This is a genomic window from Gordonia sp. DT30 (genome assembly GCF_049844915.1).
Taxonomy (GTDB): domain Bacteria; phylum Actinomycetota; class Actinomycetes; order Mycobacteriales; family Mycobacteriaceae; genus Gordonia.
The window spans coordinates 1-56,440 of the sequence record NZ_JBNCLY010000021.1 but is presented as its reverse complement, the minus strand read 5'-3'; the positions used below and the strand labels follow the sequence as shown (position 1 = coordinate 56,440).

Genomic DNA, 56,440 nt, shown 5'->3' with positions numbered 1-56,440 from the left:
TAGAAGCCGGCGTCGGCGCCGACGATGTCGACGAGCCGGCCGATGCGATACTCGATGCCGAGCTCGGCCGGCCGCACCCCGCCGTCGAGCCACCATGGATCGGTCGCTTCTTCTGACACCGCAGTGATCTGCAACCAGGGGTTGGTCGCCGCCATCTGACGCAGCACCGGCAGATCATAGAGTTCGCCGGGGTGGCGCGCGCCGTAGTAGATGTGGGTCGGCGGCGAGTCGGCGAGCGTCGACATCTCGATGAGCAGGGCGCGTAGTGGGGCCAATCCGGTACCACCGGCGACCATCAGCACCTCCCGGTCGCCATCGATGTGCAGCGTCCCGTGCGACTGCCCGAAGGTCCACACGTCGCCGGCCTGGGTCTGGGCGACGATCGCCGAGCTGACGGTGCCACCGGAAACCGCCCGCACATGGAATTCCAGCTCGCCGTGCGGGTTGGGCGGGATGGCCGGCGACAGGTTGCGCCAGACCTTGGGCCACTGTGGGATCTGGGTCTCCAGGTATTGGCCGGTGTTGAACTCCAGTGGGGTATCGGTGACCAGCCGGACGACCGCGAGACCGCGACTGATGCGGAACTTCTCCACGACGCGCGCGGTCCACGTCGCCGCGCCGGGCGCGGTCTGGGCGGCACCGCGCATCACGCCGGTCACCAGCATCATCGCCTGCCCGACGGTGCGTTGGGCCTCCTCGTCCCACTGCTCGCCGAGGGTGGCGGCGAATTCGCCCATCAGGGCGCGGTAGATGGTGTGGTAGTGCTCGGGATGTACGCCGAATTTGCGGTGGTCGCGGCCGAGCTGCGCGAGAAATTCGACGAGTTCGGCCTGCCCCGACTCGCTCGGGATGACCTCGAGTACATGGTCGATGACGTGGTAGAAGGCCTCACGCTGCAGCGACATCATCGCGCCGAACAGTTCGCGTAGGTCCGGGTCGATCGCGAACAGCCTGGTGTAGACGTTTCCGGCGAAGCGGTCGGGATCGCGGCCGATCAATTCGCGAAGCTGGTGCAGCACATGGCGGGAATGGCTCGCCAAGTTGCACCTCCACACCGATCGCTCGTCCACCCGGCCGGGACGCACACAACATTCCGACCGACAACGTCACCCATTCTGCCTTGCGAGCCCGACGGATCGACTCAGGCCTGGTACTACCGGCGCAGCTGTGTTGCGCCCGACGTGGTTGCGCCCGACGTGGTTGCGCCCGACGTGGTTGCGCCCGCCGTGGCGTCGATCGGTATACCGAAGGCACGTGAGGCGTCGACGACTGTGGCAATGTCGAATGGGTGACAACTCTGGCCCCGACGACCTCGGGGATCGTCGACGCCCACGTTCAGTACTGGAATCCGCGTCGGAACCCGTGGACGCGAAATCCGGTCGCACGCGGGTACCGGTATGTCCCCAAGATCGGGGACCGGCTCTTTTCGGTTGCCGTGCCCCAATCCGAACGCGAATACATTCTGACTCCGCACATCGTCGGACGTGCCTATGAGCCGCAGCATTACCGCGCCGACATCGCTGCCGTGGCCGAGGCGACGGGTGTCCCGATCGAGTCGGTGGTGGTGTCCGAGGCCTACCGGCGGCTCGGCGACACCCAGGATCCCGAGGCGGGCCGGCACGCCGTCGACGAGGTGCGCTACCTGCAGGGGCTGGCCCACGGTGCCGGGTCGGGGCCGTCCCTCGGTGCGATGATGGTGCGTGCCGACCCGCGCTCGGACGGATTCGTCGAGCGGCTCGACGCGCAGCTGGCGATCAGCGACCGCATCCGCGGCATCCAGGTCAACGCCACCCGGCATCCCGATCCCAAGGTCCGCTCGGCCGGGCCGGCCGATGGCATGTTGGCGTCCCCCTCGTTTCTGGCCGGGATCGAGAAGATCGCCGACCGCGGCCTGGCGCTGGAGGTGTTCGCCTACTCGCATCAGCTCTACGACGTCATCACCCTCGCCCGCGAGTTCCCGGACACGACCGTCATCATCGACCACTTCGGTTGTCCGGTAGGGGCTTTCGGGCCGGTCGGCCTGCGCACCGGAACCACGGCGGCTGCGCGCGCCGACATCATCCGGCTGTGGCGTGAGCGAATGGTCTCCATCGCGGCCGAACGCAACGTCGTCGTCAAGCTCTCCGGCCTGGCGATGCCCGTCCTCGGCTATGGGCGCGAGCCGTGGGGCAACATCGGGGCCCAGGAGACGCTGACCCAGATGATCGGCCCGCTGGTGCGCCACGTCGTCGCGCATTTCGGGGCGAGTCGGGTCATGTTCGGCTCGAACTTTCCCATCGACAAACCCAACGCCACGATCGACACCATCATCGGAAGTCTGCTGGAGATCCTCGAACCCTGGGGTGAGGCGGTGTCGCGTAACATCTTTCGCGACACCGCCCGCCGCGTCTACGACATCACCGAGCCGGAACCGGAGCCGACGCCTGACCCGGAGCCGGAGCCGGAGACGTGATCGGCCGGGTGGGGTGATCGGCCCGTCCCACCTCAGGCGCGCTCGTCGGGGTCACCGGATTCGTGCTCGGGCCCTCGGGGAATGGGTGGCTGCGGCATCACCGGATACTCGCCGGTGTAGCCCTGGCGCTGGGCGGCGATCGTCATCACCTTGCCCCGGCAGGCATACCAGCCCGCCGTCAGCAACGGGATGCCGACGAGGATCGCGATGAGGTTCCAGTAGTTGTCCCAGCACATCAGGACCACGACCGCCGCCAGGAACGCCAGGGTCAGATAGCTCGTGTACGGCGTGCCCGGCAACCGGAAGGCCGGCCGGGTCAGGATGCCCTTCTTCTCCCACCGGTAGAGCTGGATCTGGCAGGCGACGATCATGGCCCAGGTCGAGATGATGCCCAGGGCCGACAGATCCAGCGCGATGTTGAATGCCTTGGCCGGCACGAAGAGATTCAGCACGACGCCCAGCAGGGTGAGTGCGCCGGTGAGCGCGATGCCGCCGAACGGCACACCGTTGCGGTTCATCTTCGCGGTGAACGCCGGGCCGGTGCCGTTCATCGCCATCGACCGAAGCGTCCGGCCGGTGGAGTAGAGCCCGGCGTTGAGACTCGACAACGCGGCGGTGAGCACCACCACGTTCATGATGCCGCCGGCCGCGGGCACGCCGATCTTGGAGAAGAACGTCACAAAGGGACTCTCCCCGGCCTTGTACGTCGTGTACGGCAGCAGCAGGGCGAGCACGAGTAGCGAGCCGACGTAGAAGATGGCGATACGGACGATGACCGAATTGATGGCGCGCGGCATGACTTTCGCCGGTTCGGCGGTCTCGCCTGCGGCCGTGCCGACCAATTCGACTGCGGCGTAGGCGAAGATGACTCCCGAGGTGACGATGACCAGCGAGAACATCCCGGTGGGGAACATACCGCCGTTGTCGGAGATGACACTGAATCCGGTCGGGGAGCCCTCGATGTCGAAACGTCCGGCGAGGAACACGATACCGACGACCAGGAAGGTCACCAGCGCGGTCACCTTGATGATCGACGCCCAGAACTCCATCTCGCCGAACAGCTTCACCGAGATGATGTTGGTCGTCAGCACGATGGCCAGTGCCACCAACGCGATCAGCCACTGCGGCACACCCTTGAACATGCCCCAGTAGTGCACGTAGAGCGCGACCGCGGTGACGTCGACGATCGCGGTCGCCGCCCAGTTGAAGAAGTACAGCCAGCCGGTGACGAAAGCTGTTTTCTCACCGAAGAATTCGCGGGCGTAGGAGACGAACGAGCCCGACGACGGACGATGCAACACCAGCTCGCCGAGGGCACGCAGGATGAAGAAGACGAAGACGCCGCAGACCGCGTAGGTGATGAACAGCCCGGGCCCGGCGTCGTGCAAGCGGCTACCGGCGCCCATGAACAGGCCGGTACCGATCGCGCCGCCGATGGCGATCATCTGGATCTGTCGCGGTTTGAGGCTTTTCTGGTAGCCCTCGTCCTCATGGGTGAGGGCGGAATTGTCGTATGGGGCGCTGGGTTCGGCCGTCAATGTTTCCCCTTGATCGTGGTCGGCCCGTCTCCGAAGTCCGGTTGGCGACTCGTACGCGCGAGTGGAGCAGGACGATGTTGGACATTAGGGATTTCTCGTCACGGGCAGAACAGGTCCGTGTAAACGATGACTGCGGAACAGCCCGGTCACGCCGGGTGGGTGCGCCGGGAAATGGCCTTTTCAGCGGCGTTCGAAGCCCACGAATGTCCGAATTAACATGGCAGCGGCGGTGATACGGGTCACACCACGGCTAGGCTGGGCCGCGTGACCAGCGACGGCGGCGCGGCTCGTCGGGGGGCACCGGCACGTCGCGCAGTGCGCGCGTGATGATGTCGACGAATTCGGCGCAGGTCTGATAGCGATCCGCGGGATTCTTCGCCAGGGCCTTGGCGAAGACCGAATCGAGAGCCGACGGCAGCCACGCGCGGCGGCGGGTGAGCTTCGGTGGGTCGTCGCGGATGTGGGCGTGGGTGATGGCGAATGCCGTCGACCGCGGAAAGGGTGGTGTCCCGGTGAACAGTTCCACCAATGCGCAGGCGAACGAGTAGACGTCGGTGGCCGGGGAGAGTTGTTGCGCGGCAAGGAGCTCCGGCGCGGCATACGCGACCGATCCTTGCACTCGACCGTTGCGGGCGAGTGGTCGGGTGTCATCGAGGAGGCGGGCGATACCGAAATCGCTGAGTACGCCGTCGGCGTCGTCGGTCGCCGTCGTCAGCAGGATGTTCGCCGGTTTGACGTCGCGGTGAAGCACCTCACGCGTGTGGGCGTAGTCGAGGGCGTCGCCGATCTGTTGTGCCACCCGCAGCACCACCGAGACCCGGGGCTGGCGGTCATCGAGTGGGATCAGGGACGTCGCCGACGGGCCGGCGACGTACTGCATGGCCAGCCACAGTCGGGTGCCGGGTGCAGCGGTGTCGATGCGGACTTCACCGCGGTCGACCATCGAGACGATATGCGGATGGTCGAGCAGTGAGGCGATGGTGAACTCGCGCTCGAAGCGTTCGCGGGCCCGTCCGGCATCCGCGTCGTCGCCGTGTAGGACCTTGAGCGCCCACGGCCCCGAACCGTCGGTGCGATGCACCCGGTAGACGTCGGCGCTGCTGCCGTGTCCCACGGCGGCTTCGATGACGAAGCCTGCGACGGTCTCGCCCATCCGGAACACCTCGCCAGGGTATCGGCCGAAGAGTTCTTCCCGCTGACCTCGGCCCCGGACCGGCGGTTCTACGCTGAGATGATGAACAGCGTGGACGTCGACGGATTGCGGGCCGAACTCCCCGAGCAGATGCTCGTCACCGACCCCGACATTCTCGCCGGCTATCGCCAGGACCGCGCGTTCGATCCCGATGCGGGCACCCCGCTCGCCTTGATCCGGCCGGTCACCACCGAGCAGGTGCAGACCGTGCTCAGGTGGTGTGGCCACCACCGGGTCCCGATCATCACGCGCGGTGCGGGCACCAGCCTCTCCGGCGGTTCCACCGCGGTGGACGGCGCGGTGATGATCTCGACCGAGAAGATGCGGGAGATCACCATCGACACCGCCACCCGCACCGCCGTCGTCCAGCCCGGCCTGCTCAATGCGGAGGTCAAGGCGGCTGCGGCGGCCAACGATCTCTGGTATCCGCCGGACCCCTCGTCCTTCGAGATCTGCTCGATCGGCGGCAACGTCGCCACCAATGCGGGCGGATTGTGTTGCGTCAAATACGGGGTCACCACCGACTACGTGCTCGGCATGCAGGTGGTGCTCGCCGACGGTCGCGCGATCCGTGTGGGCGGCAAGCAACTCAAGGACTCGGCCGGGTTGTCGTTGACCAAACTGTTCGTCGGCAGCGAGGGGCTCCTCGGCATCATCACCGAGGTCACCCTGCGGCTGCTGCCGCCGCAGGCGCAGGCGTGCACGGTGGTCGCGACGTTCGCCTCGGTGCACGAGGCCGGTGAGGCGGTGCTCGACATCACCGCCCGGATTCGGCCGGCGATGCTCGAATTCATGGACCAGGTGGCGATCAATGCCGTCGAGGACATGTTGCGCATGGGCCTCGACCGTGAGGCCGGCGCGCTGCTCGTCGCCCAGTCCGATGCGCCCGGTCCGGCCGGTGCCGCCGAGGTCGAGATCATTCGTGCGGCCTTCGAATCCCGGGGCGCTGCCGAGGTTTTCGCCACCACCGATCCCGCCGAGGGCGAGGCCTTCACCGCGGCGCGCCGGGCCGCGATCCCCGCCGTGGAGAAACTGGGCTCGCTGCTGCTCGAAGATGTCGGGGTGCCGCTGCCCGCGCTGCCCGTCCTGATCGACGGGGTCGGCACGATCGCGTCCGACAATCGCGTGCTGATCTCGGTCATCGCGCATGCCGGTGACGGCAACACCCATCCGCTCATCGTGTTCGACCCCGACGACGCCGACGAGCACGATCGTGCGCAGCGGGCCTTCGGCCAGGTGATGGATCTGGCGATCTCGTTGGGCGGCACCATCACCGGTGAACATGGGGTGGGCCGGCTCAAGAAGGGCTGGCTCCCCGACCAGGTGGGTCCCGACGTCATGGAACTGACCGCCACCATCAAAGCCGCACTCGATCCCGATGGACTGCTGAACCCCGGCGTCGTGCTGTAGCCGCAACACGGTTCGCGGACAATCATCGTCAACGGATAATGTGCCTACTGACAAAACCAGTTTGAGAGTGGAGGTGGGCAGGTGGAACGTATGCGTGACCTGGATCTACGGCGACTGCGGATGTTCATGGCTGTCGTCGACGCCCCCTCCCTCCGGGTTGCCGCCGAACGTCTCTACATCTCCCAGCAAGCGCTCTCGGTGGCCATCCGCGAGCTCGAACGCCAGCTCGACGTCGAATTGTTCTCCCGGTCGCGTCGCGCGCTGACGCCGACGCCGGCCGGTCTGGCCCTCTACGAGGGGGCGGTACCGTTGCTGGCCGGCGGAGCGAACCTCGCGTCCGAGGTGCAGATGATCGACGCAAACAAGCCCACACCGTTCAGCATCGGGCACACCCCGGGTCTCGCGCCGTCGGAGGTGTTCCAGGTCATCGAGGGTGCGGTACTGGCCGATCCGTCCGTCTCGATCACCGTCAAACCGATCTGGCCTGGTGACATTCACGATGCGATCACGGCCGGGGATATCGACCTCGCGCTGGCCCGCAGTCACACCGCGGTCCCGAATCTGGCCGGCGCGATCGCGACCAGGCACGAGTTGCGGCTCGCGGTCAACGCGGCCAATCCGCTGGCCGAGCACGCCACCTGTGCGATGAGGGATCTCGCCAACCATCCGATCGTGGTGTCCGAACTCGAGGACGACTACAAGAACATGATCGTGTCGTATTGCCGCCGAGTCGGTTTCGAGCCGGAGATCATCGTCTCCAATTTGCGTGGCACACCCCCGCACATGTCGGTCATCACCCATCCGGACGGCTGTGCATTCGTCACCAACCAGCCGGGTTGGCTGTACCAGGATCAGATCCGCATCATTTCCTTCGACGACCCGCCGATGACCCCGGTGATGGCAATGTGGTTGCCCAACACCGCTTCCCGGACGCGAAACGCCATCCTCGACGCGGTCGGGGCCAGTGCCGTTCCAGGGGGCAGTGTCGATCCAGGAGTCAGTGCCGATCCAGGATGACGTCCAGGTCGGTGCCGGCGGGTAGTGTCCCGTATTCGAAGCCACGATCGGCGCCGAGGCGGGCGGCGATGAAGGCATCGGCGACCCCGTCCGGTGAAAAACGCACGAGCAGTGAGGCTTGCAACGCCAGCGCCATCGACTCGACGACGCGGCGTGCGGTGCGCTGAGCCGATGCGGCGTCGAGTCCGGCGAGTTCGGCGAGCTGGGTGCGTACCCGATCGAGGTGTGCGTCGAGGACGGGGTGGGCGCCTCGGGCCCGATTGATCTCGTCGTCGAAGGCACCGACCGATTCCGGCTCGCGGGTCATGGCCCGCAGCACGTCGAGCGCGATGACGTTGCCCGAACCCTCCCAGACGGCCATCACCGGCTGCTCCCGATACCGCATCGCGAGCGGGAAGTCTTCGGTATATCCGTTGCCGCCCAAGCATTCCAGCGCTTCGTAGGCATGGTGCGGGCCACGTTTGCAGATCCAGTACTTGGCGACGGCGGTGGCCAGCCGCCGGAAGGCGCGTTCGGTGTCGGAGGCGTCCTCGTCGTGGGCGCGCGCCAGTCGCATCGCGGTGACGGTGGCGGCCTCCGATTCCAGGGCGAGGTCGGCGAGTACCGCGGTCATGGCGGGCTGATCGGCCAGCGTCGCACCGAACGCCGCGCGGTGGCGCGCATGCCAGAGTGCCTCACCGGTGGCCTGACGCATGCCGGCGGCGCTGCCGATGACGCAGTCGAGGCGGGTCTGGGCGACCATCTCGATGATGGTGCGTACCCCGCGGCCCGGTTCGCCGACCATCAGGGCCACGGTGCCGTCGAGTTCGATCTCGCTGGACGCGTTGGACTTGTTGCCGAGCTTGTTCTTGAGGCGCTGGATACCGAAGACGTTGCGGGTGCCGTCGGGCAGGACGCGCGGCAGCAGGAAGCACGAAAGTCCTTCGCCGCCTGGGCCTTGCGCCTGTGCGAGCACCAGGAAGGCATCCGACATCGGCGCCGAACAGAACCACTTGTGGCCGGTCAGCAGATACTCGGCACCCGGTCCGCCTGAGCCCACCGGCCGGGCGACGGTGGTATTGGCCCGCACGTCCGAGCCGCCTTGCTTCTCGGTCATCGACATCCCGAAGATCGCCGAGCTCTTGTCCGCGGACAGCTCGGCGGAGTAGCTGCGCGACAATGCCTTCGGTACCCAATGTGCGGCGACGTCGGGCTGCAGTTCCAGTGACGGGATCACCGCATGCGTCATCGACACCGGGCAGGCGTGCCCGGGCTCGATCTGCCCGAACAGCATGAACACCGCCGCGCGTGCGACATGCGATCCGGGCTGCGGATCATCCCAGCAACGGGTATGCGCCCCATGCGAGATCGCCTCGGAGATGATGCGGTGATACGCCGGGTGATACTCGACCTCGTCGATTCGATGGCCCCACCGGTCGAAGCTGTGCAACTCGGGCGTGATCGTGTTGGCCAGGTGCGCGTCGTGCTGGAAGCCCGCGCTGCCCACGAGCGCGCCGACGGTGCGCAATTCGTCTTCGGCCCACGCTGCGTCGTGTCGGCGAACCGCTTCTTGCAGAACGATGTTCAGGTCGTACTCGTTGATGTCCACGCGCGGCGTGGACTGGTTGGTGACGGTGTGGGTGACGTGTGGTCGTGGATGGGTGGTGGACGTGGTGGCGGTCATCGGGCGGCCTTTCCGGTGGCGGGGACGGTAGTGGGGCGTAGTGGCCGGTCGAGGACCTGCTCGGGGATCTGCATGTTGGTGAACACGACGGTGACGGCGTCGGCGACGGAGGCGCCCAGTTCGTCTGCGCCCGATTCATTTGCTACCGCGGCATTCTGGACGGTCAGACCGAAGATCGCCGACCAGAACGCGCGCGCCTCGACGCCGATGTCGGCGCGCAGTTGCCACCCGGTACGCACCAGGGTGTCGAGCAGGGCGGCCTCGCCGCGGTCGTGCAACGTGGTGAGCGTGTCGGTGATGTAGGGACGCAGATCGGTCCGGCGCGGCACCAGCAGCAGTGCCCGGGTGAACAGTTCGACACCGCGCGCCTGCGGCCCGAGCAGCGTCTCGACCAGGGTTCGGGTGTAGTCGCGGACCGTCGCCGACGACGCCGCGGCCTCTTCCGCATGCCGCCCGGCCCGCAGGACGGCCGTGCAGGCCACCTCGACGAACAGTTGCTCTTTGGAGCCGAAGTAGTAGGTGACCTGATTGGGGAACGCATCCGCCCGCGCGCAGATCTGTGCGACCGACGCCGTCTCCCCGACCTCGGTGAACACCTCGGTCGCCGCGCGTAGCAGCGCGTCACGGGTTGCCTTGCCTGCATCGCGGGTCGCGCGTCGAGATGTGGTCACGGTCACTCCTGGTGTTTGTATGACAAACAATAAACTGACCGGGGTGCTGGAGGCAATGTTGGGTGGATTCTCGAGACGACGTGTGATCTCGGCGCGGGCGGATTCGCTTGTGCCGTAGATCGGTGTCAGCAGGTGACACCGATCTACGGCAGCGACTCGATCTGCGGGTCGACGGTGCCGCGACTCAGGTGATCGGGCGATGTACGGGAATGATCCGGACGACGTCGTCCAGACCGGCAAAATCATCCGGATTCGTTGTGTAGAGCGGCAATTCCGCAGTGATGGCCACCGCTGCGATCATCAGGTCGGCCACGCGCCGCCGAGGTGTTCGCCCATGTGCCCGCACCGCGGCGCTGACCCTGCCGAACGCTCGGGCCGATTCGGTGTCGAACGGGAGGGGATCGAACTCGCTTTCCGTTCGCTGGAGTATCTCTGCGCGCCGCGCGCGTTCGGCGATCGCGTCCGTGTCCTCGCCGCCGACCATATGCACTCCCGCGGACAGTTCGGCGAGGGTGATCGTGCTGATCGCCATCTCGTCCGGGAGCTCGTCGGGATCAAGCGCGTGGCGGAGGATCACGATGTTCGTGTCGAGGAGACCTCGGGGCACGTCAGCGCGCATACGGGTCGTCCGGCGTCGACAAGTATGTGTCATCTTGTTCCGACCGGAACCTGTCGAGATCGATCGACGGAGCCATACGCGAGCCGCGGGCGAAATCGGCACGCGTGACGAACTGGCGGCGTCGGCGGAGCGGGACCAGCTCGCCGATCGCATGCCCGTCCCTGGTCACCGTGAACGAGTCGCCCTTTTCGACTGCGTCCATGATCTCCTTCGAGCGTATGCGCAGGTCGCGCTGGCTCACTTCGTGCGGCATGCTCATGTAGCACACAGTAGCACCGGGTGCTACGAGCCGAGGATTTCGGCGACCGCGGCGTCGTGATCATGTGGAGGATCAGTCGTTCTCGTCCTCGCCCTGATCGACCCGGACCACCCCGTCGATGCCGGCGAGGGTGCTCGTGGCGGCGTCGGCTCCGCGTCCGTGGAATCGGAGGCTGATCATCACGAGGGGAACCCGGTGGTCGTCGGACTGCGTCCGCGCACGGTCGGCGATGTCGAGGGAACTGATCGTCCAGGAGTGCGAGGTGCAGGTGGCGAGCAGGTCACGCAGCACGCCCCGGCCGTCCTCGTAGGTGATGGTGTAGGTCCGCTCGGCCTGCCCACGCGCACTCATGAGGCGGCCGAGCGGTGTGTAGGCGAAGACGATGACGAAGTGCAGCCCGGTGACCAGCAACGCCAGTAGCGGCAGACCGGCGCCTGCGGCCATACCGATCGCGGCGGTCTCCCAGACGGAGGCCGCCGTGGTCAGACCGCGGATGGCGCCGCGGCAGGTGATGATCAGTCCGGCACCGAGGAAGCCGATGCCGGAGACGATCTGCGCGGCGACACGCGACGGATCGAGCACCACCGTGCCGGGCTGCAGGACGTCGGAGAATCCGTACTTGCTGACGATGAGGATCAGCGCCGAGGCCGTCCCGACGATCGTCTGGGTGCGCAGGCCCGCGCTCTTGCCCTGGAACTGGCGTTCCAGGCCGATCACCGACGAGAGCACGAACGCCACCAGGAGCTCGCCGAGTTGCCGCCAGCCCTGACCGTGTGCGGAATCCATTGCCGCCAGGACGTGGGTCATTCACCGATTATGACTCACCACACGCCGCGGCCAAGGGCTTGCGCCCACAAAAATGCCCGGCGGCTCACGGCAAATGCCATGAGCCGCCGGGCGATTGGTTCCGATGACGTTAGTGCTCAGCGGTTCGAGAACTGGTCGCGACCCGGGGCGCGCTCGGGTCCGTCGGACGTTCCGGCCACCGCGGGAGCGGCGATGATCTCGGTCAACCCGGCGTCGGCGGCGTCGACTGACAACGCTGACGGATCAGCGGTGCCCGGTTCTGGGGCGTTGCCGTGATGCTCGTCGAAGGCGCTCTGGGTCTTGAGCGCGACCTCCTTGATGAACAGCACCGCGATCAGGCTGATCGCCGCCATCACCGCGGCCACCAGGAAGATGCGCGCGGTGCCGTCGCCGTAGGCGCCGCGTACCAGATCGGCCAGCGGAGCGGGTAATTCGTTCAGATTGGACAGGCCCGCCCCGGACGCGCCGGCCTGGGCCGTGTCGATACCCATGGCGCTGAGCCCCTTGGCGATGAGGTCGGTGACGTGGTTGGACAACACCGCGCCGAGCACCGACACGCCGGCCGCGCCACCGAGGGACCGGAAGAACGTGACGGTGGAGGTGGCCGACCCCAGATTGGCCGGGGCGACGTTGTTCTGGACGGCCAGCACCAGGTTCTGCATGGTCATGCCCATGCCGAGACCCAGCACGAACAGATAGCCGCTCATCAGGACCATGTTGGTGTGCGCGTCGATCGTCGCCAGCAAGGCGAAACCGGCGGTCATCAGGGTGGCACCGGCAACGATGAAGCCCTTCCACCGGCCGAAGCGGGTGATCAGCTGTCCCGACACCGTCGCCGACAGCATCGAGCCGATGATCATCGGCAGCATCAACAGTCCCGCGGCGGTCGGTGAGTGGCCGCGGGCGATCTGGAAGTACTGACCCAGGAACACCGCACTGCCGAACAGCGCCACACCGACGGCGAGGCTGGCGACGGTGGCCAGGGCAATGGTCCGGTCACGGAACAGCCGCAGCGGAATGATCGGATCCTTGGCCCGCGACTCGACGAACAGTGCCGCCGCCAGCAAGACCAGGCCGAGTCCCACGAGACCGAAGGTCCATCCGGAGATCCAGTCGAAGTTCTTGCCCGCCAAGGTGACCCAGATCAGCAGCGTGCTCACGCCGGCAGCGATCAACACCGCGCCGGAGTAGTCGATCCGGACATCCTTGCGGATGACCGGCAGGTTCAGGGTGCGTTGGATGACGAGCAGCGCGATGACGGCCAGCGGCACGCACACGTAGAAGGTCCAGCGCCAGCCGAGCCAACTGGTGTCGACGATGACGCCACCGATCAAGGGGCCGGCGACCGTGGCCAGCGACATGACCGCGGCGATCGGCCCTTGGTAGCGGCCGCGTTCGCGCGGGCTGAACATCGATGCGATGACGATGACGACCAGCGCCTGCAGTCCGCCGAGGCCCAGCCCCTGGATGACGCGGAAACCGATCAGCATGCCCACCGACTGGGACAGGCCGGCCAGGACGGACCCGAGGGTGAACAGCGTCAACGCGATCTGCACCAGCAGCTTCTTGCTGATGAGGTCGGAGAGCTTGCCCCACAAGGGCGTGGTCGCGGTGGATGCCAGCAGGGTGGCGGTGACCACCCAGGTGTACTGGTCCTGGGTGCCGTGCAGGTCGGTGATGATCACCGGCAACGCGTTGGACACGATCGTCGATGACAAGAACGCGACGAACATGCCGAGCAGCAGTCCGACGAGCGCTTCGATGCGCTGCCGGTGTGTCATCGACACGTCCGACGCCGAAGCGAGCGGCGCGCGCTTCGAAACGGTCGTACTCATGGGCGGATACCTCCATAGATCAAGCGAATCCATCCGCGAAGAAGCGCGGGGGAAAGGTGGTGGTCGGCGATGGCCGAGGTTCGTCGTCATGCCGGGAGTGCGCGGCGTCGCCGGGCACAGCAATTAGTTGACTGGCGCAACTATAAGCGTAATAGATGCAACACGCAACTATCTCGGCCTATTCCGGCCCGCGCGAGGTGTGATCGGATGCCCGGCACGGCAGGCCGGGCCCGGCGTCAGCCGGCGGCGTCGGTGGTCTCGGCGAGGCGTCGCAGCAGCTCGGTGAGGGTACGGATGTCGTCGGGGTTCCATTCCGACAGGCGCTGGCGCCACTCGAGAACGGAGGAGGCGACCACGTCGTCGAAGCGGGCGCGGCCGGCATCGGTGAGGCGGACCACGCGGGCGCGGGCGTCGTCGGGGTCGGGAGTGCGTTCGACGAGCCCGAGGCGCACCACCGCGTCGATCTGGCGAGTGACCGTCGACTTGTCGAGGCCGAGTTCGGGCACGAGCTGTGACATCGGCAGCGACTCGTGCGCGGCGAGAACGGTGATCAGGGGATAGGCCGACGGGTCCAGATGCGGGTCGATCGCGTGCGCACGGGTCCGCATGCGCCCGCGTCCGCGCCGCCAGATGCCGGCGAGTTCGGCTTCCAACTCGGTGATCGGGTCCGCGCTCATCCTCGGCAATCCCCCTCGCATCGACAGGCCGGGCGGGCGCCCGACTCGCTCAGCGTAACGGGCAACAGGTCCGCGGGTTGGCCTAGGATGACGGAGTTCGACGAAAGCCGATGGCTGGCAAGGGGAGTGACAGTGGGTGAGGCCGGGCCGAAAGACGGGGGGCCGAAAGACGGGAGGCGGATCGGCGACTGGCGCGACTATCCGCCGTTGGCGTTGCCCACGATTCTCGACGTCGCGCTGCGGCAGATCGTCGAACACGGCTATGACGCCACCAGCGTCCGCACCATCGCCGGTGAGGTCGGGGTCACCGTCCCGGCGCTGTACTACCACCATCAGAACAAGCAGGCCATCCTCGTTGCGCTCTTCGACCACGCGATGAGTACGGTCGGCGCACATGTCGACGCCGCGCTGGCGCAGGCCGGTGACGACCCGGTGCGACGGCTCTCGGCGATGGTCGAGGCGATCGTCCTCTATATGGCCCACTACCGCGATCTGGCCTTTCTCGACTCCGAGCGTCGGTCGCTGACCGCCGATAACGGCCGCCGGTATCGCGAACATCGTGACGGGATCGACGTCAAACTCCGTGCCGCGATCGAAGATGGTTGCCGCGCTGACATTTTCGCGACAACTGTGCCGGATTCGGCGCGCCGGGCGATCCTGTCGATGTGTCAGGGAGTCGCGAACTGGTATCACCCGGACGGCCCGAAAACCCCCGGTGAGACCGCGGCAGAGTACGTCCGCATCGCCCTCGCTGCGGTCGAATACCGCGCGGCCTGACCGGGTCGTCGGCGGCGTCAGTCGTCGGTGGGCGGCGCGTCCGCAGGCAGCTCGACCCCGAGTTCGTCCCACGGGCCGATGGCGCTCTCGAGCAGAACCCGGAATCCGGCGGCGAGCGCCTCGTGCGAGCGCAGCGTCCCGCTTTCGTATCCCACCAGCAGATACATCGACATGGTCGCGTAGTCCTGGGCCGGAAAATCGTCTCCGAGGGCCACCCGATAGGTCTCGGCGATGAAGTCGCGGCGCTCGAGATCGACCTCCTCCTGGTGCCTGCGGACCTCGGCGTCCTGCGCCGCCCAGACGCGGATCGCCCGCTCGGAGTCGTGCGGCAGCGTCAGCCCGATGTCCACGAGTACCGCCAGTCGCTGCCGTGGGTCGGTCACCTTGCGCGCCTCGGCGATCGGGCGGCGACTCTTCTCCTCGCGCCAGTAGACGATCAGCGCCGAGGAGAACTCGGCCCAATTGTCGAAGGCGTGATAGAAACTGCCGGTGGTGGCGTCGGCTCTCGCGCAGACCGCGGCGAGCTTGAGTGCGCCGTAACCGTCCTCGGCGAGGACGATCAGACCGGCCTCCAGGAATCGCACACGCGCGTACCGCGACGGTGTCGATCTCCTCTCGCGGGCCATGACCCCCGATACTAGGCCCGCTTGTTGTTGATCTGCATCACACCCCGTGTTACAACTTAGCGAGCGATCAGTCGGGCGTTGGAATGGCGCTCGAATGGCCAAGGCCGCCACCATCGAACGGATCTCCAGCGATGAAACGTCGAATCTTCGAACCCGAACACGAACAACTGCGTGCGTCCGCACGCGAATTCCTCGCCCGCGAATGCGCACCGAACGTCGAGAAGTGGGAAGCGGCCGGGCAAGTCGACCGCGAGGCCTACCGAAAGGCGGGCGACGCGGGACTGCTCGGCTTCAACATCCCGGAGGAGTACGGCGGTGGCGGGGTCACCGACGACTTCCGCTTCAATGCCGTCATCGTGGAGGAGTTCGCACGTTTCGGCAGCGCCGGCCCCGGGCTGAGTCTGCAGAACGACGTCTTGGTCCCGTACTTCCTGCACCTGGCCAACGACGAGCAGCGTGCCCGGTGGATGCCCGGGATGGCAACGGGCGAAACGATTCTTGCAGTCGCGATGACCGAGCCGGGTGCCGGTAGTGACCTCGCCGGGATCAAGGCCTCGGCGCGGCCCGACGGTGATCACTACATCCTCAACGGCTCCAAGACGTTCATCTCGGCGGGCATCAACTCCGATCTGGTCGTGGTGGTGTGCCGGACCGACCCCGACCCGGCCGCCGGGCACAAGGCGTTCTCACTGCTCGTCGTCGAACGCGGCATGGACGGCTTCGAGCGCGGTCGCAAACTCGACAAGATGGGCCTCAAGGCACAAGACACCGCCGAATTGCACTTCACCGACGTGCGGGTGCCCAAGGAGAATCTGCTCGGCGTCGAGGGGCGCGGCTTCTATCACCTCATGCAGAATCTGCCGTCCGAACGGCTCTCGATCGGCATCGGCGCCATCGCCGGCGCCCGCGCCGTGTTCACCGAGACCCTGCAATACACGAAGGACCGCAAGGCTTTTGGCCAACCGATCGGCGCCTTCCAGGCCAACCGCTTCACGTTGGCCGAGATGTCGACCGAACTCGACATCGCCGAACAATACATCGACCGGTGTCTGAGCGCGGTTCTCGACGGCGAACTGACCGCCGTCGACGCCGCCAAGAACAAGTGGTGGTGTACCGAACTGGCCAAGAAGGTCATCGACCGGTGCGTGCAGCTACACGGCGGATACGGCTACATGAACGAGTACCGGGTCGCGCGCGCCTACACCGACTCGCGTATCCAGACCATCTTCGGCGGTACGACAGAGATCATGAAGGACATCATCGGGCGCGATATGGGGCTGTAGCGCTACGGATCTCGTGTCTACCCCGTGACGATGCCGGCCACGAGGTTGATCGTCGTCGCCAGGATCACCGCACCGAACACATACGAGAGCAGGCAATGTCGCAGCGCCACCGCCCGGATGGCGGAATTGGAGACCGAGGTGTCGGAGACCTGATAGGTCATGCCGAGGTTGTAGCTGAAGTAGAAGAAATCGCGGTAGGCCGGCGGATCGTCGGAGTTGAAATCGATACCGCCGACCGGACTTCTCGCGTAGTACAGGAACGCATACCGGGTGGCATACATCAGATGCAGGGCCGCCCAGGAGAGAAAGACGCCCAGCAGGGCCACCGCCGCCGGGAGCCAGTGGGCATGTGAGCCGCCCTCGACGAGCAGCGCGACGATGCCGCCGAGGGCACACGATGCCGCCACGACGACGATGACCTCGTCGACGATGGGACGGAAATCCTCCCGGCCCACATGTCGGCGCGTGTCGTCGGCGTCCACCGGCCACAGGGTGAGCCACCCGAGCGCGACGAAGACGCCCGCAGAGATCGCGATGCCGCAGAGCACGCCGATGCCGGCGTCGGCGTCCACGAGCCCGATGACGATACCCAGCACCACGCCGGCGGCCAGGGCGATGAGGACACGGAAACCCGCAGTGCTCGGGATGATGCGCATACCCAGTTCTAGCGTGCGCCGGATCGGTGAGGGCGCCCGCCCTCACATCGACGGCACGTGCCTGCCCCTGTGGTCCCTGCTCAGCTCACCCGGAAGCGGAGACCGAAGTTGTTCAGGGTGGCGGGCAGGGGCGCGTCGGGCGACAGGTTCGGTTGCGACGTCAGCGTGAACGTTGCGGAGCCGAGTAGGTGTGCGAGGAAGGTGCTGGTGGAGAACAGCACCAGATTCTGTCCCGGGCATTGCGCGGGCCCACTGCTGAAGGGCACCAGGTCCGGACGGGCCTGCGCGGTGCCGTCGGCCCAGATGTGCGGGACGAAGCTGTCGGCGTAGTCTGCCAGCTCGGGGTCGCGATGGAAGGTCGGTGTCTGGATCAGCACTGCCGCACCGGATTTGACGACGAGAGACTCATCGTCGCCCCAGTAGGTGTCGGCGGTGGTGTCGCGCAGGATCGTCGGCGTGGTGGGCCACAGGCGCACCGACTCGAGTATGCAGGCGCGCAGGTAGTCGTAGGTGGCCGGTTCGGTGGTGATCGGCTCGATGTCGGCGAGCGCACGTGCCAGCGCGTCGGGATGGGTGCTCACCAAGGCCAGCGCCCGGCTGAGCACGATTCCCGCGGCGTCAAAAGCGAAGAGCCAGTGCGGCATCTGGCCGATGGGGTCGATCGCGGGGGTGGTCGGGACCTCGCTGATCGCCGCTGCCAGGGTGCCGGGCTGCGGATCTTCCAGATAGTGGTAGAGACGCTCGATGAACTGTTCGCGGCGCCGGGCGTGTGGCCGGGACAGGAATGACCAGTTGCCTGCGGCGCGCAGTTTCCGGAGCAGATTTGTCGTTGTCTCGTCGTCGCGGGCGGCGTCGCCCAGGGTGATTCGGCGGACCGCTTTCCACCAGCTGATCATCAGGTCGTCGGCGGTCATCGCACCGGACTTGCGCACCCGGGACAGCAGCGCCTCGGCTTCCTCGTGGAGGACCGCGGCGATGGGTGCGGCCATCCGGTGCAGCGGCCGGGGAGTGTCGAGAGCGGCCACGTTGATCACCCGCCGCTGCTCACGCAGCGGTCCCTCCGAGATGAGCACGGCATGCGGTTGGAACGGCGCCAGCGCGGCCTTCTTCTCGCGGTTGGCGGGAGTGAACGGATTCGGCGATTCGGCAAGAACGCGGCCCACGTCCGCCGGGTCGAGGATGACGACGATGCGCCGTCCGGGAATGACGAGTTCCACCGGCCCACGCCCGAATTCTCGACGGAGTCGCTGTGCACAACGCAGCGCGGTGGCGTCGGCCTGCATGCGTTCGAGTCCGGCCATCGCCCAGGGGCGGCGCACGATGACGCCGGCCGCGACGGCGGCGAAGCCCAGTTCCGCAAGGACACGCAGAGCGCGTGGCCCGCTGATCTGCGGCACCGGATGTGCCACGACGGCGCGAGTGGGCTGTGCTGTCGTCTCGGTCATCGTCGGCCTCTCGTCGGGTGTTGAACCGTTCGACGCAGGATGCCCGCGGTCGGCGACGTCAAACCCTGCCAACCGCACACCATCGCCGACGGCGCCCGAACTGATACCGAGCGCTGTCGGCGGTGTATGGCGCGCGGCGCCCGTGACCTCTCAGAAGACGGCCTTCTGCACGTCGTCCGGCCCGGTGAACTGCTGGTCGGGCAGCTTGCGCAAGGCCGACAACACGGTGTCGTCCGCCCCATTGCCCTCGGCGGTCTTGACGATGCCGTCCTTGCTCGACGGATAGCTGATGCCGCCCAGCGCCTTCTGTAGTGCGATGGGGTTCACGTCACTCATTGGCCCTACCTCCGATTCGATGATGATCACTGAGTCGGTGGAGGCGGCCGTGATGTCCGATCGCCCCCGCCGATCACCGGTTACCCAACCGGGCGCGGATTCAACACCGACCGCGGATTCAACACCGACCGCGGATTCAACACCGGGCGCCGATTCAATACCGACCGCGCATGAGATTGCCGCCGATGATGAGCCGCTGGATCTCGCTGGTGCCCTCGTAGAGACGCAGCAGCCGGACGTCGCGGTAGATGCGCTCGACCGGGACCTCGCGCATGTATCCGGTTCCGCCGTGGATCTGGACGGCGAGATCGGCGACCTTGCCGACCATCTCGGTGCAGTACAACTTGGCCACCGACGGCGCGGTACGCCGGTCCTCTCCGGTGACATACTTCTGGGCGGCGTCGCGCACGAGTGCGCGGCCGGCCATCACGCCGGTCTGCTGGTCGGCGAGCATGGCCTGCACCAATTGGAAAGAGCCGATGGGTTTTCCGCCCTGCGTGGCACCGGCCGCGTAGGCGACCGACTCGTCGAGCGCCCGCTGGGCCTGCCCGACGGCGAGAGCGGCGATGTGGATGCGCCCACGGGCCAGGGACGTCATCGCGGCCCGATAGCCGGTCTCCTCGTCACCGCCGACGAGTGCCGACGCCGGTACCCGCACGCCATCGAACGTCACGTCGGCGGTCCATGCGCCCTCCTGACCCATCTTCTTGTCCTTGACGCCGACCGCGACGCCGGCGGTGTCGGCGGGGACGAGGAACACCGCGATCCCCGTGTTCTTGCCCTCCGCCGCGCGCGTGCGGGCGAAGACGACGAACAGGTCGGCGATCGGGGCGTTGGTGATGAAGCGTTTCTGCCCGTCGATCACCCACTCGTCGCCGTCGCGGACCGCCTTGGTGCGCAGGCCGGCAGGGTTGGAGCCGGCGCCGGGCTCGGTGAGGGCAAACGACGCGACGACGTCGCCCGCGGCGATGCGCTCGAGCCACGCAGTCTTCTGTTCGTCGGTGCCGAAGTTGACCAGCACCTGTCCGGCGATGCCGTTGTTGGTGCCGAACATCGACCGCAGCGCCAGCGTGGTGTAACCGAATTCCATTGCCAGTTCGACGTCCTGGGTGAGGTCGAGCCCCAGACCGCCCCATTCCTGGGGGATCGCATACCCGAAGAGGCCCATCTCGGCGGCCTGGGCGCGCAGGTCGCCGGGGATGGCGTCGGTTTCCATGATCTCGGTCTCGCGTGGGACGACCTTGGTACGGATGAAGTCGTGCACCACCGAACGGATCTGTTCGAAGTCGTCTGCGCTGACTGTCGTGGACCCTGTCATGCAGCCGAAATTAGCAAATCCCGGCCGTCGACTTCCGGTATTGCTCGTACACCTGGGGAGTCGGCGTCGCGGTGAGGACGCGACCGCCGACCGGCCACTCGGGAAGCTCACCGGTCAGTGCCCACGCGGCCTGTCGGGCAGCGCCGAGCGCCACGTATTCCCCGTCGGCGGGCAGGATGACCTCGCCACCGAACAACTCCGGCGCAATGCCCTGCACTGCAGCCGATTTCACACCTCCGCCGGTCAGCAGGCAGCGGTCGATGCCGATGCCCTGGGCCTCGATCTGTTCGCGGCAGTAGACCAGCGAGCACAGCAGTCCCTCGACGGCGGCTCGGGCGACGTGGGCCGGGGTGAAGTTCGCGGTGGTGATCCCGCACAACGTTCCACTCGCGTCGGGCAGATTGGGTGAGCGCTCGCCGGCCAGATAGGGGATCAGTGTCAGCCCATCGGCTCCCGGCGGCGCCGACAGCGCCAGCTCGGCGAACCGCGAGAGATCGACGCCGAGCATTTGCGCGGTCGCCGACAACACCGGTGCACCGTTGAGGGTGCACACCAGCGGGAGGTGTCTGCCGGTGGCGTCGGCGAACCCGGCCACGATGCCGGTCCGGTCGCGCGGAGCGACGTCGCCGACAACGCAGAGAACCCCGGACGTCCCGAGTGACACGATCGCGTCGCCGCGCCGCGCCGCCACACCCAGTGCGGCCGCGGCATTGTCGCCTGCTCCCGCGCCGAGCACGATGCCCCGTGGAGTCGTTGCCGCGACCTCGTCCGGGCCGACGACGCGAGGCAGAATCGGTACTCGGCCGCGAAATGCCAAGCCGAGCAGGTCGGTTCGGTATTCGCCGGTGGCCGCGCTGAAGTATCCGGTACCCGAGGCGTCGCTGCGGTCGGTGCTCAGCGTGGAGATGTCCGCGCCGCCCGCGAGTCGCCAGGTCAGCCAGTCATGGGGCAGACACACCGCCGCCGTCGCGTCGGCATGGTCGGGCTCGTGGTCGGCGAGCCAGCGCAGCTTCGACGCGGTGATCGCGGCGACGGGCACCACGCCGACCGCATCGACCCAGCAGTGGGCACCACCGAACTCGTCGACCAGATCGCGTGCCGCGTCAGCAGACCGGATGTCGTTCCACAGCAATGCATCTCGGACGACCTGCCCGTCACGGTCGAGGCAGACGAGGCCGTGCTGCTGCCCGGCGACCGACATCGCGGCGACGTCGTCGACCCCGCCCGCCGCGTCGACGGCGGCGAGCAGTGCCTCCCACCAGCGGTCCGGATGTACCTCGGTGCCGCCCGGATGCGGTGCGCTGCCCGATCGGACGACGGCGCCGGTGTCGGCGTCGCACACGACCACCTTGCACGACTGCGTCGACGAGTCGATCCCGGCGATCAGCGTCATGCGAGCAGTTCCCGCAGCGTGTCGCGGGCGCCCTTGGTACGCAACGTCTCCAGTGCCCACAGATACGGCGTGGTGAACTCCTCGCGGGTCGCGAGGTCGCCGAAGAGCGACTCCTCGGACAGGAACGCGAAGGGCTCGGTACGTGACCGGCGGGCCAGCCCGACGAGCCGATCGGCGAGGGGATCGTCGACGTCGATGGGGTCGCCCTGCTCGTCGACGCCTTCGTCATAACGCGTCCAGCTCGCGACCACCGCCGCCGCGAAGTCCACGCCACCGTGCTGCGTCAGCCGGTCACCGATGACCGGTACCAGCCACTTGGGGATGCGATTGGACGAGTCCTGACACAGCCGCGCCACGGTGTCGGCGATGGCCGGGTTGGCGAACCGTTCGAGCAGCGTGTCGATATAGCCGTCGACGTCCACGCCGGGGAGCGGCTCGAGGGTGGGCTTGCCCTCCTCGGTCATATAGCGCCGCAGCAGGTTCCGGATATCCGGGTCCTCGGCGGCATCATGCACGTACCGGTAGCCGAGCAGATACGCGAAGTAGCACAGTGTCTGATGGCCGGAGTTGAGAAGCCGCAGCTTCATCAGTTCGTAGGGCGTCACATCGGCGACGACCTGAACTCCCGCCTTCTCGAAGGATGGCCGCCCGCAGGAGAAGTCGTCCTCGATGACCCACTGGGTGAACGGTTCGGCGACGACCGGCCACGCGTCGGCGATCCCGGTGCGCGCGGCGACCTCGTCGGCGAGCTCGGCGGGCGTGGCCGGCGTGATGCGGTCGACCATCGAGTTGGGAAAGCTGGTGTGGCCCTCGATCCAGCCGGCGAGATCGGCGTCGCGCAGTCGGGCATAGGCGAGGAAGGTGGACCGTGCCATGTGCCCGTTGCCGGCGATGTTGTCGCACGACATGACCGTGAACGACGGCACCCCACGGTCGCGGCGCCGGGCGAGGCCCTCGACGACGAGGCCGAACACCGTTGTCGGAGGGCCGTTGCCGGCGAGATCGGCGACGACCTCGGGATCGGATGCATCGAACTCGCCGGTCGAGGCGGAGAAGTTGTATCCGCCCTCGGTGACGGTCAGCGACACGATACGGGTGGCCGGGTCGGCGAGCCGTTCGAGGACGGCCTCGGGATCGTCGGGCGCGTAACGGTATTCGATGATCGAGCCGATGACCGACGTCGTGACCGTACCGTCGGGCGCTTTGAGGGTCAGGGTGTAGAGGCAGTCCTGGGGGACGAGGGCGTCGCGCATGTGCACATCGGCAGGCCGCACGCCGACCCCGCTGATGCCCCACGACGGGTCGTTCGCCAACAGCTTGTCGAGGTAGCAGGCCTGGTGGGCGCGGTGGAATCCGCCGACCCCGAAGTGCACGATCCCGGGTGTCACCGTCGCTCGGTCGTAAGCGGGCGTGGTCACGCCGGTCAGCGAGCCGAGGGTGGCGTTGCGCAGCGGCGTGCGGGTCGATGGGGTGCTCACGAGTGGGCCTTTCGGTTCGGCGGGACCTCGGCGTGCGAGAGGTTCGGGTGGACAATGGCTTTGATCATGCCGGGGATTCGGTCGGAGTCGAATGCCGCGGCCAGCTCGTCGAGTCCGTAGTGGGCGGTGACCATCGCGTCGAGATCGACCGCACCCGAGGTGACGAGTGCGCGGGCGGTCGGCCAGGTGTTGGCATAGCGGAACACCCCGGTGAGGACGATCTCACGATTCTGGATCAGCGAGACCGGCAGGTCCATGGTGTCGGCGCCCATCCCGACCAGCACCGCCCGCCCGGCCGGGCGCAGTGCCCGCAGACCTGCGGTGACGGCACCGGCCACGCCGCTGGCGTCGATGAACGCATCCACCGCGCTCACCTCGGCGCCCGGTTCGATGGCCTCGGTGGCCCCGAACTCGCCGGCTCGCGCGCGTCGCAGACCGTCGGGTTCGCTGATGACGATCCGCGCGAGCCCGGCCGCACGTGCGACCTGCACGCACATCAGTCCGATCGGTCCGGCGCCGGCGATGAGCAGCGAATCACCCAAGCCCACGGCGGCCTTGCGCACCGCGGCGATCCCGACCGAGAGCGGCTCGAAGAGTGCGGCCGCCTCGTCGGTGACCTCGTCGGGTACCGGATGCGCGAACGCCGCCCCGATGGTGACGAATCCGGCGAGCGCGCCGTCGACCGGTGGAGTGGCATAGAACCGCATGTGCGGACACAGGTGATAGTCGCCGCGCATCGACTCGGCCGACGTGGAGTCGGGACGCTGCGGCTCGATCGACACGCGCTGACCGATCCGTGATGTCGCGACGCCGTCGCCCACCGCGACGACGGTGCCGGCCGCTTCATGGCCGAGCACCAGCGGGGCGGTGACGACGTGGTCGCCGATCCGGCCGTGCCGCAGGTAGTGGGTGTCCGAGCCGCAGATGCCGACCGCGCTGACCTGCACCAGGACGTCGCCGGGCGACGGTTGCGGTACGGGCCGCTCTTCGACGCCCAGATGACGGTCGGGCCAGAGGACACCGGCCCGCATGGTCAAACGAGTCGAGTCACAGTCGGCGGTGAGTGTTGCGTAGGTCACATGTCGGATGTTACCGTATTGAGCACATCAACGGCTAGTGAGCAAATGCTCACGACGGGTTTCGAAACGGAGTCCACGAGTGCCACACCGCAACCAAGCCACAGATCTCGGCCCGGGAACGACCGGTCGGGACGCGACGGGGGACGTATCGGGCGAAGCGCCCAAGCGATCGACGCCGGGGCGCGGATCGGCCGGCCGCGCCGGTACCGATGCCGGTCAGGATCTACGGCTGTTGGTCCGCGCCGCGACCATGTATCACCTCGAAGGGCTGACCCAGGCCGACATCGCCGGGCGGCTCGGGGTGTCGCGCCCGACGGCAGGCCGGCTCATCGCACGCGCACGCGCCCAGGGCCTGGTCCGGGTGTCGGTCGCCGCGCCGGCGCACCTGTCGGCGTCGATCCACACCGATCTGGAGCGGCGGGTGGAGGAGACGTTCGACCTCGACGAGGTGCTGATCATCGACGAGGTCGCCGATGGGAGTCCGTCCGGCAATGCGGCGCTCGGGCGGGCGGGCGCGTCGGTGCTGTCGCGGCGTATCCAGCCCGGCGACACCTTCGGATTCACCTGGGGCCCTGAGCAGGTGGCGGTCGCCGACGCCATCGGCGCGGCCGGCGCGGCGGAGCGGGTGGTGCAGATGGACGGATCGATGACCTCGGTCGACTACCACACCGGTGTCGATCACGCACTCTCCCGATTCTCCGAACGTCTGCACGCGCGCCCGGTGCGTCTGGTCGCCCCGCTGTTCGCCGACCCCGACACCGTCGCCGCATTGAATCGTGACTCGATTGTCTCGCAGGCACTGTCGGCGGCTCGCGGTGCCCAGGTGATGCTGTTCGGCGTCGGATCGGTGTCCACCGCGACGACCCTGTTCGAGGGTGCCTACATCGACGCCACCGTGCTCGACGAACTCCTCGACCTGGGAGCGGTCGGCGAGATCGGCGGCCGCTTCTATGACGCGCATGGCGCCGTCGTCGAATCGAGTCTGGTCGAGCGGACCGTCTCGGTATCTCTCGATGCGGTAAAGGCGTGTCCCACAACGATTCTGGTGTCCGGTGGCGGGCACCGGGCCGAATCGATCCTCGGAGCACTGCGCGGCGGTTACGTGTCCATCATGGTCACCGATGTGGCCACCGCGAAATGGCTTGTGTCAGAACAGGAAGGTCAGCAGTGAGATCCACCCGACGAAAAGTTGCGCGCGCACCACGCCGGCGCTCCGGGCCGATGGCTGCGCTGGTGGCACTCGCCGCGGCGGTCGGCCTGGTCGCCACGGGATGTGCGGGCGCCGGCTCGCTCACCGGCGGCGGCGGCCGCGAGGTCACCGTGGCCATGGTCTCGAACTCGCAGATGCAGGACGCCGTCAAGCTGTCCACTCAGTTCGAACAACAGCACCCCGGCGTCAACGTCCGCTTCGTGACGTTGTCGGAGAACGAGGCCCGCGCCAAGATCACCGCGTCGGTGGCCACCGGCGGTGGTGAATTCGACGTGGTGATGATCAGCAACTACGAGACCCCGATGTGGGCCGAGAACGGCTGGCTGGTCAACCTCACCCCGTATATGGACGCCGACCCGGAATATGACGCCGACGACTTCATCCCGACCTTGAAATCGGCGCTGTCCTATCAGGGTTCGATGTACTCGGCGCCGTTCTACGGGGAGTCGTCGTTCCTCATGTACAACAAGAAGCTGTTCCGGGACGCCAACGTGACATTGCCGCCCGACCCGACCTGGCCGCAGGTCGCCGAGGCCGCCCGCAAGCTCACCAACGACCGCACCGCCGGAATCTGCCTGCGCGGCAAGCCGGGCTGGGGTGAGGTGCTCGCGCCGCTGAACACGGTGATCAACGCCTACGGCGGCCGATGGTACGACGAGAACTGGAACGCACAGCTGACCAGTCCGCAGGTCGAGGCGGCCGTCCAGTTCTACGTCGACACCGTGCGCAAGTACGGGGAGGCCGGTGCGTCGTCGTCGGGCTTCCAGGAATGCGGAAACCTGATGTCGCAGAGTCAGGTTGCGATGTGGTACGACGCCACCTCGGCGGTGTCGGTACTGGAGAGTCCGGACACCTCGACGATTGCCGGCGACGTCGGATACCTGCCTGCGCCGCGAATGGCCAAGAGTGACAACGGGTGGCTCTACACCTGGGCGCTGGGCATTCCCACCAGCAGCAAACATCAAAAGGATGCGTGGGACTTCATCGACTGGATGACCAACCGGCGCTACGTCGAGCATGTGGCGAACACGTTGGGAGCCACGCATATCCCGCCGGGCAGCCGACTCTCGACCTACCAGCTGCCTGCCTATCAGAAGATCTCCCAGCCGTTCGCACAGCAGACCCTGCACGCGATGCAGGCGGCGGACCAGCAGAAGCCGACGCTACAACCGGTGCCCTACACCGGCGTCCAGTTCTTGGCGATCCCCGAATTCCAGGACCTCGGAACCCGGGTGAGTCAGCAGATCTCGGCGGCGATCGCCGGCCAGATCAGCGTGCACGACGCGCTCGAGCAGTCTCAGCAGTATGCCGAGGTCGTCGGCAAGTCCTACCAGAGGGAGCAGTGAGGATGGCCACCGCAGTAACCACCCCCGGCACTCCGGTGCCCTCGGACGTCGGACGGACGGTGACGTCCAAGAACGATCGCATCACGCGGGCCGAAGGCTGGCGACGGCGCGGACCGTTGCTGCCCGCACTGATCTTCATGCTCGTGGTCACCCAGATCCCGTTCGTGTTCACGCTCTACTACTCGACGCAATCCTGGAATCTCGTCCGGCCCGGGTCCCGCAAATTCGTCGGCTTCGACAACTACACCGCAGTGTTCGCCGACAGCCAGTTCTGGAAGGTCACCGTCAACACGATCCTGCTCATCGTGGGCACCGTGCTGATCTCGGTGGTCCTCGGGCTGATCTTCGCACTGCTGCTCGATCGGAAGTTCCTGGGCCGCGGAATCGTTCGGACGCTGCTCATCACGCCGTTCCTGGTGACGCCGGTGGCCGCAGCCCTGCTGTGGAAGACCAGCCTGCTCTCACCGACGAACGGATTGGTCAACTGGGCTCTGAGTCCCTTGGGAATTCACACCGACTGGCTCTCGGAGTTCCCGTTGGCCAGCGTGATGGCCGAACTCGTCTGGCAGTGGACGCCTTTCATGATGTTGCTGATCCTGGCCGGGCTCCAATCCATGCCCCGCGACGTCCAGGAGGCGGCACGGGTCGACGGTGCCGGGGGCTTCGCGATGTTCCGCGAACTGACGCTGCCACATCTGCGGCGCTTCATCGAACTGGGCACCGTGCTCGGCGCGATCTACCTGGTCAACACCTTCGACGCGGTGTACATGATGACCTCCGGCGGCCCGGGCGTCGCCAGTTCGAACCTGTCCTACTACATCTATCAGCGCGCCTTCCTCGGATTCGACATCGGGCAGGCCGCGGCGATGGGCGTGGTCACGGTGATCGGCACGATCGTCGTCGCCTCACTGGCCCTGCGCCTGATCTTCAAGTCATTCACCGGAACAGAGGAGCCGGCCTGATGAGTACCGACACCCGTCCCGCCCCGACCACCCGCCCCGACGAGAGGACCGACGACGTCCGTCGACGCCGCAGCCCGCGGCAGATGGCGCTGACCACGATCACCTGGATTCTGGCCATCGGCTTCTTCTTTCCGGTGCTGTGGATGGTGCTGACCGCATTCAAGAAGGAAAGCGACGCCGCGACCAGCCCGCCCACCTTCTTCTTCACCCCGACCCTCGATCAGTTCCGCAACGTCTTCGACGCCGGAATCGGTACGCCACTGCTCAATTCGTTGTTCGCGACGGTGGCGTCGACGATCCTGGTGCTGGTACTGGGCGTTCCGGCCGCCTTCGCATTGTCACTGCGGCCGGTGCGCAAGACCAAGGACGCACTGTTCTTCTTCATCTCCACCAAGATGCTGCCGATCGTCGCCGCGATCATCCCGCTGTACGTGATCGTCGGGAAGATGGGCATGCTCGACAACGTCTGGACGCTGGTGATCCTCTACACCGCAATGAATCTGCCGATCGCGGTGTGGATGATGCGGTCGTTCTTCCTCGAAGTGCCCGGCGAACTCCTCGAGGCGGCCAGTATCGACGGGGCGAGTCTGTGGACGTCGGTCCGTGAAGTGATCCTGCCGCTCATCTCGCCGGGTATCGCGGCGACCGCGCTGATCTGTGTCATCTTCTCGTGGAACGAATTCTTCTTCGCCGTGAACATGACCGCGGTCAACGGTCAGACGATGCCGGTCTTTTTGACCGGCTTCATGTCCGGGCAGGGCCTGTACTGGGCGCAGCTGTCGGCGGCCTCGGTGCTCGCGGCACTGCCGGTCGTGATCTGTGGCTGGATCGCGCAGAACAAGCTCGTCCGCGGCCTGTCCTTCGGGGCGATCAAGTAAGCGCGCCATCACGTAGTCGGGTCATCACCTACGCACCTAATCCACGGCACCCCACAACTTTTCACACCGGCAGGAGAAACCATGGCAACCATCGCATATGACAAGGCGTGCTGCGTCTACCCGGGCGCAGACAAACTGGCCGTCGACTCGCTCGATCTCGACATCGCCGACGGCGAGTTCGTGGTGCTCGTCGGGCCGTCGGGTTCGGGCAAGTCGACGGCACTGCGTATGCTCGCCGGCCTCGAGGACATCGACTCCGGGCAGATCCGGATCGGCGGCGACAACATGGTGGGCGTCGCACCCAAGGATCGCGACATCGCCATGGTGTTCCAGAACTATGCGCTCTACCCGAACAAGACCGTCGGTGAGAACATGGGATTCGCCCTCAAGATGCGCGGCATCTCGGCGGCCGACCGCAAAAAGCGGGTGGCCGAGGCGGCCAAGCTGCTCGACCTCACCGACTTCCTCGATCGCAAGCCCGCCAAATTGTCCGGTGGGCAGCGACAGCGCGTGGCCATGGGCCGCGCGATCGTGCGCGAACCGCGCGTGTTCTGCATGGACGAGCCATTGTCGAATCTCGACGCCAAGCTGCGCGTCCAGACCCGCACCCAGATCGCCGCACTGCAACGGCGTCTGGGTACCACCACGGTCTACGTCACCCACGACCAGGTGGAGGCGATGACCATGGGTGATCGGGTCGCCGTCCTCAAACACGGAGTGCTGCAGCAGTTCTCCACACCCTCGGAGCTCTATGACCGGCCGGTCAACGCATTCGTGGCCGGCTTCATCGGCTCACCGGCGATGAACCTTTTCTCCGCCCCGGTGCAAGACGGTGCGATCTCCATCGCCGGTGCCGAGATCGATGTGAACGCGCAATCGGCTGCCGCGCTGCGCAACTCGGGTCTGTCATCGGTCATCGTCGGCATCCGTCCCGAGCACCTGGCGCTCTCCGACGACGGCTCGGGGCTCAACGCCGACGTCGCGCTGCTCGAAGAACTCGGTAGCGAAACCTATGTGTATGCCTCGCTCGCCGACGATTCGGTGCGCAACCTCGACGGTGACCCGATGGTCGTGGTGGCCCGTTCGGCGCAGCGCGCACCCGCCAAGCGTGGCGAAGGTGTCCGGCTGCGGCAGGCCGACAACACCGTGCACCTGTTCCATCCCGATTCGGGTGAGCGGCTGGTGTGACCCGGTGGCTGTGGGGGTGGTTCGACGCGACCGGCACGATCGATAGACTGCGCGCGGGTGGCTCCTGCCCATGACGTGGTCACGGGCGGGCGCCGACCACCACAACCGAATACGGCCGAAGAATGCCGATCGAGAGAAGAGATCAATGCCGATCACAGACACTCGGACTGCCAATCGACCAGTCGACGTCTACCGCACCCGTCTCGCCCGCCGAAGCCAAGTGGAGCCCCGGCCACATCCGGCGCTCTGGAATCGCGATCCCGGCGGACCCCTCGGGACCGACGAGTTACGCACCTATGACCGGCGCGGATATCACTGCGCCGAAGCCGTACTGAACAGCAACGACATCGAAAATTGCCTCGCCGAGGCGGAGGAGATCGCCACCCGGCTCGGCGAGGACGACAGAATCGTCCGCGAGTCGTCCAACGGGGACGTGCGCTCCATCTTCGCCGTCCACCATCTCAGCGCCGTCATCGCCGAGATCTGTGCCCGCGACGAGATCGTCGGGGTGGCACAGCAGATTCTCGACGACGACGTCTACATCCATCAGAGCCGGATCAACCTCAAACCCGGCTTCGCCGGTGGCCCGTTCTACTGGCATTCGGACTTCGAGACCTGGCATGCCGAGGACGGGATGCCGGCACCGCGGGCGCTGAGCGTGTCGCTGGCACTGACGCCCAACCTGACCACCAACGGCGCACTGATGATCATTCCGGGATCCCATAAGCAGTTCGTCAGCTGTGTGGGGCGCACTCCGGAGGGCTATCACCGCGAGTCGCTGGTGTCGTATCGGCCGCCGTTCGGTACGCCCGACGAGCAGGACGTGGCCGCACTCGCCGACGAGCACGGTATCGACCTGATCACCGGGCCTGCCGGCTCGGCGCTGTATTTCGATTCCAATTGCATGCACGCATCGGCGGGCAACATCAGTCCGGACGCGCGCAGCAACCTGTTCGTGGTGTTCAACGCCAGGTCGAATGCGCTGCAGGAACCGTTCGGCGCGGACGCGCCACGGCCCGACCATCTCGCCCACCGGTAGCCAGGACCGCGGAAGTCGGAGAGACCGATATCCGTTCCCGTGCAACGGTGATCGCTGCGCGGGAACGGATGCGGTGCGGCGTCAGCGGCTCGCGGTGGTCGCGGAGTCCTCGATCACCACCGCAGAGGGCGTCGGCTTCGGGCCGTGCCGCGGGATGAACAGCGTGATGGCGACACCGACGAAGGCCGCGAGCGCGCCCACCAGGAAGCACAACTTGAACGTGGTGTGGGTGGGCACATCGGTGCCCGCCATCGTGATGGTCGACGTGGTGAGCAACACCGCCATCACCGCCGAGGAGACGGTGGTGCCGATCGAACGCATCAACCCGTTGAGACCCACGGCCGCACCGGCCTCGGTCATCGGAACGGCTCCCATGATGAGCGTGGGCATGGCCGCGTAGCCGATGCCGACGCCGGACGCGGCGATGATCGAGGCGATCATCAACTGCCACGGCGAGTGCATCAGGAACATGGCGATCAGGTACCCGACGCCGAGCACCGTCGCGCCGATGGCCAGCGTGTACTTGGCACCGATCTTGTTGATCAATATGCCCGAGATGGGCGCGAACACGAGCATCATCAGACCGCCCGGCGCCATCCAGAGACCCGCGGCGAGCATGGACTGATCCAGGCCGACCCCGGTGACGGCGGGTAGCTCGAGCAGCATCGGGATGACGATCGACTGGGCCATCATGCCGAAACCGATGGCGACGGCCGCGACGTTGGTGAGCAGCACCGCCGGACGTGCGGTGGTACGGAGATCGACCAGCGGTTCCGGCGTGCGCAATTGGTAAAAGCCCCACAGGACCAGCACGGCGAGACCGCCGATCAGGGTGCCGAGGGTCGTGGCCGAGCTCCAGCCCCAGTCGTTACCCTTCGAGACCGCGATCAGGGCCGCACACAGCCCGATGGCGAGGCCGATCACGCCGACGATGTCGAAGCGGCCACCGACCGCGTCCGGGACGTGCGGGATGACCACGATGACCAGCACGAGCACCAGAGCCGCCACGATGGCCGACATCCAGAACAGGGCATGCCAGTTCCAGCTCTGCGCGATCCAGGCCGACAGCGGCAGGCCGATCGCGCCGCCCACCCCGAGGGTGGCGCTCATCGCGGCGATCGCCATCGAGGTGATCTTGGGTGGGGTCACCTCACGCATGAGACTGATGCCGACCGGGATGAATCCCATGGCCAGGCCCTGGATGGCACGGCCGGCGATCATCGGGATCGCCGCGCTGCTGAGCGCACACACGACCGAACCGACGACCAGCAGCACCGCGCTGCCCAGCAATGCGCGCTGCTTGCCGAACATGTCACCGAGGCGTCCGGCGATCGGCATCGCGATCGCCCCGCCGAGCAGCGTTGCGGTGATCACCCAGGAGGCGGTGGAGTGGGATGTGTGCAGGTACTCCGGGAGCTTCGGCTGGATCGGGATGACCAGCGTCTGCATCAGCGCGGCCACCAGACCGCCGAAGCACAGCGCGATGACGGTGGCGATCGCGGCGCCGTTCGACGACCCGTCGCGGGGACTCGACTCGTAGTGCGCCGGGTTCTCTGAAGCCGGCGAGGACGCGGTGTCCGACATGGCACCTCCTTGGGTACGTAGGCATGGGGCATGGGGCATGGGGCACGGGGCGCGGGCCCGGGGGGTATGCAGGCGTGAGGCACGCGGGTGTGCAGACCTTCGGATATGTAGGTTACATATGTACGCTACATACGCCAACGCGTGGCCGGTGCGGTGCCGGATCGGCAGGATGGACGGTGCATGATCGTCGATGCCAGGAATCGGATGCCAGGAATCGAACGCCAGAGATCGAGCGGGCCGCGTGCCGAAGGAGGCCGGGAGTGGACAAGCCCAACGATGACGCCGGTGTATCCGGACTCGCGGCAGCGGAGCGTCGCGCCGCAGATCACGCGCCCTGGCCGTCCCCGCTGTACCGCGACATCGTCGAGGAACTGAGTCGCTTCCATCGCCGCAAGAGCGAGCACCACGCCGACGCCGTCCTCGAGGCCTCGGCGTTCGCGATCCTGCTCGTGCTCTCCGACGACCGCGCGCGCACGCTGCGCGAGCTCACCGACGAGCTCGACCTCGAGCAGTCCACCGTCAACCGTCAGGTCAATGCCGCGATCAAACACGGACACCTCGAACGATTCGAGGTCGAAGGTTCGCTGAGCCGGCTCATCCGGCCGACCCGACTCGGGCACGAAGCGTTCGTCCACGACGGCATGCTGCGCGTGGGCAGACTCAAGCAGGTGTTCGCCGACCTCGCTCCCGGCACTCCCGACGCGTTGCTGCGGGAGTTGCGCGCGTTCAACGAGGCCTACGATCGCACGCTGCGTGCGGAACGTCGCGACGATCCAGTGCGTGAGCACGGCTAGAAGAATCCACTGCGTGAGCACGGTCAGGAGAATCTGATGGGTACCTATGTGGTCACCGGGGCGGCGTCGGGAATGGGTGCGGCCGTTGCCGATTCGCTGCGCCAGGCCGGACACGACGTCATCGGCGTCGACCGGGACGGCGACGACGTGATCGCCGATCTGTCCACCGCGGCGGGCCGGCGGGCCGCGATCGAGGCCGTGACCGCGCGGGCGGGCGGCGTACTCGCCGGTGCCGTGCTCGCCGCCGGACTCGGCCCGGCCCGCGGGCGCGAACGCACCATCGTCGAGGTGAATCTCCTCGGCGTCACCGAGCTACTCGAGGCGTTCCGGCCGCTACTGGCCGCCTCGGACAAGGCCAAAGTCGTTGTCTTCGGGTCCAATTCGACGACCGCCACACCCCTGGTCCCCGCCCGTGCGGTGAGCCGCCTCGGCCGCGGCGACGTCGATGGTGCCACGCGCATCATCCGCCGCCGTGGCGCCGCGCTGTCGGGACCGGTGGCCTACGCTGCGTCCAAGATCGCCGTGACCCGATGGTGCCGGGTCCACGGGACGCGCGCCGAATGGGCGGGTGCCGGGATTCGTGTCAACGTCATCACCCCCGGCCCGGTGATGACGCCGCTGCTGCGATCGCAACTCGAGGGCGCGACGTCGAAGAACGTGCGGGCGTTCCCGATTCCGGTGCGCGAGTACGGAACCACCGACCAGTTGGCGCAGTGGGTGATGCTGATGCTCTCGCCCGCAGCCGATTTCATGGCGGGATCGGTCATCACCGTCGACGGTGGCACCGAGGCACTGTTGCGGGCGCGGGACTGGCCGCGGGCGGTGCCGCTGCGTGCCGTGCCCCGCGTGCTGTGGCGAATGTATCGCGCCCCCAAGGAAGGTCAGATCGCGCGGTACTGAGCAGGCCCCCGGTGTTCACCGGGAGCCGGGCTCAGAGGCCGGCGCGTTCGAGCGCCTCGTCGAATTCCTCGGCGGCACGTTTCTCACCCTTGCCGTCGGCGATCGCCTGTTGATAGATCGAGAAGAGCGCCTCGCCGTGTTCGGCGTAGCGGCGCGCCCACGCCTCGCCGTCGTAGCGCCAATATCCGATGATGTCGTAGCGATCGGCGCCCCACTGATGGTGGCGGCGAAAGTGTTTGCGCACCGTCCTCGATTCGGCGGCCTCCCCGGCGAACCAGCAGTAGCCGGTGCCGGCAGGCAATCGGAGCGTCTCGATCGTGGCGCCGAGCCGGCTCGCCGAGTGCCCGTTGCCGCTACCGGTCAACCCGATGATGTCGATTCCGTCGGCGAGATCGCCGAGGTAGGCGAGATCGGCGTCGTCGATCACCTCGGCCACCAGGATCACCGGACGGTCGTCGTCGGCGAGTTCGGTGAGAATCCGGGCCGCCGCGGGCAGGCCGGAGAGGTCGGTGCCCAACAGCGTCCAGTCGGTACCGGGGCCGGGCCGGTACCAGCCGCGCGCATGCGACAACGCCACCCCGTCGCCCGCCCGGGCGCGCTGCGCCCACGATGTGGCCGGGCCGCGCGCGTGGATGACGAAGTCGACGACGATGGTCGCGGCCTCGTGGTCGACGGCGCGGATGCTGTAGTTGCGGCCTTCCGGTGGTCGTTCGAGGTCGTGATAGCCCCACACGCCGTCACGCAGTTCCATCGCCGGGGGGCGGCGTTCGCCCACGTCCGGGAAGTACATGCCGACGGCCTCGTCGGGTTGCCCGGGCAGCTCCAGCCGCGTCAGATGCTCGACGTCGAGATGAACCCGGCGGATCTGTGGGGTCAGATCTTCGGTGGCGGTGACCGTCGCGAACGAGAAGCCCATTCCTGCTGGTCAGTCCTGGTCGTGTGGCCAGTTGCCCTGCAGGAGCAGTTGCTCGAAGTTCTTGATGAGGTGCGGGTTCAGTTCGGTCTCCACGGCCTTTTCGTAGTCGCCGTCCCACTTGGCGAACCAGGCGTCGTCGCGCTCCATGAGAAAGATCGGCCAGCCGTGGGTGATGTCGAGTTCATCGAGGTAGAGGTCGGTCGAGCCGTCCTCGCGCATGTACCAGTAGCGCTCTCCCGACTCCTCGAACGCGGCCACTTCTTGCGCCGTCACGTAGTACTCGCCGTCAGCCTGCTTCATGTACGCGATCGTACGGTGCCCGAGGCGATCGAGGGCCTGGATATCCGAGGGTTGGACATCTGAGGGTCTGGACATCTGGGAGTTTGGACATGAGCGGACGGGGCATCCGGAGCCGGGAGTCGTCAGAGCCATGCGACACCCAGCGGCACGCCGTAGTGTCACCCACGACCCCGATCACCCACAGGAGCCGACGTTGCGCGACTTCCACTGCCGTACCTGCGGCCAGCAGCTGGTCTTCGAGAATTCACTCTGCCTGCATTGCCAGAGCCCATTGGGCTTCCATCTGCCGACGCGGACCATGCAGGTCCTCGACGAGAAGGGCCGAGCGCAGGTCGACGACACCCCGGTCGGCCGCTGCGCCAACAGTGGCGTCGCGGCATGCAATTGGGTGGTGGAGATCGGTGCGGGATTGCCGGCGCTCTGTGAGTCGTGCCGGTTGACGCGCACGCGGCCCGACGACGCCGACACCGAGGCCATGGCGTCGTTCGCCGAGGCGGAATTGGCCAAGCGCCGCGTCATTCTCGAGCTCGACGAACTGGGTCTGCCGATCTTCGGCAAGGATCAGAACCCGGACATCGGCCTGGCCTTCGATCTGCTCTCCAGCGCCCAGACCAACGTCATCACCGGGCATGCCAACGGCGTCATCACGCTCGACCTCGCCGAGGGCAACGACGTCCATCGTGAGCAGCTGCGCGTGTCGATGGACGAGCCGTACCGCACGCTGATCGGACATTTCCGGCACGAGATCGGACACTTCTACCAGATGGTGCTGGTGGGTGACGGACCCCAGCGCGCCCGGTACGAGAAATTGTTCGGCAATCCTGACGAGGACTATCAGGCGGCGCTGGACCGGCATTACGACGACGGCCCGCCGGACGACTGGAAGGACGATTACGTGTCGTCCTATGCGACGATGCATCCCGCCGAGGATTGGGCCGAGACCTTCGCGCATTACCTGCACATTCGCGACACCCTCGATACCGCAGCCGCTTTCGCGCTCGCCCCGGCCGGGTCGACCCTCGAGGCCGACCTGCCCGGCCAGATCGGGTTCGACCGGATCATCGAGTGGTGGCTGCCGCTGACGTGGGCACTCAACCAGATCAACCGGTCGATGGGACACCAGGATCTCTATCCCTTCGTGCTGCCGCAGACCGTCCTCGACAAGATGGAATTCATCCACGAGTTGGTCACCGCCGACGACAACTGAACGGGCCGGTCGTTCGCTCACGCCCTTCCGATCACCACGCGGGAAACCCTTGGCGAGTCGCCACCCTTCGGGTGCAATGGCTTGGTTGTGCCCGCGCACCCTAGGCGAAAGTGGATTGATCAGGCGTGAAATTTCATTGGTTCCTCCCCACCAACGGCGGTGACAGCAGGACCGTGGTCGGTGGTGGCCACGGTGTCTCCGCCGGAGCGTGGTCGCGGCCGGCATCGGTGCCCTATCTCGGACAGATCGCGCGCAGCGCCGAACAGCTCGGCTTCGAGGCGGCACTGACCCCGACCGGTGCGTGGTGTGCCGACGCGTGGGTGTCGACGGCGATGCTCAGCAGCGTCTCCGAGCGGCTCAAGTTCTTGGTGGCGTTCCGCCCGGGAGCGACCGCGCCGTACCTGTCGGCGCAGATGGCCGGAACCTTCCAGAACCTGTCGGGTGGGCGCCTGCTGCTGAATGTGGTGACCGGTGGCGAGGATGCCGAGCAGGCCATGTTCGGCGACTTCAGCACCAAGGAGGAACGGTACGCCCGTGCCGATGAGTTCCTGGAGATCGTCCGCAGGTTGTGGACCGGCGAGACGGTGAACTTCGACGGACAGTATCTGTCCGTCAAAGATGCGACGCTGCAGCAGATTCCCGACCCGATCCCAGAAATCTACTTCGGCGGTTCGTCACCCGCCGGGATCGCGGTGGCCGCCAAACACGCCGACGTCTACCTGACCTGGGGAGAGCCGCCGGAGGCGGTCGCCGAGAAGATCGATCGGGTCCGCCGCGCGGCCGCCGAGCACGGACGTGAACTGACCTACGGAATCAGGCTGCACACGATCGCCCGGGACACCTCCGAAGCCGCCTGGGCCGAGGCCGACCGGCTGCTCGAACACATCTCCGATGACGACATCTCCCGCATCCAGACCGGGCTGAAGCGGTCGGCGTCGGAGGGTCAGCAACGAATGCTGGCCCTCAACAAGGGGTCCCGCGACGGCCTGGAGATCTACCCGAACCTGTGGGCCGGGATCGGCCTGGTCCGCGGTGGGGCGGGCACCGCGATGGTCGGCTCGTACAGCGAGATCGCCGATCTCGTCGAGGCGTATCACGCCGTCGGCATCGACGAGTTCGTGTTGTCGGGCTATCCGCATCTGGAAGAGGCGTACTGGTTCGGGGAGGGGGTACTGCCCGAACTCACCCGGCGCGGTCTGTGGGAGCATCCCGATCCGGTACCGCCGCGCTCGGGTCCGGTGGCGGTGCCCTTCGGCAGCCCGGCCCGATCGGTGTCGGCGTCATGACGACCGCAGTCGTCGTCGGAAACCCGAAACCGCAGAGCCGCACACTGTCCGCCGCAACGTATCTCGCAACCCAGCTGGGCGGCGCAGAGCCCGACCTCGTCGTCGACCTGGCGACTCTGGGTACCGCGATCCTGGACTGGTCGGATTCACACGTCGCCGATCTGGTCGAGCAGGTGGGTGCCGCCGACCTCGTGGTGTTCGCCAGCCCCACATACAAAGCCGCCTATACCGGGCTGCTCAAGCTGTTCCTCGACCGGTTTGCCGGTGGGACAGGACTATCCGGAATCGCGATTCCGTTGATGCTCGGCGGTTCGCCGGCGCATTCGCTGGCCCCCGAGTTGGCATTGCGTCCGGTTCTCACCGAGATCGGTGGGACCGTACCGGGCCGCGGACTGTATGTGGTCGATTCCCGACACGACGACCCGGAGGCGTACGCCGAGTGGCTCGCGGCCACTGCGCCCGTCGTGTCCCGACTATTGGAGGCACGTCCATGACCGAATTCCGCACCAACCAGGATCTCGATTCAGCCCGACTTCGCAAGGCGTTCGGCATCTTTCCCACCGGCGTGGTCGCGGTGGCGGCGGCGGTCGACGGCGCGCCGATCGGTCTCGCCGCGAGTTCGTTCACCAGCGTCAGCCTCGATCCGCCGCTCGTGTCGGTGTCGATTGCGAACACCTCCAAGACCTGGCCGGATCTGCGCCGCGCCGATCACCTCGGGGTGACCGTGCTCGCCGACCACCAGGACGTCGTATGCCGCCAGCTCGCCGGCCCGGTCGACCAGCGGTTCGAGGGGGTCGCGGTGCATGCCTCCGACGAAGGGGCGATCACCCTCGACGACGGACTCGCCCAGTTCGATTGCACCGTCTACCGTGAGGTCGACGCCGGTGACCACCTGATCGTCCTGCTCGAGCTGCACGCCGTCCAGCACCCCGAAACGGGTAATCCGCTCATCTTCCATCGCAGTGGATTCGGCCGGCTCGCCCACACGGTCTGACTATCGATCCGCGTCCTGGGAACGGCGTGTTCGGCAGGCGAGCGGCCCGCACCGCGGTTACCGTCGGGGAATGGCATCGAGCCGGGGCATATTCCGGAAGAAGTCCGTCGAGACCGTCATCCACCAGAACGATGAGGGTCATCAGAACGAGGGCGGCCGCCTCAGACAGACGCTGCGGGCACGCGATCTGATCGGCTTCGGTGTCGGCATGGTCATCGGCACCGGCATCTTCACCCTCACCGGGGTGCAGGCCAAGAACAACGCCGGACCGGCGATCATGATCTCCTTCGCGGTGGCCGGTGTGATCGCCCTGTTCGCCGCGTTCTGCTACGCGGAGCTGTCCTCGGCGGTACCGACCGCCGGCTCCTCCTACACCTACGCCTACACCACGCTCGGCGAGATCTTCGCCTGGATCATCGGCTGGGATCTGATCCTGGAGTTCGCGCTCGGCGCGGCGGTGGTCTCACGTGGCTGGTCGGGCTACCTGCAGGACGTGTTCGATCTGCCCACCAGCTTCTTCGGCGAGCATTCGTCGGTGAACCTCGGTGCGGTGGCGATCGCGCTGGTACTCGGCGTGGTGGCCACCGTCGGGATCAAGGAATCGGGCTGGGTGACCAACGCGCTCGTCTATCTCAAGGTCAGTATCTGCGTCTTCGTCATCATTGCGGGACTGTTCTTCATCAAGGCCGCCAACTACACACCGTTCATCCCGCCGGCCACCTCGACCAACGGCGAAAGCGGACTGCGGCAACCCTTGTGGCAGTGGATCTCCGGTGTCGACGCGACCGCATTCGGGGTGGCCGGGGTCTTGTTCGCATCCGCAGTCGTGTTCTTCTCCTACAGCGGATTCGAGATCGTCGCGAATCTCGGTGAGGAGACCAAGAATCCGGGACGCGACATGGCGCGCGGACTGCTCGGCACGCTGCTCATCTGCACCGCACTGTATGTCGGCGTGTGCTTCGTCCTCGTCGGTATGGTGCACTACACCGACCTGAGCGAGGGTGCGCCGCTGTCGGATGCGTTCAATCAGGTCGGAATGAGTTGGGCCGGTGTCCTCGTCGGGATCGCCGCGGTGGCCGGCCTGTCGTCGGTGATCCTCGTCGACATCGTCGGCATGTCCCGGATCGGATTCGCGCTCGCCCGTGACGGACTGGTGCCGCATTCGGCCGGCAAGATCCATCCGAGGTGGCGGACGCCATACCGCATCACCATGATGACGACCGCCGCCGTCGTGCTCCTCGCGGCGTTCGTGCCGCTGGCTGCGCTCGCCGAAATGGTTTCCATCGGAACGCTGTTCGCATTCCTCGTCGTCTCGATCGCGGTCCCGGTGCTGCGCCGCACCCAGCCGGAGATGAAGCGTCCGTTCCGGGTTCCGTGGTCGCCGGTGTTGCCGGTCATCTCCGCGATCTGCTGTGCCGGACTGATGGTGAACCTGGCCATCGAGACGTGGCTGCGATTCGTGGTGTGGCTGGTGATCGGACTCGCCATCTACACCTTCTACGGTCGCACACACTCCAACCTGGCCCGGCCGAGCCAGGATTCGCCCACCCCGGCGGCACCTTCGGCTGCCGGTGAGCCGAACGTGCCGTGAGTTGTTGACCAACCGAGAGACCTTCCCGCTCAACGATTTACTTCCCGCTCACCGAGATCGTTGAGCGGGAGGCAAATGGTCGAGCGGGAACTCCTGTCCTCAGTCTGGCGCGCCCTGTACGCGCACGACGGTACGGCCGATCAGCTTGCCGGCCTTGATCGATTCCAGCGTGGCGGGTAGCTCGTCGAGTCCGACCTCGTGGATGATGCGATCGAGATGAATTGGCCGCAAATCGGTTTCGAGACGCGACCAGATCGCTCTGCGCTTCTCGGAGCCGATCTGAACGGAGTCGATCCCGAGTAGCGCCACACCCCGCAGGATGAACGGCATGACGGTGGTCGGCAGATCGACGCCACCGGTGAGGCCACTCGCCGCGACCGCACCACTGTGTTGCATCGTGCTCAACAGCAACGCAAGAGTCTTGCCGCCGACACAGTCGACCGCACCGGCCCACCGGGATTTTCCGAGCGGGCGGATCGTCGTCTCGTCGTCGACGAGGCGGCCGACGACCTCGACGGCACCGAGCTCACGCAACAGGTCGGCCACCTCGGGTTTTCCGCTCGACGCGGTGACGGAAAAGCCTGCGGCAGAGAGCACGTCGACGCTGACCGCACCGACACCACCGGAGGCGCCGGTGACGACGACCGGGCCGTCATGCGGAGTGATCCCATGGTCGAGAAGGGCGGCGACGCTCATCGCCGCGGTGAAACCGGCGGTGCCGATACCGGCAGCCGCCCGGGTGCTCAGCGACCCGAGCGCGACGACGTGGGCGGCCGGAACCCGCGCGTATTCGGCGTAGCCGCCGTGCTGGTCGGTGCCGATCGGTCCGCCGTGCGCGATCACCCGGTCGCCCACCGCGAACTCGGGGCTCGTCGACTCGACGACCTGTCCGGCGACGTCGATTCCGGGCACGATCGGATAGTTGCGGACCACCCCTCCGCGCGGCGTGATCGCCAGCGCGTCCTTGTAGTTCACGCCCGAGTACTCCACCGCGATGGTGACCTCACCATCCGGAAGGTCCGCTGCCGACAGGGTCGTGGGTTCGAGCGTGACCTTTCCGTCGGCCTCATCGGCGATCAGGGCGGTGAACTTCTCCGGCGTGCTCGTCATCGTGCTCCTCCGTTGGTGTCGATGGGGCGGTGCGGTGCCCGGCTCTGAGTATGCTCATGACCTCGCGGGCCGCGCGGTCCGGTCGCCCTCGTCGCGATGCGCGCCGGAGTGTCGCCCTACCGGCTCGTTACCGTTCTCGTGCTCCTCGTGACGTTTGCCGGAGCGCCGCAACCGACGTGCCTCCCGGACGAGTTCTTCGTCCTTGTCGGCATTCTTGTCCGAGGCGCGGGTGTCGCGGGGACGCGACTGCAGTGACCGTTCGGCCGGCAGCCCGGCCTGCAACTGGCGGCCGCGTTCGAGTTCCGTGTCGATCTCCGCGCCGAAGAGCAGCGCAAGATTGGTCAGCCACAGCCACAGCAAGAAGACGATCACCCCGGCCAGCGCGCCGTAGGTCTTGTTGTAGCTGGAGAAGTTGGCGACGTAGAGCGCGAACAGGACCGAGGCGACGATCCAGGTGAGGATCGCGACGGTTGCGCCGATACTGATCCACCGGAATTTCGGTTGCGCCACATTGGGAGTCGCGTAGTAGAGGATTGCGACGATGATGATGACGAACACGAGGATGACCGGCCAGCGGGCGATGTTCCAGACGGTGACCGCGGTGTCACCGAGGCCGATCACATTGCCCGCCGACCTCGCGATGGGTCCGCTGACCGCCAGCATGAAGCCGACCGCGGCGGTCATGACCAGTGCGATCAGCGTGATCAGCAGCATCCAGGGCCGCAGCTTCCAGACGGGCCGCCCCTCCTCGATCCCGTACATGCGGTTCAACGCGCGACCGAAGGCGCCGACATACCCCGACGCCGACCACAGGGCGCCGACGATACCCAAGACCAGCGCGAACCCGGCTGACGGTGCTCCGACGAGTTGTTGCACCGGGCCGCGGAGGGTGTCCACCGCCGAACTGGGGCCGAGATCGCCGACCATCTGCAGCACGGAGTCGACGGTGCGTTGCCCCTGGCCGAAGATCCCGAGCAGCGACACCATCGCCAGCAGCGCGGGGAACAGCGAGAGCACGGAGTAGTAGGTGAGCGCGGCCGCGAGATCGGTGCACTGATCGCGGGAGAACTCGCGCATGACCTTGCGCAGGATGTAACGCAGCGACGGCCGGGTGAGGTCGCCGGGGGAGTCGGGCAGGCGATCGTCCTTGGGGTCGACGCCGACATCGTCGTCGTGCTCGGTACGGTCACGGTTGGTGGTCATGCACCCCGGCGTACCCCGACGGCGGACCGGCGAACCATCGTCACGTGGTGGCCGGCGAACCATCGTCACGTGGTGACAGCGGCACCCGGTGCGCTCAATTCGCCCAGGTCGCTCGGGCGCCGGCGTCGCCGACGAGGATCACCATCACCACGGTGCCGACGGCCACGACAACGGTGGCGACCGCGAGTGCGATCGTGATGATGCGCGTGGCACCGGCCGACGGCCGGGCCGGCAGGCGGGCGAGGAGCCAGTCCTGGTGCAGTGCCCAGAGCAGGACGGTCAACACGAACAGGGTTGCCACCCAGCCGATCATCTGACCGCCGAGGTCGGCATGCCGGGTCAGTTCCGGGCTGGATTCGGTGTGCTTGCGCAACGACTCGCCGGCCGACGTCGTCAACGGCGTGATGATCATCGCCACGGTGGCGACGATCAGCGGCAACACGCTCAGCCGGGTCCGCGCGGCCGGCCAGACCGCCGCCACCAGGGCGAGCAGCGCCGCGAGCGGAATGGCCACGACCGCAAGGTGAACGAATAAGGGGTGGGCCGGCAGTCCGTTGATCGTGTCCATGCCGAGCAGTGTCGACGAGCGGTGCTTAAGGGATGCTGAAACGGTGCGCGGCCGGCCGAACCCCGCTCAGGCGGTCTCCGTCGTCGACGTCCCCGTGTCTTGATCGGCTGTGTCTTGATCAGCGCGCGTGCCGCGCTCGCCGAACAGGTGCTGGCGGATCAGATAGACCGACATCCCCAGCAGCGACCAGACGGCCAGCACCACATACGGTTCCAGATGTTGATGGCCGTGAAAGTAGACGGCCGTATGCAACGCGTTGACCGATGCGCCTGGTGGCAGATAGCGCCCGATGGTGGCCAGCAGGCGGGGCAGCAGCGGCCACGCCACCGATCCGCCCGAGTACGGATTGCCCAGCAGGATCATCACTCCCCAGGTGGGTAGAATGGCCCACCGGCCGACGAGGGAGCTGAACATGGTGAAGACCATGCCGCAGGTGAACATGGTGAACGCCATCGTGAACCATGCCTCCACGAACGGCAGATCCAGGGTTTGGACAATACTGTCCACGGTGACGGTGGCCAGCAGACTACCCAGTGTGGCGTAGGCGACGGTGAATGCGATTCGCTCCCATGACTTCAGATCGCGCGCTTGCACACCGAGCTGAATGGCGCCGACAAAGCCGACCACGACCGAGGCGATCGTCATATAGAAGACGGTCAACCCATGTGGATCGGTGTGCTGCAGCGGATGCAGATCGGCGACGGTCACCGAGTACCCGGCCCGCTGCGCGGTCTGCGGCAGGACCTGCTCGAGAAGCGCCGCCACCGCCTGCCCGGACGCACTCGAGAGGTCGAGGGCCATATGCCGGTCGGCGTTGGACACCTCCACCACGGCGAACACTTGTTGCTGGTTCAGCTGCTCGATGCCGGCCCCGCGGTCGGCGACGTGGTGCACATCGAGCGAACTGCCCATGGCGGTTTCGAGTTCGCTCTCGAAGGTCTGCGACTGCTGATCTGGTACCCCGCCGACCACGGCGATCGGAATGTTCTCCGGGTGCGGGTTGGCCGTGGCGTAGGTGTAGGAACCGACGAACAATGCCACCGCCACCCCGCACAGCAAGGTGACGACGGTGGCCGGGAGGAACCGGGATCGACGATATCGACGCCACAGGTCGGCTGTCCGCTCGAGGATGGGCACTCGCTCAGCGTAAGCCGATGACGTCGGCCACCGATCCTGAAAGGCGGCTGAAAGGAGTCGCTGGTCGGCTCGCTGCGCGTCGAATAGCATCGGAGACCAGCGTTCGCCGACCCGGCCACCTCCCCCGACGCCCGGGTCTGCGACGCGGAACGGACAAAGCGGTGATCGCATCGGTGCGCAGGAGATGGCCCGTCACCCGCTGGGGCGTGCGGGTGCAGTCGACACTCATCGCCGCCGTCGTGGTGGCCGTGGCACTCGGTCTCGGTGGCGGGCTCAGCCTGTACCTGCTGCACCGCGCCAACACCGATGCGATGTATCGGTCCACCGCCCGACAGGCCTATCAGATCGCCACGGCGATCACCCATGGCGGCGTCGACGCCGTCGACTCCGACGATCTGGCCCCCGGCGCGGGCGTCGACGTGATGCAGGTGCTCGACGAGTACGGGCGCGTGGTGGCGGCGTCACCGGGAGCGCCGAGCACCGCGATCCGATTGACCGGCTACGTGCCACCCGGTACCGGTGACGATCCGCCGGCGCCCGTCTACGCCGACGGCGTGCGGATTCCCGGCTTCCGTGACGAGTACTGCGCGACCGAGGTACTGGCGTCGTATGCCGGTCGGCGGTTTGCCGTCATCGCGCTCGACCGCGCCACCGGAATCCGCAGCAGCGAATGGACCGCGGCCGCCATCATGGCGATCGAGCTGCCGATCATCGCCGCGCTCGGAGCCGCGGCCGTCTATCTCCTGGTGGGCCGCTCGCTGCGGCCGGTCTCGCGGATCGCGCGGCGGGTCGACGAGATCGGCGCGAGTCGCCTCGACCAGCGGGTGCCCGTCCCGGCCGCACACGACGAGATCCATGCGTTGGCCCTGACGATGAACGGGATGCTCGCGCGGCTGGAATCGAGCCGGGAGGCCCAGTTGGGGTTTGTCGGCGACGCCTCGCACGAACTGCGGAGCCCGCTCACGACCGTCGTCGGCCTCCTCGACCTCGCCGACGACACCCGCACGCCCATCGACCTCGACACCGTGCGGACGGTGCTGCTGCCCGAGGCGCGACGGATGCAGCGGATCGTCGACGATCTGCTGCTCCTGGCGCGTGCGGACGAGAACGGACTGCCGACGAAACGCGTCGACGTCGACCTCGACGATGTGGTGGGCGCCGAGATCCGCCGCCTACGTGCAGCGAATGTGGTTGTGGCGGTGCCCCTTCTGGAGCCGGTACGGATGACCGGCGATCCGGAGATGATCACCCGCGCGGTCCGCAACCTCAGCGACAACGCCGTCCGGTTCGCCAGGGCGTCGGTGTCGATCTCGCTGACCACCGACGGGGACGAGGCGGTGATCGTCGTCGGCGACGACGGCCCAGGGGTGCCGGTCGAGCAGCGCGAGCGCATCTTCGAGAGATTCGCGCGTCTCGACGCCGACCGTCGGCACGACTCGGGGGCCGGCCTGGGGCTGGCGATCGTGGCGGAGATCGTGCATGCGCACGGTGGCCGGGTCACCGTGGCCGACCGCGCCGGGGGCGGGGTGGACTTCGAGCTGCGGCTGCCGCGTGATCGGGTCCCGGCCGCCGATACTGCCGTACCGTGATAAGTCATGTCCGACAACACCACCTCGCTGGGGCTCATCGGCCGGCACGTGGCACGTCCGTTGCGCAACAACGGCTTGTTCCTCGCCTGCATGGGGTTGTTCCTGATCTTCTTCCTCGGGATGGTGGTGTCGGGGTGGCGGGTGTACAACGCGGATCAGCTCGCGCACGGCAGCTCCGACCAGGTCACCTTCTTGGGCTACTTCCTGACCGGTGACTTCGTCGAGGCGACCTTCGAGAACTGGGAATCGGAATTCCTGCAGATGGGGATGTACGTCGTCCTGACCGCGTTCCTCTACCAGCGCGGGTCGTCGGAATCCAAGCCGATCGACGAGGACGCCCCGCAGGACGCCGATCCCCTCGAGCGGGCCGGCAAGTCGGCGCCGTGGCCGGTCCGGCGCGGCGGCTGGGTGCTCAAGATCTACGAGAACTCCTTGGCCATCGCCTTTTTCGTGTTGTTCTTCTTGTCCATGGCGTTGCATGCATGGGGCGGTGCCCGCGCCTACAGCGACCAGCAATTGCAGCACGGCGAGGCCGCGGTGTCGGTGTGGCGGTATCTGACCACCGCGCAGTTCTGGTTCGAGTCGATGCAGAACTGGCAGAGCGAGTTCATCGCCGTGGCGGCCATCGTCTTCTTGTCGATCTTCTTGCGGCAGCGTAACTCTGCCGAATCGAAGCCGGTGGCCGATCCGCACGCCGAGACCGGTGCGTGAGGACAGCTCACTCCTCCCGCAGCCGGTAGCCCGCACCGCGGACGGTTTCGATCGACGTCACCCCGAACGGGTGGTCGATCCGGCGGCGGAGGTAGCCGATGTAGACCTCGATGATGTTGGTATCGCCGGCATAGTTCTCGTCCCACACCGATTGCAGGATCGAGTGTTTGGAGACCACGGTGCCCTTGTTGCGCATCAGGTATTCGAGGACGGAGTATTCGCGGGGCGTCAAGGTGATGACCTGCCCCGACCGCGCCACGACGCGTTGGGCGGGGTCGATACTCAGACTCCCGGCCGTCATGATCGCGGGACGTTCGCGCCCTCCGCGCCGGACGACGGCCCGCAACCGGGCCTTGAGGACCACCACCGAGAACGGTTTGACCAGATAGTCGTCGGCACCGAAATCCAGCGCCTCGGCCAGATCGTATTCGCCGTCCTTGGCCGAGAGCATCAGCACCGGTGTCCAGACCTGGTGTGTGCGTAGCTCACGCACCACCTCGAATCCGTTGAGACCGGGGAGCAGGATGTCGAGGACGATGGCATCGAAGTCCTCGTCGACGGCCCGCTGCAGGCCCTCGACCCCGTCCGCGGCGACGGCCACATTCCAGCCCTCGCTCATCAGGACCCGCCGAACCGTCTCCGCGACGAACGCGTCGTCGTCGACCACCAGCACCCGCACCGGTGAGACGTTACCCGGCCTGCCCGCTCGACCCGATGCGCTCGACCAGGTCGGCGAGCAGCGCGTCGGCGGTGTGTACGCCCAGTCCGTCGGTGGTGGTGGTGACGACGAGGTGCAGTTCGCCCGATGGCGCCGGGTTGCCCTCGATCTGCAGTAGCCATCGGCTGTGCGTCGGCCGGAAGCCATGCGCCGTCCCGAATTCGCCCATCTCCGGGGGTGTCGGCGTCCAGCTGATGAGCAGTGGGACCGGGAACAGTCGGCCGGCGACGGCGGGGCGCCCGACGAGATCGAGGATCGTCTCCATCGGCACGGCCGCCGCCCGCAGGCATCGGCGGGACCGGGCCGCGAACTCGACGTCACCGTCGCCAGCGGTCAGCGGGACGATGCCAGAGAAGACGAAGTTGCCCACCATGTTCCGGGTGTCCGGGCCGCGACCGGATACGGGCGTGGCCGAGAGGACCGTGCGATTTCCGGTCCGGGCGGCGAGTGTCTCGGCGACCGCGGTCTCGAAGGCCTCGAACGGCGTCAGCCGGCGTCGGACCGCGTCGGCGTGAAATCGCTTTCCGAGGTTGCGGTCGATGGTTGCCGACCGGCGGACGGCCGACGCCGGCGCGAGATCGGCGGGCGAGACACCGCCGATCTGCCAGGAGGATTGCGGCTCCGCGGACAGGGTGGAGAGCCAGAACTGCTCGTCGTCGGACCCCAGCCGGGTCCCGGTGCCCTGCGCCGGGGCGGATCGGGGCGGTTCGAGCCGTCCGCCCCGCAGCAGTGTCGCGACTTCCGCGCCGAGCAGGCCGAGGGAGTGTCCGTCGACCGCGATGTGGTGTGCGACGACGATCACGGCCTTCACCACGTCACGGTCGGTGGTCAACAGCGTGACCGCGATCGGCGGGTCGGAGCGCACGTCGAGGTGTGCAGCCATGTCCCGGGACGCCTCATCGAGCGACTCGTGATCGATCGGTCCCGATATGTGCCGGACGTCGACCACCGAACACCGGGCGGCCTCCCGGGTCACCACATCGACCCGCCCGCCGGGCCCGTCGGGAAAGGCGGTGCGCAGCATGGGATGGCGCTCCAGGAGCAGCGCGACGACGCCCCGGACGGCATCGACGCCGATCGCCGAGTCCGGCCGCGGCTCGAAGGCGGCCCGGATGGTCTGCGCACACGGGTCGGCCGGATCACGGGACACGATCTGTTGGGCCGGGTGCAGCGCATCGCGCGCGGGTACCGGCTCCGGTGGTGGCCGGACCGTACCGGTCTCCGCGGGCCGATCGGCCATGCGGGCAGCGACCTCGGCGAGGTTGTCGGCGAGGAGCAGCTGGTCGACGGAGAGTTCCGGATAGCCTTCGGCGGCAAGGAGATGCACGACCTGCAGGGCGGTCAGCGAATCGCCGCCCTGCTCGAGGAAGCCCTGTTCGGGGTCGACGCTTTCGGCACCGACCGCGGTGCGCACGGCGCGGGCGAGCGCCACTTCATGGCAGCCACGCGGACCCCGGGCATCGCGCTGCTCGGGGATGGCGAGGGCGTCGAGCGCCGCCCGGTCGAGTTTGCCGTTCACGGTGTGGGGCAGGTCGGCGACGACGGTCAGGTGGGCGGGCACCATGTAGCTCGGCAGCTCGGCGGTCAGGGCCGACCGAAGCTGTTGTCCGAGTGCCGCGGCGGGCTCCGCCGGGCTGCTGTCCGGCTCGGCCACGGGAACGACGAAGGACACCAGCGCTTTTCGTCCGGTGGGTGACTCGCGCAGGAGGGTCGCGCTTCGCCGTACCAGCGCGGTGCGGGCGATCGCGGCATCGATCTCGCCGAGCTCGATTCGCAGCCCCCGGACCTTCACCTGGCCGTCACGCCGCCCGAGGATCATGAGCTCGCCGGATGGGGTCCAGGTGGCCAGGTCACCGGTCCGGTACATCACGGGGTCGGAGGAGAACGTGCTCGGCGTAAACGCCTCGGCGGTCAGCTCCGGTGCGTCGAGGTATCCGTCGCCGACCGCGGGGCCCGAGCAGTAGAGGGTGCCCACCGCGCCCGGGGGCGCAGGCCGGCCGTGTCGATCGAGGATGGTTTCGGTGACCCCCGTCATCGGCGGTCCGACCGTCACCGTGTCGTCCGGTCGCAGCCGTGGTGAGATGTTGATGCTGCAGCGGGTTTCGGTGGGACCGTAGGCGTTACGCAAGATGACGCGGTCGGCCCAGCGGTCGATGAGGGCGGTGCCGATCGGCTCGCCGCCGACGATCACCTGGGTCAGCTGATCGGCGAGGTCGACGGGCAGGGTCTCGAGCACCGACGGTGTCACGATGGCATGGGAGACCGCATGGCGCCGCATCAGTCGCGCCATCGCCTCGCCACCGCGGACCGCGGCCGGGCAGACGACGAGGGCGGCGCCGGTCGCCGCCGCGGCGAGCATCTCGACGATGCTGTTGTCGAAGGTGAGTGACGATGCGTGGAGCATGCGCGATTCGGTGTTCAACGTGTACTTCATGCGAATGTCTGCCACCAGTGCGGGCAGACCCCGGTGCGGGACGACGACGCCCTTGGGTACACCGGTCGAGCCGGACGTGAACAGGATGTATGCGGTGTCCTCGGGTCCGCGATCGGCGCCCGGACAACGGAATTCGCCGTCGTGCGCTGCGTGGGTCGCGATCTCGGAGTCGAGGTCGATCCACCGGATCGACGGAATCGGCGGGTGGGGTGTCGAGGCCAGCCCGACCGCGATTGCCGTGCGGCCGAGGATGTCTCGGGTGCGCGACTCCGGCAAGAAGCTGTCCTGGGCGGGAACCCAGACGGCGCCGGCGCGGATGACCGCCCAGAACGCCACCACCGAGGATGCCGAACGGTCGAGGCACACCGCGACCCGATCACCGGGCGTGACGCCGGCCTCGGCGAGGAGCCGGGCACCTCGGTCGGCGCGGGCGACGAGTTGGGCTCGCGTGAGCGTGATCTCGCCATCGATGACCGCCGGGGCCGACGGATCGTCGGCGAGCAGTCCGTCGAGGAGTGCGGCGGTCGGCGTGAACGGCGGCGGGTGCGGGCCGCTCCGCACGCGACTTCGCTGCCACTCGTCGTCGACGAATAGTGCCGTGTCGGGGATGGCCGGACCGCCGTCGATCTCGTCGATGAATGCGGCCAGGTACTGATTGAAGCGCGCGGCGAAGGTGTGCAACTCGGCTGCCGACATCGTGTCGGCCGGCACCTCCCACGTCACACTGCGATGACCGTCGGCATCGGCCTGCTGCAGCGTCATCGACACATCGCCGACCGGGCCGGTGCGCAGCACCTCGACGGTCCAGTCCACGCCGGTGTCGGGTGGTGGCGTGAACGGCGGGAGAAGGTTGACGACCGGTCCGAATCCGGTCATGCCCGCCTGCGAACGGAGCATCTCCTCGCGAGGGTAGAGCTGATGGCGAAGTGCGCGTACCACCGCGGTGCCGATCTGGTCGAGCGCGGTCGCGGCGTCGGCGTCGCCGATACCCGGCAGGGTCAGCGGTATGACGTTGGACAACGGCGCCGTGGCTCGGCGGCGCAGCGCAGTGGTGCGGGCCGCCACCGGCAGCGACAACCCGACATCTGCGGTGTCGAGCAGCCGCGCACACAGACCGGCGAACGCGGCGACGACCTCGCCGGTGGACGGCTGCCGGACCGCGGGAAGCGCGACGGTGAGCCGATCGATCCGTGATGTCGGCGGTCCGCGATGTCCCGAGAGCGTCGAGGGTTGATGGGTGGCGAGTATCTCGGACCAGAACTCGGCGTCGGCGCGATGGCGGGGCGACGTGCGGTAGTCGGCTTCGGCGCGGTCGATGTCGTCATCGGAGCCGGCCGAGAAATCGTCGACGAGCGCCGACCCCGCATAGACGGCGCCGATGTGCGACACCACGCGCAGTCCGCCGGCGCCGTCGGTGAGGACGTGATGCACGCGGACGATCAACCGGTGCCGATCGGGGCCCAGACGGTGCAATTGGCTACGCCAGAGTGGCCGTTCGAGGTCGGCCCCGTCCGGGTCGTCGACGAATGCGTCGGTGCGCTTGCGTGATTCGCCGGCCGGGTCGGCGGCGTCCCTGAGATCGACGACTTCGATCGCCACACCGCGCGTGCTGTCGGCCTGGTCGGTATGGAAGGTCGATTCGTCGGTCCGCGCCCCACCCGAGCTCGAGTGATGTGACAGCAGGTAGGTGCCGCGCCAGCCGAGATGATCGAGGACGGAGTCGACGGTATCGCGAAGCCGGTCGACGTCGAGCGGACCGGTCAACAGGATGCTGAATGCGATGACGTGGGTGGTCTCCGGACGAAGAATCTGCGCGAGCCGAAGCGCGCGCCGGGTACTACTCATCGTCGGATGCCCGGAAACATGCCGGTGCCACCGGCCGCACCTGCCGAAACCTCTCGCCGCGGGTCACCATTCATTTCCGCGAGCGTAGGGCGCCGAAGGTGAAGGATTGCTGAAACCGCAGGTCACCCCGGGAGCGACGTCAGACACCCAGTGCGCCGGCGAACATCGGCCACGACGCATGCATCTCGTCCTGCCAGTAACCCCAGGAATGCGTCCCGACCGGCCGGAACCGGACGTGTGCGGGTATCCGAAGCTCGGCGAGGCGGCGCGACAGTGCGCTCGTGCAGTATTGGGCCGCGGCCTCGTCGACCCCGCCGACCGTGACCTGCTGGGCCAGTTGGCCGACGTTGCCTGCGATATGCGGATCGGTCGGCGTGTCGTGTGCACCCGGCAGGCCGGTCGCCGCGCTGATCCACAACGCCGGGGTCGATCGGGCCAGCTTGAAGGCATTGATCACGGGATCCTGTGCGGCCCATTGCGGGTCGCCGGGCGGACCGTACATGTTGCTCGCATCGGCGCCGGCGGGAAACAACGCCACCGAACGAGTGATGAGATTGCCTGCGGGCGAGGCGGTGTCGGCGCATCCGGAGTACGACCCCACCGCACGGTAGAGGCCGGGATGGTTCTCGGCGAGCCTGATCACCGCGGTACCTGACATCGAGATCCCGGCGATGGCGCGCGCCCGCCGTCCGCCATGCGCCGACTCGAAGGTGCCGGGCAGCTCGGAGGTCAGAAATGTCTCCCACCGCAAGGGTCGCGACGACTTCACGCCGAACCGGAAGTTGGCGGCCGGGTCGACCCGGCGCCAATCGGCGTAGTAGCTCGCGGTCCCGCCGATCGGTGTCACCGTCCACACATTCTTGTTCGCGTAGAAGGCGTTTGCATCGGTGGCATGTGTCCAATCGTCACCGTCCTCGCCGCCGGACGATCCGTTGAGGAGGTAGATCACCGGCGCGGTGGGATTGCCGTTCGCCGGCGACTGGACAAGCATCGGCACCTGGGTCTGCATCGACGGAGACCAGACGGATGCCACCGAATTGCGTGCCACCGAATTGCGTGAGGAGAGCGGGGTCTGCCGATAGGGTTGGGCAGCGGTGGCGCGCGTATAGGCGAGGCCATCCAAGGTGTCGGCGCGGGCGTCACCGACATGGGCGACCAGCGCTCCGGCCATGATTGCCACGGACACGAGTGCGAGCCCAGCACGGGTGAGAATGCGATACATGGACGCTCCGGTTGTCGGGTCGGCGACGTGAGTCAGGGACATGGACTCAGGGACATGAACTCGGGGACATGATCTCGGGGACATGATCTCGGGGCAGGCGAGTTCCGACAAGGAAAGCACACCGAGACCGGTCGTGGGTGCGTACCGGGTGATCGAAGAAGGGATTCATGATGGCGCACAGGTTGACTGGCACCATCGTGGCCGTTCTGATTCTCGCCGGTATCCAGTTCGTGATCGTCGTCGACGAGACGACGGTCGCGTTGCTCGCCCCGGCGGTTGCGCGGGAGTTCGGACTCGGTGACATCGCCCGGCAGATCCTGATCACCCCGTTCGCCGTCGGGTTCGTGGCAGGTTTGCCGACGACCGCGCTGTTGCTGCGGCGCATCGATCCGCGGCGTGTGCTGCCGGCGGCCACCGCCGCCTTTGCGGTCACCGCGGGGCTCGGCGCGCTCGCCCCGTCCGCGCCCTTGCTGGTGGGGGCTCGGGTCTTACAGGGGCTGGCTGCCGCGATGGTGGCGACGAGTGCGCTCGCGTCGTTGCATGTGATCACCCGCTCGGACCCGCGGCGGCTGCGGGCGTTTGCGGCGTATTCGATGGTCTCGGGTTCCGGTGCGGTCGTCGCCCTGGTCGCCTTCGCGCCGTTGGCGCAAGTGTCGTGGCGATGGTGCTTCGTGACGATTGCACTTGCGGCGCTGGGCTTGTCGGTGGCCTGGGCTCCGCTCGGGTACCGCACCGGAGGGGCGCCGGAGCCGACGGAATCGCCGGGGGTCGGGCAATCGCGCGATGCCGACGCGCGGGCCGAAACGGTCCGGACGGCGACGATGTTGGCCGCGGTGGTCGGGGCGAATGCCGCCCTCTCGGCGGTGGTGATCACCGTGAGCTTTGTGCTGCAACAGGATTGCGGCTGGACCACGACTCTCACCGGCCTGGGGTTTCTGCCCCTGAACGCGGCCGCCGCCGTTGCGTTGGTGGCGGTGTCGCCACTGGCGGCGCGATGGGGCGTCGGGGCGGTGCTGGCGGGTGGGCTGCTGGTGATCGTCGTGGGCTGCGGACTGCTCGCGGCCTCGCCACCCACGCCGCTGTACCTGCTCGGGTCGACGGTGGTGGTGGGTGCGGGGATCGGAATCGTGTTCCCCCTGGTCAATTCGGGCAGCCTTGCGAGTGCGCAGGAGCAGCCGCTGGGCCGAGCGGCATGGTTGGGTGCTGCTCAGCAACTCGGCGTCGCGGCGGGCGCGCTGGTGGCTGCCGCGCATTCCGGTGGGCCGATCGGCGCCCTGGCGGCTGTGCTGGGCGCCGCCGTGGTGGCGGGATTGGTGGTACTGGGGCGATGTGGCGGTGTCGCGGCGCTTTAGACGTCTTCGTGGGTCTCGGCGCCGGCCTCAGCAGTCGTCGATGCCGTCGGCGAGAGTGTGTGTGCGGCGGGCGACCTGGGCGAGCGTGTCCTTGAACGCCGACAGTTCCGCGGGCCGTAGACCGGTGGTCAGCTCGGCCTCGGCGGCATCCAGTTTCTCGCGCGCTCGCCGGAGAGATTGTCTGCCCTTTCCGGTGATGACGATCTGCCGGGCGCGCCGATCGGCCGGATCAGGTTGGCGGGTGACGAGCTTGGCATTCTCCAGATCGTCGATCAGATGCACCAGCACGGTCTTGTCGATGCCGAGTTGCCGGGCGATCGCGAGCTGCGACGGCGGTTGACCGTCCGATACCGCGGCGAGGATGTGATATCCGCGGGGTCCGCCCGGAAGCGTGTTGACGGCGTCGTCGGCGATCCGCCGGTACGCCTTGGCGACGACGCCGAGAGTCCATCCGAAGTCGGATTCGAGTGGGTGGGTGGCGGCCGCGTCTGACGAGCTCATGTCGGATGACTATACCCCGACGCGGGAGATAGGTGGTCGGAGAACTGATTGGTGTGGCCGATCATCTGCATGTGCAGCTACCGTGGACGCCATGACACATCCAGCAATTCCCAGTGATTCCGTTGTCGGCCAGGCCGCACCTGTGCTGTCGGCCAAGCCCGTCGTGCTCGACGGAGGTGACCGAGGGGTCGACCTGCACGTGAAGGTGTCGGCTCCCGCCGCAGGCGAGAACCTGCCGGTTATCCTGTTCTCTCATGGGTTCGGGTCGTCGGGCGAGATGTATCAGCCGCTCGTCGACTTCTATGCCGCACACGGATTCGTGGTCGTGCAACCGACCTACCTGGATTCCCGCGCCCTCGGTGTCGACCCGCATGATCCGCGGGCGGCGCAGTTCTGGCGCTTGCGCATCGAGGACGCCAAGCGCGTCCTGGACAATCTCGACACGGTCGTCGGCGCGATCCCCGGACTTGCCCCGCGCGTCGACGCCGATCGGATCGGCGCCGTCGGCCACTCGTTCGGCGGGCAGACCACCGCATTGTTGCTGGGCCTGCGCGTGCTCGCACCGGCCGGGCATGGACAGGATCTCTCGGATTCCCGCGTCAAGGCAGGTGTCCTGCTGGCGACCGCGGGTACGGGCGGCGACGACCTCGCACCCGGCATCATCGACAATCTGCCGTGGCTCAACGTGAGCTTTGACGAGATGCGCACGCCCGCACTGGTCGTGTACGGCGATCACGACCAGTCGGTGCTGACCACGCGCGGACCCGATTGGGGTGCAGACGCTTTCCATCTATCGCCGGCACCGAAGAGCCTGCTGCGGCTGTCGGGGATCGAGCACTCGCTGGGCGGTGCTGTGGGCTACGACTCCTTCGAGACCACCGACAACAACCCGGCGGCGGTAGCTGTGTTGCAACGGGCCACCACCGCATACCTGCGCACGCAACTCGGGATCGATGTGAGCGCCTGGGATCGCCTCGTTTCCGAATTGCGTGACGATGCAAACGGTCTGGCGTTCGTGGAATCGAAGTAGCGTCGAATCTGCCGGCGGGTGGGGGGCCCACGCCCGGGCCGCCGCCCTATGAAGTTCTCAAACAACAATTGCGGTCCCGGCAAGCCGGGTGCAGGGGTCGAAAAGTCGATGTGGCTGAGCCTGTTTCAGGTGGCTGGTGTCAGGCGGCGGGTTTCAGGCGGCGCTGTCGAGGCGTAGTGAGCGTCGGTTGTAGGCCGGTAGTGGTCGTCGTCGGGGGTCGACCGTGGCGGGCGGGATGAGCCATGGGTGCCGGTCGAAGCCCATCACGACATCCCACCCACTATCGTGGACGTC

General features: G+C 67.2%; 51 protein-coding genes and 1 pseudogene (1 of these 52 cut by a window edge). 22 read left to right on the top strand and 30 right to left on the bottom strand.

What is annotated here, in order from left to right:
- Positions 1-1,040: the 5' portion of an FAD-binding oxidoreductase gene (locus ACLQ3C_RS17540; RefSeq protein ID WP_425706367.1), read on the bottom strand. The gene continues 112 nt to the left of window position 1, outside the view; only the first 1,040 of its 1,152 coding nucleotides appear in the window; the start codon lies at positions 1,038-1,040; its stop codon lies off the left edge, out of view.
- Between the two features lie 248 nt (positions 1,041-1,288).
- On the opposite strand from ACLQ3C_RS17540, the gene ACLQ3C_RS17535 reads away from it, so the two are divergent.
- Complete coding sequence (locus ACLQ3C_RS17535; protein WP_425706366.1) at positions 1,289-2,452, top strand: amidohydrolase family protein; 1,164 nt, start codon at positions 1,289-1,291, stop codon at positions 2,450-2,452.
- Between the two features lie 32 nt (positions 2,453-2,484).
- Here the strand turns inward: ACLQ3C_RS17535 and ACLQ3C_RS17530 are convergent, their stop codons facing one another.
- The gene (locus ACLQ3C_RS17530; protein WP_425706365.1) at positions 2,485-3,990 is read right to left on the bottom strand and encodes an amino acid permease; all 1,506 of its coding nucleotides are present in this window, start codon (positions 3,988-3,990) and stop codon (positions 2,485-2,487) included.
- Positions 3,991-4,240: 250 nt separating this feature from the next.
- The gene (locus ACLQ3C_RS17525; protein ID WP_425706364.1) at positions 4,241-5,143 is read right to left on the bottom strand and encodes a serine/threonine-protein kinase; all 903 of its coding nucleotides are present in this window, start codon (positions 5,141-5,143) and stop codon (positions 4,241-4,243) included.
- An 81-nt stretch (positions 5,144-5,224) separates the two neighbouring features.
- Here ACLQ3C_RS17525 and ACLQ3C_RS17520 point away from each other — a divergent pair, with 81 nt between their 5' ends.
- Entirely contained in the window at positions 5,225-6,592 is a 1,368-nt protein-coding gene (locus ACLQ3C_RS17520) for an FAD-binding oxidoreductase (protein WP_425706363.1), read from the top strand.
- Positions 6,593-6,682: 90 nt separating this feature from the next.
- Positions 6,683-7,609 carry a LysR family transcriptional regulator gene (locus ACLQ3C_RS17515; RefSeq protein WP_425706362.1) on the top strand — a complete coding sequence of 309 codons (927 nt, stop codon included), beginning with the start codon at positions 6,683-6,685 and terminating at the stop codon, positions 7,607-7,609.
- Here ACLQ3C_RS17515 and ACLQ3C_RS17510 read toward each other — a convergent pair.
- From ACLQ3C_RS17510 to ACLQ3C_RS17480, 7 genes are all read right to left on the bottom strand, one after another.
- A complete protein-coding gene (locus ACLQ3C_RS17510; RefSeq protein WP_425706361.1) occupies positions 7,590-9,272 on the bottom strand; it encodes an acyl-CoA dehydrogenase family protein in 1,683 nt (560 codons plus the stop codon). The genes ACLQ3C_RS17515 and ACLQ3C_RS17510 overlap by 20 nt on opposite strands.
- Entirely contained in the window at positions 9,269-9,943 is a 675-nt protein-coding gene (locus ACLQ3C_RS17505) for a TetR/AcrR family transcriptional regulator C-terminal domain-containing protein (RefSeq protein ID WP_425706360.1), read from the bottom strand. The genes ACLQ3C_RS17510 and ACLQ3C_RS17505 overlap by 4 nt, the downstream gene beginning before the upstream one ends.
- 184 nt (positions 9,944-10,127) lie before the next feature.
- Entirely contained in the window at positions 10,128-10,562 is a 435-nt protein-coding gene (locus tag ACLQ3C_RS17500) for a type II toxin-antitoxin system VapC family toxin (RefSeq protein WP_425706359.1), read from the bottom strand.
- Positions 10,552-10,821, bottom strand: coding sequence for a type II toxin-antitoxin system Phd/YefM family antitoxin (locus tag ACLQ3C_RS17495; RefSeq protein WP_425706358.1), 270 nt, complete (start codon positions 10,819-10,821; stop codon positions 10,552-10,554). Before ACLQ3C_RS17495 ends, ACLQ3C_RS17500 begins: the two co-directional genes overlap by 11 nt.
- A gap of 72 nt (positions 10,822-10,893) precedes the next feature.
- Positions 10,894-11,628 (bottom strand): MgtC/SapB family protein, encoded by a 735-nt coding sequence (locus ACLQ3C_RS17490; protein ID WP_425706357.1) that lies wholly within the window; start codon positions 11,626-11,628, stop codon positions 10,894-10,896.
- Between the two features lie 116 nt (positions 11,629-11,744).
- Positions 11,745-13,409, bottom strand: a complete 1,665-nt coding sequence (locus ACLQ3C_RS17485; RefSeq protein ID WP_425706390.1) for an MDR family MFS transporter — start codon at positions 13,407-13,409, stop codon at positions 11,745-11,747.
- Positions 13,410-13,699: 290 nt separating this feature from the next.
- Positions 13,700-14,140, bottom strand: coding sequence for a MarR family winged helix-turn-helix transcriptional regulator (locus tag ACLQ3C_RS17480; RefSeq protein ID WP_425706356.1), 441 nt, complete (start codon positions 14,138-14,140; stop codon positions 13,700-13,702).
- An 87-nt stretch (positions 14,141-14,227) separates the two neighbouring features.
- Between ACLQ3C_RS17480 and ACLQ3C_RS17475 the strand changes: the two genes are divergently transcribed.
- A complete protein-coding gene (locus ACLQ3C_RS17475; protein ID WP_425706355.1) occupies positions 14,228-14,917 on the top strand; it encodes a TetR/AcrR family transcriptional regulator in 690 nt (229 codons plus the stop codon).
- Positions 14,918-14,934: 17 nt separating this feature from the next.
- On the opposite strand, the gene ACLQ3C_RS17470 is transcribed toward ACLQ3C_RS17475, so the two are convergent.
- Positions 14,935-15,543 carry a TetR/AcrR family transcriptional regulator gene (locus ACLQ3C_RS17470; protein ID WP_425706354.1) on the bottom strand — a complete coding sequence of 203 codons (609 nt, stop codon included), beginning with the start codon at positions 15,541-15,543 and terminating at the stop codon, positions 14,935-14,937.
- Between the two features lie 131 nt (positions 15,544-15,674).
- Here ACLQ3C_RS17470 and ACLQ3C_RS17465 point away from each other — a divergent pair, with 131 nt between their 5' ends.
- The gene (locus ACLQ3C_RS17465; protein ID WP_425706353.1) at positions 15,675-16,826 is read left to right on the top strand and encodes an acyl-CoA dehydrogenase family protein; all 1,152 of its coding nucleotides are present in this window, start codon (positions 15,675-15,677) and stop codon (positions 16,824-16,826) included.
- Positions 16,827-16,843: 17 nt separating this feature from the next.
- On the opposite strand, the gene ACLQ3C_RS17460 is transcribed toward ACLQ3C_RS17465, so the two are convergent.
- The 7 genes from ACLQ3C_RS17460 to ACLQ3C_RS17430 form a co-directional block, all read right to left on the bottom strand.
- On the bottom strand, positions 16,844-17,482 hold the full coding sequence (locus ACLQ3C_RS17460; protein WP_425706352.1) for a DUF1345 domain-containing protein: 639 nt from the start codon (positions 17,480-17,482) through the stop codon (positions 16,844-16,846).
- Positions 17,483-17,562: 80 nt separating this feature from the next.
- Positions 17,563-18,927 carry a cytochrome P450 gene (locus tag ACLQ3C_RS17455; RefSeq protein WP_425706351.1) on the bottom strand — a complete coding sequence of 455 codons (1,365 nt, stop codon included), beginning with the start codon at positions 18,925-18,927 and terminating at the stop codon, positions 17,563-17,565.
- 150 nt (positions 18,928-19,077) lie between these two features.
- On the bottom strand, positions 19,078-19,263 hold the full coding sequence (locus ACLQ3C_RS17450) for a DUF2795 domain-containing protein (RefSeq protein WP_425706350.1): 186 nt from the start codon (positions 19,261-19,263) through the stop codon (positions 19,078-19,080).
- A 154-nt stretch (positions 19,264-19,417) separates the two neighbouring features.
- On the bottom strand, positions 19,418-20,581 hold the full coding sequence (locus ACLQ3C_RS17445; RefSeq protein ID WP_425706349.1) for an acyl-CoA dehydrogenase family protein: 1,164 nt from the start codon (positions 20,579-20,581) through the stop codon (positions 19,418-19,420).
- Between the two features lie 10 nt (positions 20,582-20,591).
- Positions 20,592-21,974 carry a xylulokinase gene (locus ACLQ3C_RS17440; protein WP_425706348.1) on the bottom strand — a complete coding sequence of 461 codons (1,383 nt, stop codon included), beginning with the start codon at positions 21,972-21,974 and terminating at the stop codon, positions 20,592-20,594.
- Positions 21,971-23,452, bottom strand: coding sequence for a mannitol dehydrogenase family protein (locus ACLQ3C_RS17435; protein ID WP_425706347.1), 1,482 nt, complete (start codon positions 23,450-23,452; stop codon positions 21,971-21,973). Before ACLQ3C_RS17435 ends, ACLQ3C_RS17440 begins: the two co-directional genes overlap by 4 nt.
- Positions 23,449-24,483, bottom strand: coding sequence for an NAD(P)-dependent alcohol dehydrogenase (locus tag ACLQ3C_RS17430; RefSeq protein WP_425706389.1), 1,035 nt, complete (start codon positions 24,481-24,483; stop codon positions 23,449-23,451). The genes ACLQ3C_RS17435 and ACLQ3C_RS17430 overlap by 4 nt, the downstream gene beginning before the upstream one ends.
- Positions 24,484-24,760: 277 nt before the next feature.
- Here ACLQ3C_RS17430 and ACLQ3C_RS17425 point away from each other — a divergent pair, with 277 nt between their 5' ends.
- The 6 genes from ACLQ3C_RS17425 to ACLQ3C_RS17400 all read left to right on the top strand — a co-directional run bounded on the left by ACLQ3C_RS17425 (position 24,761) and on the right by ACLQ3C_RS17400 (position 31,154).
- Positions 24,761-25,702, top strand: coding sequence for a sugar-binding transcriptional regulator (locus tag ACLQ3C_RS17425; protein ID WP_425706388.1), 942 nt, complete (start codon positions 24,761-24,763; stop codon positions 25,700-25,702).
- A 50-nt stretch (positions 25,703-25,752) separates the two neighbouring features.
- Positions 25,753-27,087 (top strand): ABC transporter substrate-binding protein, encoded by a 1,335-nt coding sequence (locus tag ACLQ3C_RS17420; protein WP_425706387.1) that lies wholly within the window; start codon positions 25,753-25,755, stop codon positions 27,085-27,087.
- Between the two features lie 2 nt (positions 27,088-27,089).
- On the top strand, positions 27,090-28,049 hold the full coding sequence (locus tag ACLQ3C_RS17415) for a carbohydrate ABC transporter permease (RefSeq protein WP_425706346.1): 960 nt from the start codon (positions 27,090-27,092) through the stop codon (positions 28,047-28,049).
- On the top strand, positions 28,049-28,927 hold the full coding sequence (locus ACLQ3C_RS17410) for a carbohydrate ABC transporter permease (protein WP_425706345.1): 879 nt from the start codon (positions 28,049-28,051) through the stop codon (positions 28,925-28,927). Before ACLQ3C_RS17415 ends, ACLQ3C_RS17410 begins: the two co-directional genes overlap by 1 nt.
- Positions 28,928-29,008: 81 nt before the next feature.
- Positions 29,009-30,115, top strand: a complete 1,107-nt coding sequence (locus tag ACLQ3C_RS17405) for an ABC transporter ATP-binding protein (RefSeq protein ID WP_425706344.1) — start codon at positions 29,009-29,011, stop codon at positions 30,113-30,115.
- Positions 30,116-30,260: 145 nt separating this feature from the next.
- Positions 30,261-31,154: a phytanoyl-CoA dioxygenase family protein gene (locus tag ACLQ3C_RS17400; RefSeq protein WP_425706343.1), complete on the top strand. Its 894-nt coding sequence runs from the start codon at positions 30,261-30,263 to the stop codon at positions 31,152-31,154.
- Positions 31,155-31,235: 81 nt separating this feature from the next.
- On the opposite strand, the gene ACLQ3C_RS17395 is transcribed toward ACLQ3C_RS17400, so the two are convergent.
- Positions 31,236-32,738, bottom strand: a complete 1,503-nt coding sequence (locus ACLQ3C_RS17395) for an MFS transporter (RefSeq protein WP_425706342.1) — start codon at positions 32,736-32,738, stop codon at positions 31,236-31,238.
- Between the two features lie 260 nt (positions 32,739-32,998).
- Between ACLQ3C_RS17395 and ACLQ3C_RS17390 the strand changes: the two genes are divergently transcribed.
- Together ACLQ3C_RS17390 and ACLQ3C_RS17385 are read left to right on the top strand one after the other, a co-directional pair.
- Entirely contained in the window at positions 32,999-33,532 is a 534-nt protein-coding gene (locus tag ACLQ3C_RS17390; protein ID WP_425706341.1) for a MarR family transcriptional regulator, read from the top strand.
- 36 nt (positions 33,533-33,568) lie between these two features.
- On the top strand, positions 33,569-34,432 hold the full coding sequence (locus ACLQ3C_RS17385) for an SDR family oxidoreductase (RefSeq protein WP_425706340.1): 864 nt from the start codon (positions 33,569-33,571) through the stop codon (positions 34,430-34,432).
- Positions 34,433-34,463: 31 nt separating this feature from the next.
- Here the strand turns inward: ACLQ3C_RS17385 and ACLQ3C_RS17380 are convergent, their stop codons facing one another.
- Together ACLQ3C_RS17380 and ACLQ3C_RS17375 are read right to left on the bottom strand one after the other, a co-directional pair.
- Entirely contained in the window at positions 34,464-35,348 is an 885-nt protein-coding gene (locus ACLQ3C_RS17380) for a siderophore-interacting protein (protein WP_425706339.1), read from the bottom strand.
- 9 nt (positions 35,349-35,357) lie between these two features.
- On the bottom strand, positions 35,358-35,648 hold the full coding sequence (locus ACLQ3C_RS17375; protein ID WP_425706338.1) for a hypothetical protein: 291 nt from the start codon (positions 35,646-35,648) through the stop codon (positions 35,358-35,360).
- A 193-nt stretch (positions 35,649-35,841) separates the two neighbouring features.
- Between ACLQ3C_RS17375 and ACLQ3C_RS17370 the strand changes: the two genes are divergently transcribed.
- The 5 genes from ACLQ3C_RS17370 to ACLQ3C_RS17350 all read left to right on the top strand — a co-directional run bounded on the left by ACLQ3C_RS17370 (position 35,842) and on the right by ACLQ3C_RS17350 (position 40,726).
- The gene (locus tag ACLQ3C_RS17370; protein WP_425706386.1) at positions 35,842-36,855 is read left to right on the top strand and encodes a zinc-binding metallopeptidase family protein; all 1,014 of its coding nucleotides are present in this window, start codon (positions 35,842-35,844) and stop codon (positions 36,853-36,855) included.
- 125 nt (positions 36,856-36,980) lie between these two features.
- The gene (locus ACLQ3C_RS17365; protein ID WP_425706337.1) at positions 36,981-38,141 is read left to right on the top strand and encodes an LLM class flavin-dependent oxidoreductase; all 1,161 of its coding nucleotides are present in this window, start codon (positions 36,981-36,983) and stop codon (positions 38,139-38,141) included.
- Positions 38,138-38,635: an NADPH-dependent FMN reductase gene (locus ACLQ3C_RS17360; RefSeq protein ID WP_425706336.1), complete on the top strand. Its 498-nt coding sequence runs from the start codon at positions 38,138-38,140 to the stop codon at positions 38,633-38,635. Before ACLQ3C_RS17365 ends, ACLQ3C_RS17360 begins: the two co-directional genes overlap by 4 nt.
- Positions 38,632-39,135, top strand: coding sequence for a flavin reductase family protein (locus ACLQ3C_RS17355; protein ID WP_425706335.1), 504 nt, complete (start codon positions 38,632-38,634; stop codon positions 39,133-39,135). The genes ACLQ3C_RS17360 and ACLQ3C_RS17355 overlap by 4 nt, the downstream gene beginning before the upstream one ends.
- A gap of 70 nt (positions 39,136-39,205) precedes the next feature.
- Entirely contained in the window at positions 39,206-40,726 is a 1,521-nt protein-coding gene (locus tag ACLQ3C_RS17350) for an APC family permease (RefSeq protein WP_425706334.1), read from the top strand.
- Positions 40,727-40,825: 99 nt separating this feature from the next.
- On the opposite strand, the gene ACLQ3C_RS17345 is transcribed toward ACLQ3C_RS17350, so the two are convergent.
- The 4 genes from ACLQ3C_RS17345 to ACLQ3C_RS17330 all read right to left on the bottom strand — a co-directional run bounded on the left by ACLQ3C_RS17345 (position 40,826) and on the right by ACLQ3C_RS17330 (position 44,744).
- Positions 40,826-41,836, bottom strand: a complete 1,011-nt coding sequence (locus tag ACLQ3C_RS17345) for an acryloyl-CoA reductase (RefSeq protein ID WP_425706333.1) — start codon at positions 41,834-41,836, stop codon at positions 40,826-40,828.
- Between the two features lie 54 nt (positions 41,837-41,890).
- On the bottom strand, positions 41,891-43,039 hold the full coding sequence (locus ACLQ3C_RS17340) for a YihY/virulence factor BrkB family protein (RefSeq protein ID WP_425706332.1): 1,149 nt from the start codon (positions 43,037-43,039) through the stop codon (positions 41,891-41,893).
- Positions 43,040-43,133: 94 nt separating this feature from the next.
- Positions 43,134-43,607 (bottom strand): DUF2231 domain-containing protein, encoded by a 474-nt coding sequence (locus tag ACLQ3C_RS17335; protein ID WP_425706331.1) that lies wholly within the window; start codon positions 43,605-43,607, stop codon positions 43,134-43,136.
- Between the two features lie 66 nt (positions 43,608-43,673).
- Positions 43,674-44,744: an ABC transporter permease gene (locus ACLQ3C_RS17330; RefSeq protein ID WP_425706330.1), complete on the bottom strand. Its 1,071-nt coding sequence runs from the start codon at positions 44,742-44,744 to the stop codon at positions 43,674-43,676.
- A 161-nt stretch (positions 44,745-44,905) separates the two neighbouring features.
- Here ACLQ3C_RS17330 and ACLQ3C_RS17325 point away from each other — a divergent pair, with 161 nt between their 5' ends.
- Together ACLQ3C_RS17325 and ACLQ3C_RS17320 are read left to right on the top strand one after the other, a co-directional pair.
- Positions 44,906-46,333, top strand: coding sequence for a sensor histidine kinase (locus ACLQ3C_RS17325; protein WP_425706329.1), 1,428 nt, complete (start codon positions 44,906-44,908; stop codon positions 46,331-46,333).
- Between the two features lie 6 nt (positions 46,334-46,339).
- Complete coding sequence (locus ACLQ3C_RS17320) at positions 46,340-47,044, top strand: DUF6766 family protein (RefSeq protein ID WP_425706328.1); 705 nt, start codon at positions 46,340-46,342, stop codon at positions 47,042-47,044.
- Positions 47,045-47,051: 7 nt separating this feature from the next.
- On the opposite strand, the gene ACLQ3C_RS17315 is transcribed toward ACLQ3C_RS17320, so the two are convergent.
- The 3 genes from ACLQ3C_RS17315 to ACLQ3C_RS17305 form a co-directional block, all read right to left on the bottom strand.
- Complete coding sequence (locus ACLQ3C_RS17315) at positions 47,052-47,723, bottom strand: response regulator transcription factor (RefSeq protein ID WP_425706327.1); 672 nt, start codon at positions 47,721-47,723, stop codon at positions 47,052-47,054.
- 10 nt (positions 47,724-47,733) lie between these two features.
- A complete protein-coding gene (locus ACLQ3C_RS17310) occupies positions 47,734-52,041 on the bottom strand; it encodes a non-ribosomal peptide synthetase (RefSeq protein WP_425706326.1) in 4,308 nt (1,435 codons plus the stop codon).
- A gap of 139 nt (positions 52,042-52,180) precedes the next feature.
- A complete protein-coding gene (locus tag ACLQ3C_RS17305; protein ID WP_425706325.1) occupies positions 52,181-53,263 on the bottom strand; it encodes an alpha/beta hydrolase in 1,083 nt (360 codons plus the stop codon).
- Between the two features lie 197 nt (positions 53,264-53,460).
- Between ACLQ3C_RS17305 and ACLQ3C_RS17300 the strand changes: the two genes are divergently transcribed.
- Complete coding sequence (locus ACLQ3C_RS17300) at positions 53,461-54,615, top strand: MFS transporter (RefSeq protein ID WP_425706324.1); 1,155 nt, start codon at positions 53,461-53,463, stop codon at positions 54,613-54,615.
- 27 nt (positions 54,616-54,642) lie between these two features.
- On the opposite strand, the gene ACLQ3C_RS17295 is transcribed toward ACLQ3C_RS17300, so the two are convergent.
- Positions 54,643-55,116 carry a MarR family winged helix-turn-helix transcriptional regulator gene (locus ACLQ3C_RS17295; protein WP_425706323.1) on the bottom strand — a complete coding sequence of 158 codons (474 nt, stop codon included), beginning with the start codon at positions 55,114-55,116 and terminating at the stop codon, positions 54,643-54,645.
- Between the two features lie 91 nt (positions 55,117-55,207).
- Here ACLQ3C_RS17295 and ACLQ3C_RS17290 point away from each other — a divergent pair, with 91 nt between their 5' ends.
- Positions 55,208-56,146: an alpha/beta hydrolase family protein gene (locus ACLQ3C_RS17290; protein WP_425706322.1), complete on the top strand. Its 939-nt coding sequence runs from the start codon at positions 55,208-55,210 to the stop codon at positions 56,144-56,146.
- A gap of 153 nt (positions 56,147-56,299) precedes the next feature.
- Here the strand turns inward: ACLQ3C_RS17290 and ACLQ3C_RS17285 are convergent.
- A pseudogene (locus ACLQ3C_RS17285) lies at positions 56,300-56,440 on the bottom strand (HNH endonuclease); the annotation flags it as partial.

What these genes read in the sequence shown, in the direction of transcription:
- ACLQ3C_RS17440 (WP_425706348.1), bottom strand. Translation starts at nt 21,974, where the DNA reads ATGACGCTGATCGCCGGGATCGACTCGTCGACGCAGTCGTGCAAGGTG.
- ACLQ3C_RS17510 (WP_425706361.1), bottom strand. Translation starts at nt 9,272, where the DNA reads ATGACCGCCACCACGTCCACCACCCATCCACGACCACACGTCACCCAC.
- ACLQ3C_RS17380 (WP_425706339.1), bottom strand. Translation starts at nt 35,348, where the DNA reads ATGGGCTTCTCGTTCGCGACGGTCACCGCCACCGAAGATCTGACCCCA.
- ACLQ3C_RS17465 (WP_425706353.1), top strand. Translation starts at nt 15,675, where the DNA reads ATGAAACGTCGAATCTTCGAACCCGAACACGAACAACTGCGTGCGTCC.
- ACLQ3C_RS17320 (WP_425706328.1), top strand. Translation starts at nt 46,340, where the DNA reads ATGTCCGACAACACCACCTCGCTGGGGCTCATCGGCCGGCACGTGGCA.
- ACLQ3C_RS17450 (WP_425706350.1), bottom strand. Translation starts at nt 19,263, where the DNA reads ATGAGTGACGTGAACCCCATCGCACTACAGAAGGCGCTGGGCGGCATC.
- ACLQ3C_RS17345 (WP_425706333.1), bottom strand. Translation starts at nt 41,836, where the DNA reads ATGACGAGCACGCCGGAGAAGTTCACCGCCCTGATCGCCGATGAGGCC.
- ACLQ3C_RS17460 (WP_425706352.1), bottom strand. Translation starts at nt 17,482, where the DNA reads ATGCGCATCATCCCGAGCACTGCGGGTTTCCGTGTCCTCATCGCCCTG.
- ACLQ3C_RS17360 (WP_425706336.1), top strand. Translation starts at nt 38,138, where the DNA reads ATGACGACCGCAGTCGTCGTCGGAAACCCGAAACCGCAGAGCCGCACA.
- ACLQ3C_RS17490 (WP_425706357.1), bottom strand. Translation starts at nt 11,628, where the DNA reads ATGACCCACGTCCTGGCGGCAATGGATTCCGCACACGGTCAGGGCTGG.
- ACLQ3C_RS17400 (WP_425706343.1), top strand. Translation starts at nt 30,261, where the DNA reads ATGCCGATCACAGACACTCGGACTGCCAATCGACCAGTCGACGTCTAC.
- ACLQ3C_RS17415 (WP_425706346.1), top strand. Translation starts at nt 27,090, where the DNA reads ATGGCCACCGCAGTAACCACCCCCGGCACTCCGGTGCCCTCGGACGTC.
- ACLQ3C_RS17385 (WP_425706340.1), top strand. Translation starts at nt 33,569, where the DNA reads ATGGGTACCTATGTGGTCACCGGGGCGGCGTCGGGAATGGGTGCGGCC.
- ACLQ3C_RS17290 (WP_425706322.1), top strand. Translation starts at nt 55,208, where the DNA reads ATGACACATCCAGCAATTCCCAGTGATTCCGTTGTCGGCCAGGCCGCA.
- ACLQ3C_RS17515 (WP_425706362.1), top strand. Translation starts at nt 6,683, where the DNA reads ATGCGTGACCTGGATCTACGGCGACTGCGGATGTTCATGGCTGTCGTC.
- ACLQ3C_RS17470 (WP_425706354.1), bottom strand. Translation starts at nt 15,543, where the DNA reads ATGGCCCGCGAGAGGAGATCGACACCGTCGCGGTACGCGCGTGTGCGA.
- ACLQ3C_RS17520 (WP_425706363.1), top strand. Translation starts at nt 5,225, where the DNA reads ATGAACAGCGTGGACGTCGACGGATTGCGGGCCGAACTCCCCGAGCAG.
- ACLQ3C_RS17445 (WP_425706349.1), bottom strand. Translation starts at nt 20,581, where the DNA reads ATGACAGGGTCCACGACAGTCAGCGCAGACGACTTCGAACAGATCCGT.
- ACLQ3C_RS17355 (WP_425706335.1), top strand. Translation starts at nt 38,632, where the DNA reads ATGACCGAATTCCGCACCAACCAGGATCTCGATTCAGCCCGACTTCGC.
- ACLQ3C_RS17395 (WP_425706342.1), bottom strand. Translation starts at nt 32,738, where the DNA reads ATGTCGGACACCGCGTCCTCGCCGGCTTCAGAGAACCCGGCGCACTAC.
- ACLQ3C_RS17305 (WP_425706325.1), bottom strand. Translation starts at nt 53,263, where the DNA reads ATGTATCGCATTCTCACCCGTGCTGGGCTCGCACTCGTGTCCGTGGCA.
- ACLQ3C_RS17410 (WP_425706345.1), top strand. Translation starts at nt 28,049, where the DNA reads ATGAGTACCGACACCCGTCCCGCCCCGACCACCCGCCCCGACGAGAGG.
- ACLQ3C_RS17420 (WP_425706387.1), top strand. Translation starts at nt 25,753, where the DNA reads ATGGCTGCGCTGGTGGCACTCGCCGCGGCGGTCGGCCTGGTCGCCACG.
- ACLQ3C_RS17500 (WP_425706359.1), bottom strand. Translation starts at nt 10,562, where the DNA reads ATGCGCGCTGACGTGCCCCGAGGTCTCCTCGACACGAACATCGTGATC.
- ACLQ3C_RS17525 (WP_425706364.1), bottom strand. Translation starts at nt 5,143, where the DNA reads ATGGGCGAGACCGTCGCAGGCTTCGTCATCGAAGCCGCCGTGGGACAC.
- ACLQ3C_RS17405 (WP_425706344.1), top strand. Translation starts at nt 29,009, where the DNA reads ATGGCAACCATCGCATATGACAAGGCGTGCTGCGTCTACCCGGGCGCA.
- ACLQ3C_RS17485 (WP_425706390.1), bottom strand. Translation starts at nt 13,409, where the DNA reads ATGACACACCGGCAGCGCATCGAAGCGCTCGTCGGACTGCTGCTCGGC.
- ACLQ3C_RS17475 (WP_425706355.1), top strand. Translation starts at nt 14,228, where the DNA reads ATGACGGAGTTCGACGAAAGCCGATGGCTGGCAAGGGGAGTGACAGTG.
- ACLQ3C_RS17455 (WP_425706351.1), bottom strand. Translation starts at nt 18,927, where the DNA reads ATGACCGAGACGACAGCACAGCCCACTCGCGCCGTCGTGGCACATCCG.
- ACLQ3C_RS17430 (WP_425706389.1), bottom strand. Translation starts at nt 24,483, where the DNA reads ATGCGGGCCGGTGTCCTCTGGCCCGACCGTCATCTGGGCGTCGAAGAG.
- ACLQ3C_RS17335 (WP_425706331.1), bottom strand. Translation starts at nt 43,607, where the DNA reads ATGGACACGATCAACGGACTGCCGGCCCACCCCTTATTCGTTCACCTT.
- ACLQ3C_RS17495 (WP_425706358.1), bottom strand. Translation starts at nt 10,821, where the DNA reads ATGAGCATGCCGCACGAAGTGAGCCAGCGCGACCTGCGCATACGCTCG.
- ACLQ3C_RS17310 (WP_425706326.1), bottom strand. Translation starts at nt 52,041, where the DNA reads ATGAGTAGTACCCGGCGCGCGCTTCGGCTCGCGCAGATTCTTCGTCCG.
- ACLQ3C_RS17375 (WP_425706338.1), bottom strand. Translation starts at nt 35,648, where the DNA reads ATGAAGCAGGCTGACGGCGAGTACTACGTGACGGCGCAAGAAGTGGCC.
- ACLQ3C_RS17480 (WP_425706356.1), bottom strand. Translation starts at nt 14,140, where the DNA reads ATGAGCGCGGACCCGATCACCGAGTTGGAAGCCGAACTCGCCGGCATC.
- ACLQ3C_RS17295 (WP_425706323.1), bottom strand. Translation starts at nt 55,116, where the DNA reads ATGAGCTCGTCAGACGCGGCCGCCACCCACCCACTCGAATCCGACTTC.
- ACLQ3C_RS17350 (WP_425706334.1), top strand. Translation starts at nt 39,206, where the DNA reads ATGGCATCGAGCCGGGGCATATTCCGGAAGAAGTCCGTCGAGACCGTC.
- ACLQ3C_RS17340 (WP_425706332.1), bottom strand. Translation starts at nt 43,039, where the DNA reads ATGACCACCAACCGTGACCGTACCGAGCACGACGACGATGTCGGCGTC.